Origin of the sequence: Lactiplantibacillus nangangensis (assembly GCF_005405065.1) — a bacterium.
Taxonomy (GTDB): domain Bacteria; phylum Bacillota; class Bacilli; order Lactobacillales; family Lactobacillaceae; genus Lactiplantibacillus; species Lactiplantibacillus nangangensis.
Genome location: NZ_BJDI01000004.1, coordinates 173,015 through 214,104 on the forward strand (window position 1 = coordinate 173,015; position 41,090 = coordinate 214,104).

General features: G+C 44.3%; 41 protein-coding genes, 5 tRNA genes and 1 rRNA gene (1 of these 47 cut by a window edge). 3 read left to right on the top strand and 44 right to left on the bottom strand.

From position 1 onward, the window contains the following. The 22 genes from FFM70_RS05665 to FFM70_RS05770 all read right to left on the bottom strand — a co-directional run. On the bottom strand, positions 1-673 hold the 5' portion of the coding sequence (locus tag FFM70_RS05665) for an acetyl-CoA carboxylase biotin carboxylase subunit (protein WP_137615878.1). 650 nt of this gene lie to the left of the window's left edge; only the first 673 of its 1,323 coding nucleotides appear in the window; its start codon is at positions 671-673; its stop codon lies off the left edge, out of view. Positions 674-675: 2 nt separating this feature from the next. After that, a complete protein-coding gene (locus FFM70_RS05670) occupies positions 676-1,065 on the bottom strand; it encodes an acetyl-CoA carboxylase biotin carboxyl carrier protein (RefSeq protein WP_137615879.1) in 390 nt (129 codons plus the stop codon). An 11-nt stretch (positions 1,066-1,076) separates the two neighbouring features. Next, positions 1,077-2,048, bottom strand: a complete 972-nt coding sequence (locus FFM70_RS05675) for a beta-ketoacyl-ACP synthase III (protein ID WP_137615880.1) — start codon at positions 2,046-2,048, stop codon at positions 1,077-1,079. Between the two features lie 625 nt (positions 2,049-2,673). Beyond that, entirely contained in the window at positions 2,674-3,189 is a 516-nt protein-coding gene (locus FFM70_RS05680) for a PTS sugar transporter subunit IIB (RefSeq protein WP_137615881.1), read from the bottom strand. Further along, positions 3,186-3,605 carry a PTS sugar transporter subunit IIA gene (locus tag FFM70_RS05685; protein ID WP_137615882.1) on the bottom strand — a complete coding sequence of 140 codons (420 nt, stop codon included), beginning with the start codon at positions 3,603-3,605 and terminating at the stop codon, positions 3,186-3,188. Before FFM70_RS05685 ends, FFM70_RS05680 begins: the two co-directional genes overlap by 4 nt. An 80-nt stretch (positions 3,606-3,685) precedes the next feature. Beyond that, positions 3,686-6,550, bottom strand: coding sequence for a sigma-54-dependent transcriptional regulator (locus FFM70_RS05690; protein WP_137615883.1), 2,865 nt, complete (start codon positions 6,548-6,550; stop codon positions 3,686-3,688). 161 nt (positions 6,551-6,711) lie between these two features. Further along, complete coding sequence (locus FFM70_RS05695) at positions 6,712-7,095, bottom strand: DUF956 family protein (RefSeq protein WP_137615884.1); 384 nt, start codon at positions 7,093-7,095, stop codon at positions 6,712-6,714. A 150-nt stretch (positions 7,096-7,245) separates the two neighbouring features. Beyond that, positions 7,246-8,160 carry a PTS system mannose/fructose/sorbose family transporter subunit IID gene (locus FFM70_RS05700; RefSeq protein ID WP_137615885.1) on the bottom strand — a complete coding sequence of 305 codons (915 nt, stop codon included), beginning with the start codon at positions 8,158-8,160 and terminating at the stop codon, positions 7,246-7,248. A gap of 18 nt (positions 8,161-8,178) precedes the next feature. Next, positions 8,179-8,985 (bottom strand): PTS mannose/fructose/sorbose transporter subunit IIC, encoded by an 807-nt coding sequence (locus tag FFM70_RS05705; RefSeq protein WP_137615886.1) that lies wholly within the window; start codon positions 8,983-8,985, stop codon positions 8,179-8,181. 32 nt (positions 8,986-9,017) lie between these two features. Beyond that, on the bottom strand, positions 9,018-9,995 hold the full coding sequence (locus FFM70_RS05710; RefSeq protein WP_137615887.1) for a mannose/fructose/sorbose PTS transporter subunit IIA: 978 nt from the start codon (positions 9,993-9,995) through the stop codon (positions 9,018-9,020). A 292-nt stretch (positions 9,996-10,287) separates the two neighbouring features. Further along, a complete protein-coding gene (locus tag FFM70_RS05715) occupies positions 10,288-11,133 on the bottom strand; it encodes a C39 family peptidase (protein ID WP_137615888.1) in 846 nt (281 codons plus the stop codon). A 243-nt stretch (positions 11,134-11,376) separates the two neighbouring features. Further along, a complete protein-coding gene (locus FFM70_RS05720) occupies positions 11,377-11,577 on the bottom strand; it encodes a hypothetical protein (protein WP_137615889.1) in 201 nt (66 codons plus the stop codon). Continuing rightward, positions 11,574-11,765: a hypothetical protein gene (locus tag FFM70_RS05725; RefSeq protein ID WP_137615890.1), complete on the bottom strand. Its 192-nt coding sequence runs from the start codon at positions 11,763-11,765 to the stop codon at positions 11,574-11,576. Before FFM70_RS05725 ends, FFM70_RS05720 begins: the two co-directional genes overlap by 4 nt. A 138-nt stretch (positions 11,766-11,903) precedes the next feature. Continuing rightward, positions 11,904-11,988 (bottom strand) — tRNA-Leu (locus FFM70_RS05730). Positions 11,989-12,044: 56 nt separating this feature from the next. Beyond that, entirely contained in the window at positions 12,045-12,920 is an 876-nt protein-coding gene (gene thrB, locus FFM70_RS05735; protein ID WP_137615891.1) for a homoserine kinase, read from the bottom strand. Positions 12,921-12,928: 8 nt separating this feature from the next. After that, the gene (locus tag FFM70_RS05740; protein WP_137615892.1) at positions 12,929-14,215 is read right to left on the bottom strand and encodes a homoserine dehydrogenase; all 1,287 of its coding nucleotides are present in this window, start codon (positions 14,213-14,215) and stop codon (positions 12,929-12,931) included. A gap of 71 nt (positions 14,216-14,286) precedes the next feature. Beyond that, positions 14,287-14,733: a SprT family protein gene (locus FFM70_RS05745; RefSeq protein ID WP_137615893.1), complete on the bottom strand. Its 447-nt coding sequence runs from the start codon at positions 14,731-14,733 to the stop codon at positions 14,287-14,289. Further along, positions 14,726-16,906, bottom strand: coding sequence for a Tex family protein (locus FFM70_RS05750; RefSeq protein WP_137615894.1), 2,181 nt, complete (start codon positions 16,904-16,906; stop codon positions 14,726-14,728). The genes FFM70_RS05745 and FFM70_RS05750 overlap by 8 nt, the downstream gene beginning before the upstream one ends. Positions 16,907-17,028: 122 nt before the next feature. Further along, positions 17,029-17,463, bottom strand: coding sequence for a hypothetical protein (locus FFM70_RS05755; protein WP_137615895.1), 435 nt, complete (start codon positions 17,461-17,463; stop codon positions 17,029-17,031). A gap of 55 nt (positions 17,464-17,518) precedes the next feature. Next, positions 17,519-20,173: a cation-translocating P-type ATPase gene (locus FFM70_RS05760; RefSeq protein ID WP_137615896.1), complete on the bottom strand. Its 2,655-nt coding sequence runs from the start codon at positions 20,171-20,173 to the stop codon at positions 17,519-17,521. A gap of 930 nt (positions 20,174-21,103) precedes the next feature. Further along, positions 21,104-21,931, bottom strand: a complete 828-nt coding sequence (gene nadE, locus FFM70_RS05765; protein ID WP_137615897.1) for an ammonia-dependent NAD(+) synthetase — start codon at positions 21,929-21,931, stop codon at positions 21,104-21,106. Between the two features lie 14 nt (positions 21,932-21,945). Next, positions 21,946-23,415, bottom strand: coding sequence for a nicotinate phosphoribosyltransferase (locus FFM70_RS05770; RefSeq protein ID WP_137615898.1), 1,470 nt, complete (start codon positions 23,413-23,415; stop codon positions 21,946-21,948). 158 nt (positions 23,416-23,573) lie between these two features. On the opposite strand from FFM70_RS05770, the gene FFM70_RS05775 reads away from it, so the two are divergent. Next, complete coding sequence (locus FFM70_RS05775; protein ID WP_137615899.1) at positions 23,574-24,314, top strand: WecB/TagA/CpsF family glycosyltransferase; 741 nt, start codon at positions 23,574-23,576, stop codon at positions 24,312-24,314. A 57-nt stretch (positions 24,315-24,371) separates the two neighbouring features. Here the strand turns inward: FFM70_RS05775 and FFM70_RS05780 are convergent, their stop codons facing one another. From FFM70_RS05780 to FFM70_RS05845, 15 genes are all read right to left on the bottom strand, one after another. Then, on the bottom strand, positions 24,372-25,073 hold the full coding sequence (locus FFM70_RS05780; RefSeq protein ID WP_137615900.1) for a GntR family transcriptional regulator: 702 nt from the start codon (positions 25,071-25,073) through the stop codon (positions 24,372-24,374). Positions 25,074-25,098: 25 nt separating this feature from the next. Next, positions 25,099-26,235, bottom strand: coding sequence for an N-acetylglucosamine-6-phosphate deacetylase (nagA, locus tag FFM70_RS05785; protein WP_137606360.1), 1,137 nt, complete (start codon positions 26,233-26,235; stop codon positions 25,099-25,101). Positions 26,236-26,350: 115 nt separating this feature from the next. Next, complete coding sequence (proC, locus tag FFM70_RS05790; protein ID WP_137615901.1) at positions 26,351-27,142, bottom strand: pyrroline-5-carboxylate reductase; 792 nt, start codon at positions 27,140-27,142, stop codon at positions 26,351-26,353. Positions 27,143-27,766: 624 nt separating this feature from the next. Next, positions 27,767-27,862: a type I toxin-antitoxin system Fst family toxin gene (locus FFM70_RS14085; protein WP_137615902.1), complete on the bottom strand. Its 96-nt coding sequence runs from the start codon at positions 27,860-27,862 to the stop codon at positions 27,767-27,769. 534 nt (positions 27,863-28,396) lie between these two features. After that, entirely contained in the window at positions 28,397-28,519 is a 123-nt protein-coding gene (locus tag FFM70_RS14040; RefSeq protein WP_263390601.1) for a hypothetical protein, read from the bottom strand. Between the two features lie 5 nt (positions 28,520-28,524). Next, positions 28,525-28,839, bottom strand: a complete 315-nt coding sequence (locus FFM70_RS05800; protein WP_137615903.1) for a hypothetical protein — start codon at positions 28,837-28,839, stop codon at positions 28,525-28,527. A gap of 779 nt (positions 28,840-29,618) precedes the next feature. Beyond that, positions 29,619-29,990: a DNA replication protein gene (locus tag FFM70_RS05805; RefSeq protein WP_137615904.1), complete on the bottom strand. Its 372-nt coding sequence runs from the start codon at positions 29,988-29,990 to the stop codon at positions 29,619-29,621. A 258-nt stretch (positions 29,991-30,248) separates the two neighbouring features. Next, entirely contained in the window at positions 30,249-31,637 is a 1,389-nt protein-coding gene (locus tag FFM70_RS05810) for a virulence-associated E family protein (RefSeq protein ID WP_137615920.1), read from the bottom strand. Positions 31,638-31,678: 41 nt separating this feature from the next. Next, positions 31,679-32,458, bottom strand: a complete 780-nt coding sequence (locus tag FFM70_RS05815) for a bifunctional DNA primase/polymerase (RefSeq protein WP_137615905.1) — start codon at positions 32,456-32,458, stop codon at positions 31,679-31,681. Positions 32,459-32,471: 13 nt separating this feature from the next. Further along, a complete protein-coding gene (locus tag FFM70_RS05820; RefSeq protein WP_137615906.1) occupies positions 32,472-32,693 on the bottom strand; it encodes a hypothetical protein in 222 nt (73 codons plus the stop codon). A 14-nt stretch (positions 32,694-32,707) separates the two neighbouring features. Next, positions 32,708-33,106, bottom strand: coding sequence for a hypothetical protein (locus tag FFM70_RS05825; RefSeq protein WP_137615907.1), 399 nt, complete (start codon positions 33,104-33,106; stop codon positions 32,708-32,710). A 148-nt stretch (positions 33,107-33,254) separates the two neighbouring features. Continuing rightward, on the bottom strand, positions 33,255-33,572 hold the full coding sequence (locus tag FFM70_RS05830; protein WP_137615908.1) for a hypothetical protein: 318 nt from the start codon (positions 33,570-33,572) through the stop codon (positions 33,255-33,257). Positions 33,573-33,719: 147 nt separating this feature from the next. After that, a complete protein-coding gene (locus FFM70_RS05835; RefSeq protein WP_414672092.1) occupies positions 33,720-34,007 on the bottom strand; it encodes a helix-turn-helix domain-containing protein in 288 nt (95 codons plus the stop codon). 32 nt (positions 34,008-34,039) lie between these two features. Further along, positions 34,040-34,714, bottom strand: a complete 675-nt coding sequence (locus FFM70_RS05840; RefSeq protein WP_137615910.1) for a Rha family transcriptional regulator — start codon at positions 34,712-34,714, stop codon at positions 34,040-34,042. Positions 34,715-34,726: 12 nt separating this feature from the next. Beyond that, positions 34,727-34,930, bottom strand: coding sequence for a helix-turn-helix domain-containing protein (locus tag FFM70_RS05845; RefSeq protein WP_137615911.1), 204 nt, complete (start codon positions 34,928-34,930; stop codon positions 34,727-34,729). A gap of 152 nt (positions 34,931-35,082) precedes the next feature. Between FFM70_RS05845 and FFM70_RS05850 the strand changes: the two genes are divergently transcribed. Continuing rightward, positions 35,083-35,715, top strand: a complete 633-nt coding sequence (locus tag FFM70_RS05850; protein ID WP_137615912.1) for a helix-turn-helix domain-containing protein — start codon at positions 35,083-35,085, stop codon at positions 35,713-35,715. A gap of 56 nt (positions 35,716-35,771) precedes the next feature. Continuing rightward, the gene (locus FFM70_RS05855) at positions 35,772-36,917 is read left to right on the top strand and encodes a site-specific integrase (protein WP_171002305.1); all 1,146 of its coding nucleotides are present in this window, start codon (positions 35,772-35,774) and stop codon (positions 36,915-36,917) included. Between the two features lie 146 nt (positions 36,918-37,063). Here FFM70_RS05855 and FFM70_RS05860 read toward each other — a convergent pair. The 7 genes from FFM70_RS05860 to rrf all read right to left on the bottom strand — a co-directional run bounded on the left by FFM70_RS05860 (position 37,064) and on the right by rrf (position 40,942). Beyond that, positions 37,064-37,135, bottom strand: a tRNA-Gln gene (locus FFM70_RS05860). A gap of 9 nt (positions 37,136-37,144) precedes the next feature. Continuing rightward, positions 37,145-37,227 (bottom strand) — tRNA-Tyr (locus FFM70_RS05865). Positions 37,228-37,295: 68 nt separating this feature from the next. Further along, positions 37,296-38,129, bottom strand: a complete 834-nt coding sequence (locus FFM70_RS05870) for a metallophosphoesterase (RefSeq protein ID WP_137615913.1) — start codon at positions 38,127-38,129, stop codon at positions 37,296-37,298. 67 nt (positions 38,130-38,196) lie between these two features. Continuing rightward, positions 38,197-39,669, bottom strand: coding sequence for a peptide MFS transporter (locus FFM70_RS05875; protein WP_137615914.1), 1,473 nt, complete (start codon positions 39,667-39,669; stop codon positions 38,197-38,199). Between the two features lie 959 nt (positions 39,670-40,628). Continuing rightward, positions 40,629-40,701, bottom strand: a tRNA-Thr gene (locus tag FFM70_RS05880). A gap of 45 nt (positions 40,702-40,746) precedes the next feature. Then, a tRNA-Asn gene (locus FFM70_RS05885) sits at positions 40,747-40,819 on the bottom strand. A gap of 6 nt (positions 40,820-40,825) precedes the next feature. Next, positions 40,826-40,942 (bottom strand): 5S ribosomal RNA (gene rrf / locus FFM70_RS05890). Between the last annotated feature and the right edge of the window lie 148 nt (positions 40,943-41,090).

The window sequence follows — 41,090 nt, forward strand, 5'->3', positions numbered from 1 at the left end:
CGCCTAAAATATACAACTGGTTGCCGGCACCCAGCACTTGCACCTCAATGTGTCGCGCATTCGGCAAAAAATGTTCCAAATACATAGCATCGTTCAAAAAAGAGGCGGCCGCTTCTTGACGAGCGCTGCGTAATTGTTGATGGAGCGCTTGGGCATCTGCCAAGACCCGAATGCCCTTGCCACCACCACCATGGCTAGCTTTTAAGACTAACGGAAAGCCCATTTTGAGTGCCATCTGCTTAATCTCTGGCCAAGCCAAACCTTGAATCGACGCCCCAGCGAGTACTGGTACGGCTTGTTCACGCGCATAGTCCTTGGCTAACGATTTATCACCCATAAGCCTGATTTGAGACGCTTTTGGCCCAATCCAGGTAATGCCACATTCGGCACACATGGCCGCAAAATCCGCGTTTTCCGCTAAAAAGCCATAGCCGGGATGAATCGCATCGGCGTGGGTGTTAATGGCCGCCATTAAAATCGCCTCCGCATTTAAGTAGGACTGTGCTGCCGGCGCCGGGCCAATACAAACGACTTCATCCGCTAATTGGGTATACCAAGCATGACGGTCTGCTGTTGAGCACACCGCCACCGTTTTAATATTCAATTGTCGACAGGCTTTGATAATCCGTACGGCGATCTCGCCCCGATTAGCAATGAGCAGCTTGTGAAACATTCCTACCGATCCTCTCGCATTTTAAATAATGATTGTCCAAATTCAACTGCCGCACCATCTTCAACTAAAATTGCCGTAAGTATGCCTGCTTGTGGACAAACTAATGGATTAAATAATTTCATGCTTTCAATTTGGCCGAGTTCCTGCCCTTTAGTAACCGTTTGGCCGACACTTAAATCGGGCGACAAATGCATGACACCCACCATTGGACTCGTGATCGATTGCGCCTCATCTGCGGGAGCAGTCTGAGAAACAGCCAACTTTGCCGGCACTTCAGCAACGGACGCTTGCCGGGAAACTTCAATTTCCAAGTCGCCGGCTTTAACCCGAATTTGCTGATAGCCTTGGCGGTCATATTTTTCAACTAAACGATCCAAATCTTTTAAATCCATCGTCGTTCCCTCTATTTCTGAATTAAAATCGAGCCGTAAGCGAGCCCACCACCAAATGCCGTCAATAAAACGGGGCCAGTTAACTGGTCAAACACTGAGGCCAACGCCATTGCCACGCCCGCTGATGACGTATTGCCAAATTTTTGGACATTATGTGGAAATTTAGCCATCGGTAAGTCTAACTTGGCTGCAATCTGTTCAATGATGCGTAAGTTGGCTTGGTGACAGATCACATATTGAAGGTCTTTCGGCGTCACCTGGGCCGTTTGCAGCAAAGTCGTCATTTGCGTTGGCACAACAGTTGTCGCAAATTTGAAAACTTCACGACCAGCTTGGTAAAATGCATCCGTTTGTGGATAATTCGAAGCGCTGATTGCCGTAATTGGCTGAACCCGACCAGAATGAATCACGGTCGCATTCCCTTGTGTCTGTAATTTTTCGGCTAAAATACTATTTTCAGCTGGTTCAGTGGTCGGTTGTAACAAAACACCACCAGCCCCGTCACCAAAGAAAACCGCCGCTGTACGGTCTTTGAAATCCATCATCTTAGAGTTCACTTCTGCACTAATGACCATCACATTTTGATACTGTCCACTGCGAATAAATTTGTCAGCAGTCGACAGGCCAAAGGTGAATCCCGCACAAGCGGCACTCATATCAAAGGCAAACGCATTATCAGCGCCAATGTTGGCCTGAACTAAACAAGCCGTGGCTGGTGTCAGTGCATCCGGCGTGATCGTCGTCACAATGATCAAGTCAATGGCACTAGCCGCTAAACCACTCTTAGTCAATAGTTGTTGGGCAACCTGAGTCGCTAAGGCTGAGGTGTTTTCATCGTCCATGGCAAAATGCCGCGTCACGATACCCGTGTGCGCTTGAATCCATTCATCAGATGTTTCCATAATTGTTGCTAATTCATCATTGGTGACCACACGCTGTGGGACATATTGCCCAGCGGCGGTGATTTTACTATAGATTGCCATGTGCTGACCCCCGTACTTTCCGACGCAATATAATTATGTTCATTGGTTTAATTTTATCAATAAAACGCGTCAGGTCAAAGTTTGCGTTTGAAATTTAGTCAAATCCTTAGAGAAGCGCCATAAAATGCCCATTCGTTACCGTGCTTGGTTCGATAAATAACTTTATCAGGCAAAGCAACGCGCTGTCAGATCCATCCGACAAACAGTTCTCATCAAATCTTAGGTACGGGTACGCCCTTATCCAGAATTATCATAAGAATTTTACACTATCGTGGCTTGAAATGATTTGCCGTCGCAGTACGCTCTTGCCCCCCAAGCCAACTAATCTTGCCAACACAGCACATCAATTTTGACTGACTAATCACTCAAAACAGTTGACTAGCTGGAGGTTGTTATTGATAACATCGGCCGTGTGGGTGGCGTTTGACCGGCGATTTTCCGGGCTTACACCACGGACCGGCCGGGAGACTTGCGGTTTAGGCAAGGCTTCCGGGCGAGGGTCAAGACGTTCCTCAGGCTTGACCCGGTCCCTCGGCCGCATGTTATCAACAACGACCGGAAGCGACAACCTCACACTATCTAAAAAAGTACTGCCATAAAATCGACAGTACTTACACGATAAGCTTTATTTAGCCTCGGCTTTAAACCCATTTTTCGCTAGTAACGGCATGACATCCACCCGTTTATCCGTCGGTACCTTTTGCGCAAAAATCGCTAATCCAGCTGCCTGCAACTGATACAGAGCGGCCGCTTCGCTCGGCCCGACCGCGATGGCATTAGTCACCATCACCATGCCAGCCGAATAAGCTAAGCTGCCAATATCAATACCCGTCTGGGTAAAGTCGAGCCCACCAGCGACTAACCGCGCCATATTTTGTGGTGTATCGGTGAGAATCAGTGGTTTGACCTCATCAAATAATGGCTCATGATAAATCTGAATCATTTTTTCCACGGTGATCACATTCGCCCGAACACCAGGTGGCGCCGCCTGAACGATCAACATTTTACGCAGTTCATCCTGCGCAACTGTATCAGAAACCACCAAAATTCGATTAGGTGCGACCGTTTTGGTCCAAACCGTCGCCACCTGACCATGCAACAGGCGACTATCAATCCGTGCTAACCGGACCGTCATCGTCATAGTAAGTCATCTTCCTCGCCATCTTGCAGTAATTCCAAATGCTTGATGCCAATTTTGCCAGTTTCTTCCAAATGCGCAATGACTTCATCGATTGGCTTATCCCGTACCGTATAAGCCTCAATCAACATTGGCAAATTAAGCCCCGTGATCAAACCCATCCGATCCGTATGTTCTGCAACGATTCGGCTGGCCGCATTGAATGGTGACCCACCCCATAAATCAACTAAAAATAGCACTTGATCATCAGCATCGAAAGTCGCAATGGCGGCGTCGAGCTTCTTGGTTAAATCTTCCGGTCCCTCGTCCAGTTTGAACGTCACCGTTTGGACTTTTTCCTGTGGTCCAAAAATCATGTAGGATGAATTGACAACCCCGTTGGCAAATTCACCGTGACTTACAACGACAAACGCTAGCATCTAAAATAGCCTCCCCTTTTTCACTTAAATAATCTATCCATCTAGATACATGCAAAAAGCATGCCAACTAGTGTATCAAGTTAAGCCAATTTGGCTTGATGTGTCTCTAATAATTGCACAATATAATAATTTTCCGCTTCTGAAAATGATAATTGTAATTGATCCGTTAATTGTTGGTTCGCTTGCTGCACGATTGGATACCATTTGGAACTCGTCATCGTCGGTAATTCTTCCGTTGGGGCCGTGATTTGATCCTTAATTGCCGTACGTTCCAACGCGCCGGCTAAATGCATGATCAGATCGATTCGAAACGCATTCGGCATCGATTCTGGCATGCTTTGATTAATGGTCTCGCTATACTGCCACAAAATCGAGGTCAGTTTTCGCGGATTTAAGAAGGTAAAATAATCACCAAGATACTTTTCACATAACTCTGGCGTCAATGCTTGTACATCCGTCAACTTACTTTGCGGCGCATTTAGCCCCATCGCGAGTTGATCGATGAACTTTTCACCACCGCCTTGTAGTAATTCTTCCAACGAAATAAACGGAACGTCCAGCTTAGGCTTCGCAATCCCAGTCGCGGCAATAATCTGATAGTGACGCCCAATTTGTGCCAACCGCGCCGACATATTCACGACCGAAATTGGAAAGACCGTAATACCCTCAATAAAGTTTTGGGCTAACAGACTATCGAGAATCGTTTTAATGCGTTCCGCCGTCCCAACACCCGTCGCGCAGATGGCAATAATCGCACGATGATTGGCATCTGGTGTCGTTGTGTCACTTGGCGTAACGGTTTCCGGTTGCTTTTCAGTCGGCAAGTTGCGCGAAATTCGTGAGTAACCCTTGAACCCGACCAGTTCACGATAAATCGTTTCAAGGTCGCTATCGATCAATCCCGACTTCCGAACCGCTTCCAAAACGACCGGTGTTGTGACCATATCAATCGTGCGAATCGCAATCCCAGTTTCCTTTTCAATCCGTTTACCAAAGGTCGTCAACGACCCCATGTCCACGAGCATCAAGACGCCATTACCGGCATCCAAGTTTTGAATCTGTTCCTTAATGTGACCGTAAGCCACTTCTGGGTCCATGTCGAGTGGCATGTCAAACGCCGCAGCATCATAATCATCCAGCAACTGCCCAACCACCTGGGTCATAGACGACGCAGTACTCATCCCATGGGCCGCCACAAAGACACCAACTTTACCGTCTAATTGCATCGACTTCAATGAAATCAATAAAATAGCTAAATAATACACTTCTGATTCTGGAATCGGTAAATGATAGCGTTCATCAAGCTCCTGCTTCAATACCCGTGCCGCTTTAATTTCGGCCGGATATTCTTTAACCATTGCCAACATATCGGCGCTCATTTGCCGCATCGGTTTACCCGCTTGAATGCGCTTGATGAACGAACTGATATGCAAGCTCACCGCATAAATAAAATTATCCTTGAAATTATAGCCAAGTAACTGTTGAATCGTCGTTTGCGCCATTTTGGTGAAGTCGATCACATCTTGATCCACAATTTCAGCCAATTTATTTTCGGGCGACGTATTCATTTGAGTCTGCTTGTAAAATGACTTCAAATGGAGATTAATATCCGTCGTAATAAACCGATTGATATGTTCTTTATCCAGGCCTTCGCGCCGCAACAATGACGCCTTATCCCCAATAATCTCATATAAATTATAAGGTAATTCATAATTATCATTCTTATTGCGTAAAGGCACCGGCCCATCATTGGGTTTGACTACTAAAATTGGGTCTAACAACTCAGAAATTGCGCCCAGTTCATGCCGATTAGAAGCGACTGTCATGAGCCCACTGCGAATATTTTGAGGGAGATCATCCATGGTAATGTTGATTTCGGTATCATTTTCAATACTATTCACAAAGCCTTGAGCACAAACTAACTGAATATTTGACTTCAATTGACCAACGTTCCCATAAGTCACCGATCCGAGCAACGCTTGCACGACATCTTCAGTCAGCCGAATTTGTTTATTGATCCGCGCCGCTTCCAAAGATAACAATGCCTTTAATAAGGCCAACCGTTCTTTGGCTGAGCGTTGATTGAAGGCTGGCAACTGAATCGTAATTGGAATCCGCCGCACAAAAGTCTGTAACAGCGAACTCTTGGGATCTTCGGTCGTCGCACAAACTAACCGCACATTAGCGTGATGATTCTTGGCCGTTTCGCCTAAACGAGAATACGTCCCATGATCCATGAAATAGAAAATCATTTCCTGACCTTCTGGTGGCAACCGGTGAACTTCATCTAAGAAGAGCATCCCGCCATCCGCTTCTTGAATCAAACCATCCTTGTCTTCATTAGCGCCCGTAAACGACCCTTTAATATAACCAAATAAGTGGGACATCAATAATTCAGGGTTATGCGCATAATCCGCACAGTTAAAAGTAATCAAGCCTTGCGGGTTCGTCAAAACACCTTGGGTCTCCGCAAATTGATACATCGTATTGGCAAAATAAGTCTTCCCAGAACCAGTCGGTCCAATCACCAAGGTGTTTAGCCCCCGTGGTGGATACAAAATTGCCGCTTTGGCTTGTTCGACTTGATTTTGGAGACTTTCATGAGCTCCAATCATACTTTCAAAAATATCCGTCGTTGCCGCGATACTGGCCGCAGTTGCCGTCCCAGCAGCCGCTTGATGAGTCGTTGGACGGGTCACTGTCGATTTTGCCCGCGTCGGCTTGACAGTCTTAGCCGTAGTTGACTCTGAAACCAAGTCTGGCTTGGTATAGCGCACCGGCCTGCCAGTGAGCTTCGCCAATTGTCCCTCGCGGACTAAAGCATTCAATTCTTTACTAACATTCGAGCGCGCCAAAGCCAAAGCCTGAGCCACCATTTCCGTCGTCAAGCCTGTAGCATCACAGTGCTGGCGAACAAACTCAAATATTCGTGCTTTTCTAGTCAACCGAGCCACTCCTTTGAAATGCAGTCGTTACGTCATGTAAAACGCTTAATTATGTCTCATCTTACCACATAAGTGTATCAATACACTACGAATATTCTCAAGCTAATCCAGTCATTAAAAAAAGGCTACCAATTAAGGTCGCCTTTTCCGTGAAACTGAGCTTATTTCAAATAACTATTCTGATTTTTACCCTTGAAGGCGCGCTTCAACACGTCAAAGAACGTCAAAGAGCGGACAATATGATCCGGTTTGATGTATTTACGAACTTCTCGCAACACTTTTCGAGGTTGCTTAGAGGAGAACGTGTAAGTCCCATTCTTCTTTGTCCGAAAACCATACCGTGGAATCCAACGGCCCTTAAACATGACCGACACGATGACCACGTCAACTTCCTTCCAAGGAATCTGGATGTAGTTTTTAGCATTCCGGTTATCGTAAAATTCAAACCCATGATCACCAATCATGATTTTGCCATAATCAGTTAAGCCTAAATGCGAATTACCGTCAACAACCATATCAACCTTGGTATTAAGCGATTGAACCATTTAAATGTCTCCATTTCTTTCTCTTGATAACACCGATTATACGGCGCCGACGCTTTTTTCGCAAAGCCCCGTTTTGACAAAAAGAGATGAACTCAGATGAGTCCATCTCTTAAGACCTAAGTCAACGACTCAGATTGAATCAAATCATCTCTACATAACACCAAGAACGTGCATGATAACACCAAAGGCGAATAAACCGAAGATGATGATAATTGGTGAAACTTTCTTCTTTAATAACCACATGCAAAGGAAAGTAATGATCAAGGCTGCTAAACCTGGAATTAATTGATTCAAGTTATCTTGCAAGGTCGTAACCTTGTACTTGTCCAATGATAAACCAGCTTTTTGTTGTACTAAAGCTTCCTTGACACCCTTAGCACCGGCTGGAAGACTGTTCCAGTCAATGTAAGCACCTTTAGCTTGCTTGATTGATGAAACTTTAACCGGACTGAAGTCAACATTGACCCACCGTTCGATCAAGGCTGGTAAGATGAACATCCCTAGGATAGAAGCACCCTTGGTAATGTCTTGTAAAATACCACCTGATAAGTCATCAGTAATTGCAGAACCAGCTTTGTAGCCAAGTTCTTGTGTGTACCACATAAATGCCATCCGGATAACGTTCCAGACAACGAAGTACAAGATAGGACCCATGATACTACCACCCATTGCAAGGGAAGCAGCCAAGGCACCAATAATAGGCTTAGCCGTGAACCAGAAGACTGGGTCACCAACACCGGCCAATGGACCCATCATCCCAACTTTAACCCCTTGAATCGTAACGTCGTCAATGGGAGCCCCATTAGAACGTTCTTCTTCAAGCGCCATAGTAACACCAATAATTGGTGAAGCCACGTAAGGATGAGTGTTAAAGAATTCCATGTGACGCTTTAAAGCAGCGGCACGATCTTCTTTAGTCGTATATAACTTTTTCAAAGCTGGGATTAATGAATAAGCCCAACCACCGTTTTGCATCCGTTCATAGTTCCAAGAACCTTGGAGGAACGTTGAACGCCACCAAACATGTACACGATCTGATTTGCTTAATTTAATTTGATCAGCCATTTTAGTTTTCCTCCTTCGCTAATACTTGTCGATGATATCGCCGACAGGGTCACCGGTACCAGAACCGCCACCATTACCAGAACCACCCATTTTAGAAAGGTTCAAGTAGATGAGGGCCATAGCAACACCGATACCACCTAAGGCGATAAGTGTCAATTCAGAAATCGCAGCTAAGACGAAACCTAAAACGAAGAATGGCCATACTTCACGAGTAGCCATCATGTTAATAACCATGGCATACCCAACGGCAACGACCATCCCACCACCGATTGACAAACCATCTGTCAACCAAGTAGGCATTGCGTTCAACATTGCTTTAACGGGACCAGCACCAACAGCTAAGATCAATGCGGCTGGAATAGCGATACGTAAGCCTTGCATTGCAATGGCAATCATTTGCCACATGTCAATTTTAGCAAAGCTACCTTCTTCAGCAGCACGGTCCATGATGTGCACGATCAAAGTAGCAATCGTACGTGCAAGGATAGTAAGTAACAAACCAGCAACGGCCAAAGGAACGGCAATCGCAATGGCTGATGAAACTCCGGCACGGCCTTGACCACCAAGAACTAAAATAATTGCAGATGCAATAGCTGCTAATGCGGCATCAGGGGCAACAGCGGCACCAACGTTTGACCAGCCTAAGGCGATCATTTGAAGACTACCACCTAAAATAATACATGGGACTAATTGTCCGGTAACTAAGCCGATTAAGGCGCACGCTACAACTGGCTGATGGAAATGGAATTCATCCAAAATACCTTCCATACCAGCTAAAAATGCGACTAATACGACTAAAATCATTTGAATCGCGTTCAAATTCATGATTTAATCCTCCATTTTTCTCCGATAGTTAATTAACTATTTGCTTGTTCTTTCAACAGCTTTTCAGCTTTATCCATGATGTGATCGAGGTTATCTTGACCATCAGTAGGAACTTTACGAACATCCATCTTGATGCCCATCTTTTCCAATTCATGGTAAGTATCGATATCATTTTGATCAAAAGCCAAAACTTTGTTAGGTTGAACTTTACCAACGGAATGCGCCATAGAACCGATGTTCAAGGTATCCAACGGCACGCCACCCTTGATGGCTTTCAAAGCATCTTGTGGTGTTTCGAATAATAACAAGGCTTTTTGGCCGCCGAAGTGTTTGTCATCCTTAGCTAATTTGATCATTTGATCAATTGGCACCACGTGGGCTTTAACACCGTTTGGTGCAGCTTGGATAATCATTTGGGTCCGTAAATTGTCTTTGGCAACGTTATCTGAAACAACGATAATCCGAGTTGGGTTAACCGTCTTGCTCCAGGCCGTTGCAACTTGACCATGTAACAAACGTGAGTCGATCCGTGCAAGAACGTATTCGAACTTGCCGGGACGACCAGCACTGGCGCCACTAGCAGCCGCCGCTTTAGGGGCTTCCTTAGGTGCTAATGCTTCGGGACGAACTTTAACCCCATCCTTCGCCGTTTCAATAATATGAGTAGCGATTTCATGAGCTGAGTCCATTGAGAGCCGTGATGCATAGGCTTCAATTAACATTGGTAGGTTCAAACCAGCAACAATTGCCCATTTGTCCTTATGTGCTTCAAACAAGCCATTGACTTGGTTGAAAGGTGTGCCACCCCAAAGATCGACTAAGAACAAGACTTGGTCTTGATCGTCGAAAGAAGCAATGGCTTTTTCCAGCTTAGCCTTAATGTCATCAGGGCCTTCGCTAGGCATCAACGTAACGGGTTGAACGTTTTCTTGTTCGCCGAAAATCATTGAACCAGATTGATAAATGCCTTTGGCAAATTCGCCATGACTAGCAATGATAATGCTTACCATCTTTGTACCTCCTATTTTTTTGTTACAGTCATAGGAAAATGAATAAATAAGTTCTAAATAGCCTGTAACCTAAGTTATTGTGATACTGTAAGCGCAATCTTTTAGCACTCACTAATATATATGCAAGTTCCGTGCCAAAATACACTAAATGGTGATTGCCGGTATCATTGACTTTAAATTGATACACTAGCCGTGACACACTCACTAATTAAGATTTTGTGTGTTAGTTTAGTGTATTTTTAATACTAATTTATGAAACAGTTGATATTCTTAATACTTATTATTTTGTTTCTTAATAACTGAGGGCCCGAAAGTCATTCCCCTGCCATGCGAGGTTAAAGGCAGCGTTGGTTAGCTGCGTGGCTTGCCCAGTCCAAGGATCATTAAAGTAAATATGATCAGTATCATAGCCGGTGACGGTCAATGCATGACTGGCAAAACCATCAATGTTCGTGACCCAGACAACGACGGGATGATTCCGCCTTAGCTGAGCCTTCAGTTGCGTCAAACTGATACCGGTTAAGTCAACCGCACTCCCCACATGCCGTTGGACCGTTGTTAATAAGCCGCGAGGAAATACGTATAAGCCAATCCCGTATTCAGAGTATGGATCACCAACAAAGCCCTGATTGGGGTCGTCACTGCGAGGCATTTCATCCGCGAGCTGGCGCTTAGTGACTTGCGCCCCGGCGTACTGCAACATCATATCGACTGCCGTAATTTCGCAACCCGTTGGTAACTCGGGCCGTTGTGACACCACCGGCACATCTAAGTGGACACTAGTCGCTGTCAAATACCCTTGCCAGATCCAACCACTTTGACCGGCAGCGTTTTTAACGTAATAATATAGTTGCTTTTTACCATTATGCGTAATATAAGCTTGTTCCGAACGCGTCCAGACGGTATTTTGATGATGACTGAGATGTAAATTAGTCCGTAGTCGCACCCGATGCTGCGGTAATACTGTAATATGGTAGCCTTTACCGGTTTGACTGTTTGTCCGGTAAGTCTGACTAGTCATGGTTTGAATCCCCATAATCTGATCAGTTGTTGCAGCTGCTGCAAGCGTCGCCTGACTGAGACCCAATCCCAGTAACAAGCTCAGTCCGCCAACTAACCCCCATCGTTTGTTAACCATACGAATCGCCTCACTGATTGTTAGTTTAGTGACAATTTATTCAGGTTAATTATAATGCTCGTGTTCGTTGGGTTGTAAGTATCGTGGCTTATAAATGTTGTAATAAAAATCACGGACAAAAGACACTAGTTTTAGCATCTTTCGTCCGTGATTTAATTGTAGCTTAGACTTAAATAATTAATTTCGGTTTAACTTAGCCTAGTTAATCAGCCGGTAGCCTAATTTCTTTCTCATCTTAGTTAACTAACTCATCTTCACAAGTTCTTTTTTCATAATGCGTCTTTGCTTAACCTGTTGATACAATGCCATAGTTAATGGTTTTTGCCCTAATTTTTTACGCATCTCGTTAATTGCAGCAAGATCGGACTCATCAACTGTCGCATATTTTTTTGTATCCTCATCATACAACCGCAAAAACTCGGTCTCCGAAAACTTATGACTCATTCCAATCCCCTCAATTCCAATTCAGCATACAATTTTCTAATTCCTAATAATTTAGAATCTATCACTAAACTTGGAACAATAACCTTCATCGCATCACCTTCCAAATAAGTGAGGACTTCACTAGTGATGACAGATAAAATCATTTTTTTATTAGCCGAGTAGCCTAAATATAGTCCTAATTCATCCAAATAGTGCACTGCTTCTGGGACACATCTGCTAATTGTGCAATAACTCCCAATTTTGCTGCCCATATCTATAGTTGTCCTCTAACAAAAAAGCACCACAATCGCTGAGATAACAACGTTTGTAGTGCTTCAATAATTTAGTGCGGCCAAGAAGATTCGAACTTCCATGAGGTTAACCCTCACAAGATCCTTAATCTTGCGCGTCTGCCAATTCCGCCATGGCCGCATCAATAACTCACAAAAACCATTTTAACAAAATGTCGTGAGTCTGACAAGGACTAATTACGATTTATGCACGGTTAGGCCTTCAGTATTGACTGGTAAGAGGAACGTTTTCCCCGTTAAGGCAGGGTTTGCTTGTAGTTTAACTTGTAACTGTGACATGTCAGTTTGGGTGCCAAGTGTGACGATGGTTGGACCGGCACCACTCAGATACGTCCCGACTAAGCCCATCGCATGTGCTGTCGTCCGAATGGTTGCCAGTGCTGGCACTAAGCTCGCCCGATACTGTTCATGGAACCGGTCTTGTTCTAACAATTCTAACGCTAGTGACCAATTTTTCATGGCTAACGCCGCCACCAAAGTATTCCCAATACTGCTACCGGCAATCGCTTGCTTGTATGGCAGTTCAGCAGGCAATGCATGCCGACTGGCGGACGTTAACAGTTCTTCATTTGGCACATAGACACTTGCCGTTAAGTCTGGCGTAGGCAATTGGACTGCTTGAACCCTCTGATCGGCATAGGTCGCCACCGCTAGTCCACCTAAAATCGCCGGCGCCACATTATCCGGGTGACCTTCTAGCTCGGTCGCTTTGAGTAGCAACGCCTGTTTCGTGATTGGCGTTGCTGACAATTCATTGGCCAACGCTAACCCGGCAACAATTGCCGTTGAGCTACTCCCTAACCCCCGTGCCAACGGAATCTCTGAAGTCACTTCAAGCCGTTGTGGGGTTAAATTTGGCACTAATGACAGCGCCGTTTTAACAATCAAGTTGCGCGCATCACTGGGAACGTTGGCACCAAACGGATGGCTGACTTGCCACGTTTGGCGCGGTCCAAGGACTGTTAACGTCAATTGCATGTTTAACGCTAACCCAATCGAGTCAAAACCTGGCCCTAAATTCGCAGAAGTTGCCGGAACTGAAATTTTTAACATGTTGCCACCTACTCGTTCTTTAAAACTTTATAGCTTGCTAATAAATGCATATCCGTCTGACCTACAATTGCCGTTGTGATTTCGGCCAGTTGTTGATCATTCATCGCATGGGTAATAATGACCACGCGGGCATTGCCATCACCCAATTGATTTTGAATGATCCGGCTAAACGACACTTTGGCACCCGTCATGATTTCGGTCAACCGCATCATCATCCCAGGGACATCACGCATCTTCAAGGCGATGAAATGCGGATAAACGACATCCGCTGGGGCCGCCAATACCGTCTCTTGGCGATAAGAGTTGAACGTATTACCAGTCGTATTTAAGGCAATATTCTTAGCAACGGTCGTAATATCACTCAAAACACTATTCGCCGTTGGTAATTCACCCGCACCTGGGCCGTAAAACATCGTGTCTCCTACTGCGGTCCCCGTCACCATGACCGCATTATTTTCATTTTGGACGGTCGCTAAGGGGTGTTGGTCAGAAACGAGGACTGGTCCAACCGATACCGCAATTCGATCATCAATTTCTTCGGCAATCCCCAACAGCTTAATGGTGTAACCAAGTTGGTGCGCTTCCGCAATATCTTCTGGACTGATATTCGTAATGCCCTGTACCTTAACATGGTCCATCGACAAACTCATCCCAAAAGCAAATTGCGTTAAGATAATCATCTTGTAAGCCGCATCCAAGCCTTCAACATCATTAGTGGGATCACTTTCAGCGAAGCCTAAATCTTGCGCTGAACTGAGGGCTTGATCGTAAGACCAATTTTTTGTCAGCATCTGCGTCATGATATAGTTGGTCGTCCCATTGACGATCCCCATGACGCGCTGAATCTTATCCGCGGCAAAACTGTTGTCGATTGTCCGTAAAATTGGAATCCCACCGGCAACACTCGCTTCATAGAACAAGTCGCGATGATTTTCACGGGCGATTTGAACTAATTCACGACCATATTGCGCAATTAAGTCCTTATTCGCCGTCACCACATGCTTGCCTGCTTGCAAGGCACGGGTGATGTATTCTTTCGCTGGATGGATTGAGCCCATCACTTCGACCATAATCTGAATTTTGGGGTCATCGATCAACGTCTCAATTTGGTCGGTCAAACGGACATCCCCCAGATCAGTCTGTTGATGCTTCTTCAAGTTATGGACGACCACACAAGCCAATTCCAGATTACGCCCGGTAATCTCGGAAATTTTGGCTTGATGGGCTTGTAACATTTTGACCACGCCGGTGCCGACTGTGCCGAGACCAACGATTCCAATTTTGATAGTTTCCATCGATTAAAGCCTCCAAATTTCTTAATAGTTAGCCTAATTCTATCGAATCCCTAAGAGATAAGCAAACCTTTTCAAACCAGCTTGATGGGGCCACGGCAACGGCCACAAGTGTATCGTTGCGTATTCATCCGCCGCTGCCGATGATAAACTAGGCCGCAACGTTGACACTGATACGTATAGCGTGCAACCCGCTGGGGTCGTTTCTTCGGCGCTGGCGCATACCGCGAACCACCGACCTGTGCCAATAACCGCTTAAAATCCGCGTCCCGATGACGATAACCGCCACCCGCCAAATGTAGGTGATAGTGACAGAGTTCATGCTTGATCACGCCAACAAGGGTGGCCTCGTCGAAATCGGTCAACATCTTCGGATTGATATCAATATTGTGACTCTCTAACTGATAGCGCCCACCAGTCGTGCGCAAGCGCGCATTAAAATACGCCCGATGTCGAAATGGCTGGTGAAAGTCTCGGGTCGAAATCTGTACCACTAATTGTTGCAACTGACCATCAGTCATTGGCCGTCACTTTCGGTTCAATCATCGTCAAGGCAATCCGTTGCCGTTGTTCATCAACTTCTTCAACCCAGACCGTGACAATATCGCCAACAGCGACCGCTTGCCGAGGGTCTTTCAAGAATTTATCGGTTAATTTGGAAACGTGGACCAAGCCATCTTGCTTCACACCAATATCTACAAAAGCGCCAAAGTCCACAACATTACGCACCGTTCCTTGCAACTGCATCCCCGGCTTCAAATCACTCATTTTGAGCACATCTTGACGCAGCAATGGTGCTGGCATCGTGTCACGGACATCGCGGCCCGGCTTTTGTAAACTCGTCACGATATCTTGCAAGGTCAACTTGCCAACTTCAGTTTCCGCCGCCAATCGCGTTAAATCTAATTGCGATAATTTTTGAGCTTTCGGCGTCCCGACATCCGTCAACGCTAAGCCCGCTGCTTTCAACAGTGCCTTGGCGGCTGGATAACTTTCAGGATGAATATCGGTATTATCGAGAATCGTTTTACCGGCGATAATCCGCAAAAAGCCAACCGATTGTTCGTAGGCTTTCGGTCCTAAGCGTGGCACTTTCTTCAATTGTGGGCGACTACTGAATTCACCGTTTTCATCGCGGTAGGCAACCACGTTTTGCGCGATGGTCTTAGATAGGCCTGAAATATGCGTCAACAATTCGGGACTCGCCGTATTCAAATTAACGCCAACTTGGTTGACGGCCGTTTCAATCACGACATCCAGTTGGGCTGTTAAATCTTTCTGGGGTACATCGTGTTGGTATTGGCCAACACCGACCGACTGTGGATCAATTTTAATCAATTCAGCTAACGGGTCTTGTAACCGGCGACCGATACTAATGGCACTACGTTGTTCAACGTGTAATTCAGGGAACTCGGCCCGCGCGTTGGCACTCGCTGAGTAGACCGAGGCGCCGGCTTCATTGACGATCACGTAATAAACAGGGCGTTGCATCGTCTTCAAGACATTGGAAACGAATTCTTCAGATTCACGTGAAGCCGTCCCATTCCCAATCGCAATCATTTCAACGTGATACTTTTCCAAAAAGGCTTTAAATTCGCCCGCGGCGGCCGCCCGTTTTTCAGCATTGGCTGGTTTATGCGGATAAATGACTAACTTATCCAAAAACTTCCCATTCGCATCCATCACGGCTAATTTACAGCCAGTTCGATACGCGGGGTCAAAGCCGAGCACGACGCGCCCTTTTAGGGGGGCCTGCATCAATAAATGATACAAATTATCGCCGAAAACTTTGATGGCTTGTGCTGCGGCAGCATCCGACAATTCATTCCGGAGTTCCCGTTCGATTGCCGGACCAATAAACCGTTTATAAGCATCTTGATAGGCGGCTTCAATTACCGCGACAGCTGGACCTTGATGTTGACCAATAAATCGGAAATGACAGTAGTGCTCGATTCCCGTCTGGTCGATCTGAACGTTGACCCGCAACACTTTTTCTTTTTCGCCACGATTAATCGCCAACACCCGGTAAGGCACGAGCTGTTTAATAGGACTCGTGAAGTCGTAATATTGTTGATAGACGCCCTGCTCATCAAGTTCGGTCGCCTTGGGCTTGGCTTTAACCACTAACTCACCACGATTACGCGTTTCATTACGAATCCAGTTACGCAACTGCGCATTGTCTCCAAACGCTTCGGCCAAGATTTCATGGGCACCAGCCAACGCTGCGGCCGCATCCGGAACATCCTTAACCGCGTTGACGTATTGTTGGGCTTGTTGTTCAGGCGCCGTTTGTGGGAACCGCAACAGCCAAGCAGCCAACGGTTCCAAGCCAGCTTCTTTGGCAATCGTAGCTTTCGTGCGCCGTTTTTGCTTATACGGTAAATACAGATCCTCAACGTCTTGCAACTTATCAGCCTTTTCGATGGCAGTCTTCAACGCTGGCGTCAGCTGTTGCTGTTCCGCAATCAGCTTAATAACATCCGCTTTACGGCCTTCCAAGCTGGCTAAACGGTCATAGTTATCCTTAATGTCACGAATCTCAACTTCATCTAAGTTGCCAGTTCGTTCCTTACGATATCGCGCGATGAAAGGCACCGTGTTGCCTTCGTCCATCATACTGAGGACCGCTTTAATTTGTTGTGGCTTAAAATTTGCTAGCGCCTGTTGCACCAGTTTTAAAATTTGATTATCCATTTTTTCACCCAATCTTTGACTTCTTAATACTATTATTATACGCGTTCGACCTTAGTTTTCCGTGAAATAAAAAAGACTAATCACTGAAAAAAGCTCAGTCATTAGTCTTTCATTAAACTGTGTTACATCACCATGCTCATGATTCGTTGAACATCGTTTGAGACATGTGCCATTTCGGTTTCTTGATCTTTTTCAGCTTGGTTAAAAGCATCAACATCAACGCTTTGATCGTCAATATTCAAGCTAGCCGTCATTGCAGCGCAAGCAGCGGCATAAGCTTCATAAGCAGCCAACAAGTTACGATGGCGGCCAATCAACCGTGCTGGGACACTCGCCTTTTTGAGCAATTCCACATTTTTTTGATATTGTTCCGTCCCATCCGCAAATGACATCTGAATATCATTAAATTCAGCTGGAACCATTTTGGCAACTGCCTCGTCATCAACTGCTTTGCGCAATTTTTCAAATGACGGATTAAGTTCTTCACCCATTTTTTCGGTACTTTCGATCACTTTAGATAAAACTGGCATATATGTTGCCATCGTTGCTTTTTTCATGTACGAGACTCTTTTCTTAGATTAGTTATGCCTTATTTTACCCCATTCAGCTGGTTTATGCTTGCCGTAAATGACGGCGTTGGAAGAACTTAACAATTTCAACGACGACTACCATCGCAATGGAAGCCGCGAAGACGATGCCCCATTGGTAAGCGTCCAAATGAGACACATGGAACAGACTGTTGAAGCCTGGCACCATAATCGTCATGGCTAAGAGCGCAAACGCGATTAAAATGGCCCAGTTAAAGAACTTGTTGCGGAATAACCCGACCGTAAATAGGGATTCGTGAATCGATTTCGAGTTAAACGCGTGGAATAACTGAATCAAACCTAGCGTAGCAAACGCCATCGTTAAGGCGTCAGCATGCGCCAAACTCGCACTAGCATGAACTGGATACGTGATTGCCAACCAGTAAACCAGTAACGTAATGCCACCTTCTAACAAGCCTTGATAGATAATACTTGAGAACACACCACCTGAGAAAAAGTTCGAATTCCGACCACGTGGTTTGTGAGCCATGATATTCTTTTCGGTCGGTTCGACCCCTAACGCAATCGCTGGTAAGGTATCAGTGACCAAGTTGATCCACAAAATATGCACAGGCGCTAAGATTTGCCAGCCAAGCATGGTCATCATGAACAAGGTCAAGACTTCCCCTAAGTTGGCCGAGAGCAAGTACTGAATGGCTTTTTGAATATTGGCGAAAACTTTACGCCCTTCTTCAACTGCCACCACGATCGTCGCAAAGTTATCATCGGCGAGGACCATATCACTGGCACCTTTTGACACTTCAGTCCCAGTAATCCCCATCCCAATACCAATATCGGCCGCTTTTAAAGCTGGGGCGTCATTGACACCGTCACCAGTCATGGCGACGACTTTGCCCCGTTTTTGCCAAGCATTGACGATGCGAACCTTATGCTCAGGTGCGACCCGCGCATAAACCGAGTAATCCCCAACTTTTTTGCCAAATTCAGCGTCACTCATCTCATCAAGCTCGGCCCCAGTAATCACGGCGGCATCATCCCCGGCATCGATAATCCCAAGGCGAACCGCAATGGCTTCGGCCGTATCACGGTGGTCACCAGTAATCATCAGTGGGCGAATTCCGGCTGATTTAGCTTCCACGACAGCTTGGGCAACTTCTGGCCGTTCAGGGTCGATCATCCCGACCATCCCAGCAAAAATCAAGTTATTTTCCAGCGTGTCAGAATTGACAGTAGCTGGCACAACATCAATGATTTTGTAGGCGAAGGCTAAAACCCGTAAGGCTTGCGTCGCTAAATCATGGTTCGTCGTTAAAATTTGATCACGCAGCGGTTTTGTAAATGGCACGACTTCACCATTAATTTCAACATCCGTCAATCGTTTGAGCAGTTCATCCGGAGCCCCTTTGACGGCAACTAAAAACTTACCGTTGGCGAGTGGGTGAACCGTCGACATCAATTTCCGTTCCGAATCAAAAGGCACTTCACTGACCCGTGGGCGATCCTTTAATAATTGATCGACAGGATAATCTTGATCCAAGTTATATTGCACCAAGGCCGTTTCAGTGGGGTCACCAGCTAAACCGTCCGCCATAATTTTCGTATCATTACTTAAGATCATCACTTGAGCCAGGTGACTATCTGTTGGTAAATGAGTTGGACGCGCATCGACCAATTCTTGATTGACATAAAGTTTTTCAACGGTCATTTTATTTTGGGTTAAAGTCCCAGTTTTATCTGAAGCAATAATATCGGTACTCCCCAAAGTTTCAACTGCTGGTAATTTGCGGACCAAGGCGTGGCGTTTAGCCATCCGTTGCGTTCCTAATGCCAGCGTAATCGTGACAATGGCGGGCAACCCTTCTGGAATCGCCGCGACGGCTAAAGAAATCGCCGTTAATAGCATGTTGATCAAGCTCTCGCTACCACGAAGCATCCCAATGCCGAAAACTACGGCCGCAATGACTAAAATTAAAATCGTCAACGATTTGCCAAGTTGCGTTAAGTTGGCTTGCAGTGGCGTTGTGGTTTCATCGGCCGCTTCGATCATACCAGCAATCCGACCAACTTCCGTTTGCATCCCAGTAGCGACCACCATCCCAGTGGCCCGACCATACGTCACGTTACTATTCATGTACGCCATATTGAGCCGATCACCGATGGCTAAATCGCCAGCTGTCAATGTTTCAGCTTGTTTCTCAACTGGCACAGATTCACCGGTTAAAGCTGATTCTTCGACCTTCAGTGAGGCACTTTCGATTAAGCGTAAATCAGCCGGAACAATGTCACCCGCTTCTAAGGTAACAATATCACCCGGCACCAATTCATCACTTTTGACAGTCTTAAAGTCACCGTCTCGTAAAACCGTTGCATCTGGTGCGGCCATTTCTTTTAAGGCATTAATAGCTTCTTCAGCTTTAGATTCTTGGAAGACCCCGAAGATCGCGTTCAGCACGACCACCAGTAGGATAATGACCGCATCCACGACTTCACCAGTAAAGGCCGCAATCAGCGCGGCTGCCAGTAAGACGATAATCATAAAATCCTTAAACTGGGCGATAAATTTTTGGAGCATTGAAGTCGTCTTTTGTTGGTTCAAGGCGTTATGCCCATATTGTGCCAAACGTTGACTGGCTTCACTTTGTTGTAATCCGCGGTCATCAGCTTTCAAGTCCTGATAAATCGCCTCTAACGGTTGTTGGTACCTAGGTTGTTTCGACATGGTATCTCCTCCTCGCATCCGAGTCTCATCTTCTAAATCAACTAGATATAGAAAATGAGACCCATGTATGCACGTGTAATTGTGACATACATAAGTCTCACTATTTAAGACAATACCGGATTGGTTTCTTGCTGACGATATTGCCGCAGTTACACTGCTAGTTACTCCCTTATGATTGTACCGTTAATATAACAGATTCCCTGCGGACTGTCTACTGATACGATTATTTTTTGATTGGAGCTCACGATACTTACAATAACATGCGAAACTTGCCACTCTGGTTGGGCTAAAATTGGCTGGAACGCGGTGGCCACGTTTGGAAGCCAAAGAACGGTCTTCCAAGCCGGGCTTTATCTAAGACGGCAACCCACCGTCTAAGATAAAAATCACCACTGAGCCAATTTTAGCCCGCCCGACGTTAAATCCACATTCTTTTGATGTCTAGTTCAAAGACAGAAACTAACTTTTAACCACAACAAACTTCGCTACAATTCAGAAATCTAGCCTTAACAAAGACCGACTTTTAGAACCACTTTGATGTTTAATTCTAAACTACCTTCCAAACCAGAGCAAAACTACTCCAGAGTCTCAACCGATTACCGTACTAATAATTACGACCACTCTGAAGGCGTACTGGTAACAATTATCACTGACAACTTTCTCAAATATTTCAGTCAAAAATACTTTTAATCGATATCACAAAAAACCGTTACTTAGCGCAGGTTGGGCTGGCTGAGGCTCAGTGGTGAAACTTCACTTAGTTGGCGTTTCTTGCCGACTTAGTGAAAGCCCGGCTTGTGAGACCGCCCTGTGGCTCACAACCGTGGCCACCACGTTCCAGCCTCAGCCAGACCAACCGGAACGGCAAGTTTCACCAGCGTAAAAAAATCGCCAACCACTTTTCAGCAGTCAGCGATCCACTCACACTAATTATTTCCAAAAATCATCAAAAACATTAATAGCCGCATGGCGTTTGTGTGCCGTCTTCAAATACCAAGCTTCGATTTTTTCAGCAGCAACAGGATCAATGTCCTTGCCTTCCAAGTAGTCATCGATGTCATCATAATGCACACCCAAGGCAACTTCATCAGGCAACGCTGGCCGGTCGTCTTCCAAGTCAGCTGTTGGCACCTTTTTGTAAAGGTGTTCTGGTGCTTGTAAGACTTCCAGCATGGCGCGACCTTGACGCTTATTCAAGCGATACAATGGCACGATATCAGCACCACCATCACCGTACTTCGTGTAAAAGCCAGTGACAGCTTCCGCGGCGTGATCAGTCCCAACGACGGCACCGTGGCGTTCGCCAGCAATCCCGTATTGCACGATCATCCGTTGACGGGCTTTGATATTACCCTTGTTAAAATCGTGAATTGTTAAATTATTAGCTTCCAAAGCCGCAACCATCGCGTCCGTAGCCGGTTGAATATCAACTCGGTCAACGACATCGGCTTGCATAAATTTGATTGCATCCATCGCATCAGATTCGTCAGCTTGATCACCATAAGGCAACCGTACGGCGATAAATTGATAATCGTCATCGCCAGTTTCGGCACGCATTTCAGTGATAGCCATCTGAGTCATTTTACCGGCTAACGTGGAGTCTTGGCCACCCGAAATGCCTAGGACATACGTTTTCAAGAAAGAATTCTTCTTTAAGTATGCCTTTAAGAAATCCACACTACGTCGGATTTCAGTTTCTGGATCAATTTTGGGGCTAACATGTAAGGCATCGATAATTTCAGTTTGTAATGGCCGCATCGGTAAAGGTCCTCCTAGTAATCTTTTTTGCTTACCCAGTCACGGACTGAGTGGATAATGTTCATTTTGTGATCATATAATTTTTGTGATAAGTCCACTGGATAATCTTGTGGATTCAAGTCCCGCTTATATTCATCCCATAAGGAATCCAGACTATCATAAGCATACTGCTTGATTTCTTTCAAAGCTGGCAATTGATAAACTTGCTTACCTTGATCGTAAATCGGAATCAAAACTGGTCGCGCATCAAAATCACTGACCGTCTTATTGATATACGTATAACTTGGGTGGAACATGTAGATCGATTCTTCATTCCGTGGGTCTTCATCATAAAGGGTCACATAGTCTCCTTCAGACTTACCATCAGCCCGCTTCGTAATCCGCCAAACTTGTTTGCGACCAGGCGTTGAGACCTTTTCCGCATTATTTGACAACTTGATCGTATCGACCATCTTACCATTGTCATCTTCAATGGAAACCATCTTGTAAACAGCGCCCAGTGCCGGTTGGTCAAAAGCCGTGATTAGCTTAGTCCCAACACCCCAAACACTGATCTTGGCCCCTTGCATTTTCAAGTTTTGAATCGTTTTTTCATCTAAATCGTTGGAAGCATAGACTTTCGCATCTGGGAAGCCAGCTTCATCTAACTGTTCACGCACACGCTTTGAGAGGTAGGCCATGTCACCGCTATCGATCCGGACGCCTTGGAAATTGATTCTGTCACCCATTTCCTTAGCAACTTTAATCGCGGATGGTACTCCACTGCGCAACGTATCATAAGTATCTACCAAAAAGACGCAGTCATGATGTGTTTCAGCGTAAGCTTTGAATGCCGCATAGTCATTTCGGTACGTTTGTACCAAGGCATGCGCATGCGTTCCACTAATCGGAATGCCAAAAATTTTTCCGGCACGCACATTACTCGTCGCATCAAAACCACCAATATAAGCGGCCCGCGTGCCCCAGATAGCAGCATCCATTTCTTGTGCCCGGCGTGTTCCGAATTCAAGCAAGCCATCTTCTTCACCAACGACCGACTTGATGCGAGCGGCTTTAGTGGCAATCAACGTTTGATAGTTGATAATATTCAATAAAGCCGTTTCAATCAGTTGGCATGTCGCTAATGAGCCTTCAACCTGCATCAAAGGTTCGTTATTGAAAACAAGATCCCCTTCACGGGCTGACCGAATTGTGGCATCAAACTTGAAATTCTTTAAATAGTCCAAAAAACCTTCTGGATAATCTTCGGCTTCACGTAAATACGCAATATCCGTATCCGTAAAGTGGAGATTATTGATATAATTAACTACTCGCTCAAGACCAGCAAAAATCGCATAGCCATTTTGGAACGGCATCTTCCGAAAGAAGACTTCGAACACCGCGTGTCGATTATGAATTCCCTGTTCCCAATAAGTTTGCATCATGTTGATCTGATAAGCATCCGTATGCAAGGTTAAACTATCATCCGGATAGATTTGAGTCATGAGTTTAATTCTCCATTTCGTAGGTTGTAAACGACATTATTTTTAGTTAAGCCTATTCTATCATTTTTTTGAAAACTAATGAATGTAAGCACCTGAAAAAGTTGCATAAATTGCTGAAATATCTATACTTTAGTTAATATTTGAAAGTGAGGCCGCCTATGACTGCACCATTTGATACTGTTTCCATTTTAACTGTGCCGTTTATTAACACGACTAACCAGGCCTTTTTGAGTCAGTTGGAACAAGATGTGCTAGCGCATCAGAATCGCTTTGTCGTCACCGCTAATCCTGAAATTTTAATGTATGCTCGTGAGCATCCCGATTATCAACGGGTCTTACACCAAGCCGACTACATCACGCCGGATGGTATTGGGGTCATTCAAGGTGCTCAAATTCTTGGAACGCCACTACCGGAACGCATCACCGGCTATGATACCTTACTAGACTTGCTCCAATGGGGCTCTGAGCAACATCAACGCGTTTTCTTATTAGGTGCTAAACCAGCTGTTTTAAAGCAGGTCGTGGCTAAATTAAAGCAAACAGCGCCAAACCTTGTCATTGCCGGCGCGCAAGACGGTTATTATACTGACGAAGCCGCCGTTGCTGACCAAATCGTCGCTGCCAAGCCAGACATGATTTTCATTGCGACCGGTTTTCCCAAGCAAGAATTCTTTATTGCTAAATATCGTCATCGCATCGATGGACTTTGGATGGGGGTCGGTGGTAGTTTTGACGTCATTGCCGGAGCAGTTAAACGGGCGCCAAAGTTTTGGCAAAAGCACCATATCGAATGGCTATATCGTTTGATCCAAGAACCCAGCCGATTTAAACGGATGTTGGTCTTGCCACGCTATTTACGACTCGTTAAAAAGATTGCTAAACAACAAAATAACTCATAAAAAAGCGATCCATCAGTTTTTTCTGAAACTGGTGAATCGCTTTTCAATTTAAATGTCTTATTTTTCGAGATAAAATTCAAACCGATTACCAACATACTGGGTCCGCACGTATTCGAACGGTTCACCAGTCTGCAAGTAGGAAATCTGTCTTAACCGTAACAACGCGTCACCACGCCGAACGGACAAATATTCCGCAATTCGTTCTGATGCTGACATCGCAGAAACGGTTTGTTGGGCCTTACCAGGCACAAAACCGGCCTTAGCTTCCAAAGTCCGATACAACGAACTGGTAATTTCATCTTTAGTAAATTGTTTAACCAAACGTTCCGGTACCGTAGCAACCTCAAAACAAATCGGCACATCATCGCCATAGCGAATCCGCTCCATCCGTAGCACTTGTTCATTTGGTTGCAAGGCGAGCTTTTCACTTTCAGAAAGTGACGGGCTCGTCACATGATAGGAAATCGTTTTGCTAGAAGGTACCTTGCCCTGAGCCAGCATTAAATCAGTAAAACTGGTCACACCAGACATCTTTTCCTGCACTTTTTGATTCGCAACAAAGGTGCCAGCGCCGACTCGCCGCTCTAGTATCCCTTCATCAACCAAGGTTTGAATCGCCTGGCGTAACGTCATCCGACTCACATCAAATTGACCAGCCAATTCTCGCTCGGATGGAATGCGATCACCGACCGCCCAGCGTCCTGCTTCAATGGCTTGTTTGATTTGGTTATGAATTTGAATATAAATTGGCGAACTCATGGGTCTCATCCCTTACTTCTATTATTTATTTAACTGCTTTTTTACCATAACTGTAAGTTGCGACTAAATCTTGGTTGGCATCCAAAACGTTAATATCCGCATCCTTACCTGCTTCCAAAGTCCCTTTGGAAGTTAATTTAAATTCTTTAGCTTGGTTAACTGACGACATCTTAACCGCTTCAAAAATGCCACAGCCAGTGAACTTTTGCACGTTCTTGAAGGCGTTGATATAAGTTAACACAGAACCAGCTAAGTTACCAGCTTCAAGCCGGGCTTGGCCGTCTTTAACGATAACCTTTTGACCACCTAATTCACTGATACCATCGGGTTCACCTTTGGCACGCATTGAGTCGGTAACCAATTCGATCCGATCAGCACCCTTTTGTTCGTATGCCAACTTGATCATATCAGGCACGATATGGAAGCCGTCACAAATCAATTCACAATACATGTTATTTTCAAGCATGGCATGACCGGTAACGCCAGGTTCGCGGTGCTTGAATTCACGTTGCGCATTGTATAAATGGGTCACGTGGGTTGCTTTACTTGCTAATAATTGTTCACGAGTGGCATTACTGTGCCCAACTGAAGGCACGATGCCATTTTCCAAGCAATACTTTTCGAATTCACGCGAACCAGGATCTTCTGGTGCATACGTGATCAACTTAACGCGACCACCAGATAATTTATTCCAGTTATCGAGTAAGTCAACATTTGGATTCTTGATATACTTTTCAGGTTGAGCACCTTTAAAAGTTGCTGAAATGAATGGGCCTTCCAAGTGAACCCCTTGGATCACAGGATTTTCTTGGGCGGCTTTGTTAATGCCGGCCATGGAATGATCCAAGTTTTCGTTAGATTGGGTCATTGTGGTACAGAAGTATGACGTAATTCCTTCACGTGCCACCATATCGTTGACCATTTCATTAATTTCAGCTGGATTACCATCCATTGAATCAAAACTATAACCACCGTGACTATGCACATCGATGAAACCAGGTACGATTGTCTTACCACTGACAAATTCAATATCATCGTCAGGTTGGGCAACATACTCGTCCATTGGCCCGACCGCTTCAATTTCCTTACCGAAACGAATGTAGCCGTCATCGATCTTTTCTAGACCGGTATAAATGATGGCATGTTTTAAAACTTTGCTCATGAACAATTCCTCCTTGGATTTACTGGTTTCATTATAATCGGTATAGACCAAATATGCAACCACAAAGAGACTGAACTATCGCGTAATGGGCTAATTCAACCCATAATTGGCTCCTTTACTCACCGAGTTCCTTGGCGATCGTCGCATCAATTCCTTTGACTACAGCAGTCATAAACCCGGCTTCTTCCATCGCCAATAGACCAGCAACCGTCGTCCCACCTGGTGAAGAAACTTGATCAACCAACTCAAACGGAATTTTGTCTGAATCTAAAACCATTTTAGCACTGCCTAATGTCGCTTGTGCTGCAATCTTAGTCGCTGTTGTTTTGTCTAGACCGTGTTTGACCCCAGCTCGAGCCATGGCATCAATGAAAAAGTACACGTAGGCTGGCGAACTCCCAGCAAGGGCTGAAAAGGTACTAAAATCTTGTTCAGCAATTTCACTCGTTTCACCAATGGCATTGAATAACGCTTGCCCGGCAGCGTATTGTTCAGCTGTCAAACTGTCATTACCAATTAAAGCCGTCATACCCGCACCGATGGCAACATTGACGTTCGGCATGATTCGTAAAATCGGTAATTTACCCACTGCCGCCTCATAATCTGACAAATTAAGTCCTGAAACCATTGTGATGACCCATTTTCCAGCAGTAATTGCTGGTTTAATGGTCTTTAAGACATCCAAAGTGATATCCGGCTTAATTGCCAAGACAATCACGTCAGCCGCCTCAGCGACCGCCTGATTGGAAGCTAGTGCATGTAAGCCGTTCGCTTGCGCATAAGGTTCATAACTAGCAGTATGTGCACTGTGAATCAATAAATCGTCTGGGGCGACGGCCTTAGTCTTCAACCAGCCATCAATAATAGCCCGACCCATATTGCCGGCACCAATAAATCCAATTTTCATTTCTTAAACTCCTTCAATTAACCAATTCAATCTTTTAAATTTTATCGTACAAATAATCGCTTGTTTTGTAAAGCTTGAGCGCTTGTAATTCTTGCTTAGTTTCACTATACCAATAGCCTCGACGATTCCAAAGGTAAAACTTAATTCAGTTTGGAAAAAGCTGCCTCCTTCATTTTTTTCGAATCAGTATATTAATATAAATTCATAAATCCCGTATGAAGACACAAAAAAACAGCCACCGGAGTGACTGTTTGGTAGTTGGGCTAGCTGGGTTCGAACCAGTACAAGAATGAAAAACCGCTATATCAAGGCTGGCGGCCTGTTAAAACGGTAAAAAGATACCCGTGGTGCACTTTTTGGTGCATTTTACTTCTAAAAACGATAAAAACACATAAGATAACACACAATTAAACCATGCTGGCAGTATTACATAGAACCGCTGACAATCACAACTTGTATGAAATATATTTCTTTTACTTTGATATAGCATACCTGTTATAATGATGTTGCGAAGAAATATTGTTTCAATGTGGACACCAAGTCCCCCAACTATGTGGAGTAGTTGAGGGGCTTTTTTTACGCTTATGTAATAAACGGGTGGGTTAGATTGTTGCCTAATCTGTTTTACTTGTGGCGTCTACGGTCTAACCAGTCCGTAAACAAGGCAATCAATATGCCAACCGCAAGCGGGGCGAAAAAATACTGCAACAATGTGATCACCTCCCAACCGTTACACGGTATAGGTAGGCAACTCCCCTATTATCCAGTACGATTAGTGATAATGCAATACAATCCACCTTAGCCCCTCTATTGGTGTCCGATATGTCCGAATTGTCCTTTTTTAGGGTGTCACAAATGTCAGCGTGGTTCATGTAACATGTTCGTAGCGGCATCCGTCCTACTGTTTAATGAAGGCTTTCAACCAATACAGTTCACAACAAATCACGGCCACCATTTATATATCAACGTTTATAAGTATTTCAACAGTACAATTAAACTAGCTTAAAGCTCTGACTTTCTCCCACTTATTTCAAACAGCCATCCACCGAACAAGAATATCGCGTTACGTTTCAACGCTCCAATAAAAATAGCACTGCTATCATTTACGAATAGCGGTGCTATGGCATTGCCATGACTTATTATGATCTGTGTTGTTTTGAAATTGTATAGCTTAACACACCATTGCGGAGTAACTCACCAATTACAACCGTACTTGAAACTACTCTTGTTAATTACTGTGATTGTCTGACGCGCTTAATGAGTAGCGTTGTATTTATCCATGGCCACAGCTACTTCACCATCACTATAACCTAAGTCGTTCATCAGTGCCGCAGTAACGCCGTCTTGGTCTTGAATCATTGCTTGTAATTCATCCAATCTAATCACCTCCCCCGATTAACTAGTTCCCACCAGTTGGCAATAGCTTGCTTGCGGATGCTGCAATACTGGCTATTCGCTACCTGCAATTGCCGTTGTGCCACCAGTCGGCCGCCGTTAAGTTCTAGGAACTCATAACGTAACAACGCTGCTTGCCTATCTGGTAATCGGTTAACAGCCGTTGCCACAGCTTCACACCAGTATTGCATCCGTCTGGCTCGTTCATTCCCACGCTTTGGAAACGTAGCACTGTTAACGATCCGATAATAAAACTGGTATTTATTTAATTGGTCGCGTGCATCCTTATACCATTGCTCCATTAAAATTCACTCCGATACACAAAAAGGAACGCTAGCCACCCCGCAAACGTTCCCCTTATAAGTAACGCCACCAATGGCCGCGCTACGGTTAATCCCGATATAGTTATTATATCATCACACCTAGTTATTTACATCAGAGTAGCTCAACTAGCACCCCAAAAGTAACCCAACTAGTAACCCAACAACTTCTAAGCTAGTTACCCTACTATCAAAAATGTTCATACCCCCTATTGCCTATTTATCCAATACCCTTTTTTATAACGCGACAAATCTGACATTGACCAACATTCAAATAGTCTAACTAGCCCCTATAAATCAAGGTTCTTACAAGTAATCACACTACTTAAAAAGCCCCAAAATGTCGCATTTTGTAAACCTTTATTGCAGGTTTTTGCAGGTTCTAAAAGGTTGCATTACAAATGACACCTTTAAATATGGTTGCCCGAATAGTCTAGAATCCGCATAGAAAATAATTCCAACAATTTCCCACATTTTGCATCATTGTTTCATGCTAACAACTACTAACGTTAAGCAGTGTAGTAACCAAACAAAAAAATGTCATGTTTTGTCAAGTAGTTCACAGGGTGTAATGATAATTAATCCCCTCTTAAAACATAAGGTTTTATTAGGTCGGTACGTCATAGACATTTCTGACCGTTACGCCAGTGGCGGGCTTTTAGCCCCACAATGTTAAGTACGGTATTTCGTATTGTGATACCGAATTTCGCAAGTAAAAAGCCACCTCCTGCATGATTGCAAGTGATGGCTAAATTATTCATTTATGCCCCTTGAATATGACGGCTTCCGCTGCTTATACGTTCAATGTCAGGTCTTAACTGACTTTCCCACCCGTCTAAGTCTGCTTGCTCTATGGCACTAATACGAGCATTCATAGTGGTTACTTGGCTCTTAAAACTGGCAATACCGATATTGAGTTCATCCTCATCCGTAGCGATAAACAAGCCACTGCTATGGCCGTTACGGTTCGCTACAATTGGGACGCCGTGCAATCCAATCAGATTACTAACCGCTGCCCTAACGTCTCGCACACTCAATTGAGTAGCCTTGCAGATATTGCGGGTCGTGATCGGATAACCAGCCCCACGCGGTAAGATACTCAACACTTTAAATTCAATCATTGATAACGGCATTTTATTACCTCCTAGTTTTTACTACTTTTTACTACTTGTTGCGATCTATACCCGTGTACCTGTGTAGGCGTGTAAAACATTGATATAACGGTATTTCCATCAACGTACACCCGTGTTTATCGTGTTATAACGTGTGTAACTGCCTTTTTACACGGGTTAACACACGTTATACACACGTACCCTTATTTAAGAATCCTTATATATCAACCTTTACACAGGTTACACACTATACACAGGTAAATTAATAAAGAGTTAGTATTAATTGGTAACACGTTGATAGCCGCGGCCACGCTTCCCATTAATTACAATGTTTTCTTTATACTTCCATCCCGCCATATTATCCATGATTAACTTAATCTTTTTAGCGTCACTGTTAGTCCGGCCACCCAGATACTTTTCGGTTTGCTTATCAAAAACAACCGCCAATATTTCGCGGGTAGCCGTCTGTTTCATTAACTCACGGCTCTTGTCTAATTGATTGTTTAGCCAGTCGCTAGGAATGCTCTCACCGTTTTGAATTGCCGTGAAATACGAATGCTTAATGCTAATTGTTAGTTCATCCCAGTTAGTCGGTACTAACATTTCAAGGTAATCACCAATCGCATCTTTCATGGGGTCTATTACTTGGGCTTCTTGCTGGTAGTGCTTGGCTTCACTTAGAGTCTGTTTATCAAAATAAAGCTGCTCGCCGGTATCCACCCACGTTTTAACCTCGGCCAACGTCTGCAAAATGTCGGCATCATCCGGCGCTAACGGGTTCTTAGTGGCTGGGGTAATGCCGCATCTTATTGGATAGAAACGGCGTTCACCGGTTACGTCTTTTAAGAAGTCATGCTGATTAGTTGACCCAATAAATACGCTCCGCCGCGGATGCTGGGTAGCATAACGCCCGTAGCTATTGCGGTAGTAGTCGGATGTTGCACTGGTAAAATTCTTCATGGTTTCAATGTCAGTCTTTTGCATGGCGGATAATTCAGCCAGTTCAATGATCCAGCTACCCATTAACTTCTGGTAATCATCTTTCTGTTTACCCATTGTTTTCAGATTGTCATTAAAATAGGCGGGGTACAGGTTTTTAACCGTGGTACTTTTGCCTAAGCCTTGGCCGCCATCTAACATGGGAATGATTTCAAACTTAACGCCCGGTCGGTAAACTCGCGCCACAGCACCGGTTAACCATTTACGCGTAACCATCCGTGTATAGTGGTTGTCCTCTGCTCCCAGATAATCAATAAAGAATGTTTCAGCTCGCGGAGTGCCGTCCCACTTTACCGCTTCAATGCGATCTTTAACGGGGTCAAATGGATGTAACCTAGCCACTCGTATCATGGCGTCAAAAACATTATCTTTTGAAAACAGTATATTGTACCGTTCGTCAAAATACGCCCTCAATAGCGAGTCGTCAGTGTCTTGCCAATCACCCTTTTCTAAGCCAGTCACTTTATTAGATCGTAGCTTAACGACTTTACCCGAAAACTCATCATAAGCCAGCACGCCCTTTAAATTGGGGTCGTTCTCAATGTATAGCCTGATATTGAATAACGAACCGCGTTTAATGCCGCCGCTATCAGTCTTCCTCAATTGGTCTTGCCATTCGGCTCCCTTTATTGAGGTTACGTTATTAATACGCTTGTCTCGCTGCTGCATAGCCGCTTTTGTTTCGTTGTCTTGTGCCACGCTCTCGCCTCCTAAATGCGTTTAATAATCGATTTAAATATCGTGTTAACCTCCTTGTCTGGTAACGGGGGCTGTAATTGGTCGTTGGCGTATTGTAATAGCCCGTAGGCCGTTTCACTCTGGCAACCAGTATTGAGAATCTTTCCCAATACCGAAGCCAGATAACTGTTTCGGTTGCCCTCACTCGTACCAGTTACTAATTCATCTAACAATCGCCCCGCCCAAGTCTTACGAATATTAGAAGCGTGTTCTGGCGTCTCATTCATCCGTTGACTGGGTAGCAGATCACGAAGTAACCACTGTGGCACTGGTTTAATTGAGTTAACCGGCTCAATGGCTTCATAGTGGCGGCCGTCTATTACACTTGGCGCGATCAACACGAAATCATGTAACACGTCAATGGATGGATATAGATTAACCTTGCGGCGGATGCTCAACTTCTCGGCCACCGTAAAGAAGTAATGTAACCCGTTATTAGGCGTCTTTTCGATATAGGTATCGGCTGGCAATTGCTTGCCGTCTTGATTGAGTTGTTTCAGCGTAGCCACCCCATCAGTTACCCCGTGGCGGTCAACATCAACCACTAACAGACTGGCGGCGTCCAATCGCATCCCAAGGTTTGCCCTTGGAACGTGTTCAAACCAACCGGCAAGCGTCGCAATGTCAGTTGTGGCGTCTAGGTAGCCTTTTGTACCCTTTAACGGCACTTTACTGTTACTTGATAAGGGAAACACCGGCAAGCCGTCACGGGCTAACTTTAGCGCTCTGGCTTGGGTATCTGATTGCGTCATAATCTCACCACCCCTATACTACTTGACCAACAACCGGCATCACGTTAGCAGCATCAATCATGGCCGCAGCACCGGCATTGTTCACTTTGATATTGTGAATCTGTTGGCGGATGGCTAACCGCTGCTTAGGTGTCATATTTAACCGGTCGGCAAGCTCTTGTAAGTAATCTAACTGAACCAACGTGGCGTTAATTGTTGTCTTAGCTCGTTGCAATTGAATCCTTGAATTATTCATTATCAGCAGCCCCCTTAGTTTTCACCGGTTAAAACGTCATTAACACCGTTATTAACTGGGTTCCCGTCAACATTAACTCGGTTAATTGCGTTGCTAATGTCCTCAATTGCTTCACCGATATGGGCGGTCTTTTCGTCAATATCCATTGCCAAATCATCCATGTTCTGAAATACCATCATAGAACTGTAAATCGTATTTTCTCGATCCTCTACAATACTTCTAAGGCGTTTAACATCCGCTTTAAAATAGTTCTCGTTACCGGTAGCAATAGCCCTTAACCCCGGGTGAATCAGATCACAAATAGCAATGATTGAATCGTATGCCCTGCCCGCCTGTTCCAATTGTTGGCTGGCATACTCGCAAGCTTCTTTGATAACTGTTAGATCGTTCTGTTTAATTTCAATTTTCATCATTCAATCACCTTTCATCTAGCTGCAATTGTTTGCTATAATGAAGGCACAAAAAGGTTTAAAACATTCTCTTTCAAACCGAAGTCCGTGCAGCTCGCCAAAGTTATGCGCGGATTTTTTTGTACTCTCAATCATGGTCAATACTCCCAATTTACTGTAATAGATCGTTCATAAACTCTTTTGCGGTCTCTATTGCTACGGATGTCTTATTAAGCCGCTTCATTCGGTCGGCTAAATCATCCGCCACCGTTTCAACCAATGCACGGTAATCAGCAGTTAGCAATGGGTTATACTCTAACTTTGAAAATGACTGCCTACGTTCCTCGTTTCGTTCTTGCATATAAACAACTCCGGCTTTCTCGCCCTCAATATCATTCAACGCTCGCATTAAACCAAATTGCACACTGCTGTAACGCTTCAATGCCGTGTGATCTAATTCAATCGGATATTTAAAATCCTTGTTTACCATCCGTTAGCACCCCTCTTAAAACTGGCCACCGAACTAATCCAGACCAACATTTTCCAACAATTTCTAACAATTTCTAACAATTTCTAACAATTCCAGTATTTTCCAGTAAATCGAATCACAACAGTACCCGCTGCCAGCATGGATTTTTTACTTTAAATTGCCGTTGTGATTAATAAACCGGTCAATGTCGTTCTTATTGAATAACGTTGCTCCGTTAATGATGTGGCACGGTAGGTTGTACTCTTTAACCCAACTACCGAATGTCCCAGTGCTGACGCCTGCATAACTTGCGGCTTGTGTCTTTCTAAGCCATTTTTGACTAACACCCGCATCACGCTTAGCCGCGGCCACCGAATCACTGACCGTCTTATATACGAAGTCACGCAAGGCCGCGGCCTGTTCATCTCCCAAAATAACCGCAATTGGTTCACTCAATCTAATCACCTCCCCTCATTGCCTGCCGCTAGCTACCTCGTTGCGGCCTTGGCCGGTAAGCTCAATTGAATGTGATAGATAACACCTTTAATACTCAATGCCTGCTTAATTTCTTGGTAGTTCATACCAACATCAAGCAAGGTATTTACTCGCTGCCGAATCAATGCCGTGGCTTGGGCTTCATCCGCTGAAAGGTAATGAGTAATCAACTCCCCGCGCTTAATATCGCGAGCTTTCTTCAAATCACTAATGCTAACGCCCAACGCCATTTTATAAATCAGTCGTTGAAAGGTGCTGTACTCATAGCCGTGCATATCAATCCGGCTTTCTTTGATTGCGGTAGCTAAACTCTTATTAAGAACCTTGCCTAACTCATACTTGGCTTGCTGTTCAATTAAAGCTCGCTTCATTGATGAAAACTGATTAACTAGCCGTTCCTGAAACTCTTCTACCTGTGGCGTGTTACTCAAATAGAAGAACAATAGCATAGCTTGCCGCTCGTTTAACTGATATGAAACGGATGTTTGCCCACTTGATAAAGGTGTGAATGTGGTTCGCATCTTTCCAAAATGTTCAAGCCTGTTTTTATGATTAGTGATTGTTCGTTTTAGTGATCGGTGGCTTAACCCCACATTTTCAGCAATCACATCCGAAGTCGTAAACGGTTCGGCGTCCAGTCGCTTACTGGTCAACTCAACTAGGTTCATTGTTCGCCCTCCTTACTTGGCTTGTGGTGTGTATTCGATTAGTTCACTTAATGGAATCTGTAAGTAATCGCAGAGCGTTTTTAAAGTAACCAAGCTTACATTTTGATGTGTGTAATACAATGCTGTGAGAGTTGAGCGTGCAATACCGGTATCTTGATGCACAGTTGATATTTTCAATCGCTTTTTGCCTAAAATTTCAGAAAAGTTATTATTCATCACCTATCACTCCTTTTTTTAGCATTAACGCTTCATTTTGCGTTCAACATGCTAAATATAATTCATTTTGAATAATTAATCAAGCCTAATTATTGATTATGTTTTCAATTTGAAGCATTTGTGCTACAATTTCAATTAAACGAGGTGTAAAAATGATTAGTAATAAATTAGCAACATTAATGGCTGAAAGGAAGATTAAAGCAACCAGACTTTCAAGCGATACAGGTATCGCGAGGTCTACTATTTCAAGCTTGACAAACAATGACAGTAAAATGATTCAATTCGATACGATTAACACACTTTGTCAGTATTTAAACGTAACTCCAGCTGATTTTTTTATTTATTCACCTTATGATGTTTCAATTGATATTGAAACCACAAAAGTGGACGCATATTCATACACGAATGAAGTATTGGAATGGGAACAAAAAGTACAAGTATATGAAGCGGATGTTTTTGCAAAATTTACTAAGCGTGGACAAACTATTTCTGTAGTTGAAATGAGTGCCAAATTGGATAGCCCAGTAACCCATAAAGGTGCAGAAGATTTTCCACTTGATGAAAACGACGAAATCGACATAAACATTGACGACAGTTCAAGCCCAACTTTTCAGGAAGCATGGGACAAATATTTTTCAGAAATTGAATTGCTATCGTCACTTGAAACAAAATTCAGACAAATACTGCAAGAAAAAGTAACTGCAGCACTAAACACTGCTTCCGATTCAACTGATTTTTCATCATGGACGGTTTCGACACTTGGCCTACCTGTTTTACCATTTTAATACCCATATTCCATACATACCCCGCTGCCAGCATGGTATGAAAGGAATAATCAATCATGGCAACCTATCGTAAATATAAGAACTCAACAGGCGAATACTGGGAAGCTTTCGCATCCATTGGGAAAGACCCCACCGGCAAGCCTAAACGCGTGCATAAACGTGGCTTTAAGACAAAAAAAGAAGCCCAATTATGGACTTCTAACTCACAAATCAGCTTTCAAAAACGGGGGTTCGTTGCAACCAACGATCTAACGTTCGAGGAATTGTATTCTAAATGGTTCGAGGAAGATTATAAGCAACGGGTAAAAGAATCGACTTGGGCGAAGACAGCAGACATATTCAGGCTGCATATTTTGCCCGTACTAGGCTCGCAACGGGTTAAGAATATCAGTGTAGCTCAATGCCAGTCAATTGTTCATACGTGGCTTACAGACGGTTTAAAGCAGTACCGCCGTTTTAGAACGTATGTCATAAGCGTCTTTGATTTTGGGGTACGGATGGAACTTACCACCCGCAACCCTATGTCTAAAACCAGCATCCCTAAACAGAAAAGCCATGTTGAAACAACGGCCGTTCAATTCTACGAAAAGTCCGAACTGGCTCACTTCTTAGAATGTGCCTACGATTATGACAATCCACAAGCGTTCATGCTGTTTCGGCTGCTTGCCTTTACTGGGTTACGGCGTGGCGAAGCACTGGCCTTACAGTGGCGTGATATTAGTTTCAGCAGCAACGAATTAACCATCAATAAAACTCAATCACTAGGGGAAGGCTGGCGGCTCGTTGTGCAAACGCCTAAGACCAATAGTAGCTTTCGCACTATCACGGTTGACCCTAAAACACTGCAATGGTTGCGTAAATGGAAGATGACCCAAGCACGGCAATACTTTGAATTGGGTTACAATGCCAACGACCCTAAACAATTGGTATTCGCTAGCGGCAACAATCAGCCTTTAGCGCCCTCAATGCCCGATCATTGGAATAGAAGTATCTGCACTGCTTACGACCTAAGACGTATAAAAATTCATGCTTTTAGGCATACTTTTTGTACGCTGGCTTTTGAAGCCGGTGCATCCGTCAATGAAGTATCGAAGACCCTCGGCCACGCTGATCTAAAAATCACACAGGCTATTTATTTACACGTTACGAAGAAACAGCAAAATGAAGCGGCTACTAAGTTGGCTCGCTACATGGATATATAATCCGTGGTGCACTTATTGGTGCACTTTGGTGCAGTCGTGGTGCATTTTATTTGTGCCCTATTGCACCATATTGTGCAACATAAAAATAAAAAAAGCCGTTAACTCAAGCTTTTTAGCTCTCGTTAACGACTATTATCAAACCTCTATTGGGCTAGCTGGATTCGAACCAGCGCATGACAGGATCAAAACCTGTTGCCTTACCGCTTGGCTATAGCCCAATGATAAAATGGAGGGGAGTGGATTCGAACCACCGAACCCGAAGGAGCGGATTTACAGTCCGCCGCGTTTAGCCAGACTTCGCTACCCCTCCGTGAATCATTCAACTATATTAGAATACAAAACTTTGAATAAAAAATCAAGCCATTTTACAAACTTTTTTTATTTTTCTTCTAAATCTAATATTTTAAGGTCTCGTTGCCATTCAGCCATGAAAGTCGTTTCTTGCCATTCATTCAATCGGCGACGGCCATAACCAACTGCTTGATCGTAATAAATAGTCTGTGCAAACTTCCGGGGTTGGGGGTGGACGTGTAAATGTCCAAACAGCACATGGGCAACTTGATAACGTTCAACCAAGGCCCCCAGTCTCGGTGTTCCCATCAAAGCGTTGGCCATATTCCAAAACCGATTATCCGTTGTGAACCGCAGATAGTCAATCTTAGGCACAAAATGGGTCATTAAAATAACATGCTTGTGTGCCACTTTGGCCAACGCTAATTGGGCCTCTAGCTGGGTTAACATCAAGTTGGCCCGTTCTGGATCACTCATCGGCTGTTCAATCGCCCGGTCAATCCAGAACGCTCGCTTCCACTGTTGAAAATCTGCCGCAGTGGCCTCGGGAACTTGATCGGCGAAATGATAATCGTACCACCCGTTATGACCGATAATTCGCCAATGACTGTTTGGCAGATCCACATACCGATTATGCAAATACCCGGCAAATTGCCCTGTTTCCAATTCATCAAACGAAATTCCATGAACCATGTCATGATTGCCAGCGACCCAGTAAACCCGCGTCTGTGAGCCTAATAAGGCCTGCAAATCAACCACGTACTGCTGACTTTGCTGGAAGTCATTAAATAGGTCGCCAGCAATCAGATACACTTGGACCCCCGCTGTCAATAACACTTCAGCCTGGGCACGCATCATGGCTTTGGCATCTACTCTATTCACATCAAAATGATTATCACTTGTAAATGCCACTCGAATCAACTCAGTCACTCCAAATAAAAAAAGATATGCTATCACTAAGATAACATACCTTTTCAAAAATAGGTTTTTATCGAATCCCTTGCATCGACTTTTTGATCATTGGTACCATCATAAAGAGAATAATCCCCAAGATGACACTGACGATCCCAATCGTGGCAAAGTATGGCACTTCTGTTTTGGTTGAGTAGAAACGCACGATTTGCGCGTTCAAAGCACTCCCAGCCGCATCGGTCAGGAACCACATACTCATCATCTGAGAAGCGAACGTCTTTGGTGCCAATTTAGTCGTCACTGACAACCCAATTGGCGAAATCAACATTTCAGCGATTTCGACAACGGCCCAGCTACCGACTAACCACAATGGGCTAACTTTACCGCTAGTCCCGAAGAAGAAGCCTGGCATGGCCATGATCAAATACGAGACCCCGGCAAAGACCAACCCAACTGCAAACTTAGCAGGTGAACTTGGTTGTTTCTTGCCCCACTTCGTCCATAACAAGACAAATGGTGTGGTATATAACATAATGAACAGTGGATTCAAGATTTGGAAATCAGAGGCAGCCAAATGCCAGCCTAAAAGATTCAAACTAGTCCGGTCGGCAGCAAACAGTGCCAAGACCGCGGAACCTTGTTCTTCAATTGCCCAGAATAAAGCTGCAGCAATGAATAATGGAATGTAAGCCCGAACGCGTGACCGTTCTTTGGCATTAGTCTTGTCAGAAGTTAACATCAACGTAAAGTAAACAATTGGCGTTAAGATGACCAAGACACTAATTAACGTAATAATGTTGTTGAGGTTTAAAGCATTCATTAATTGCATTAAGAGTAGAACTAAGCCTAAACCAACGATACCAATTAGAGTCCGCCGAACGACTTTACTCAAATCGCCAGGTTCTAATGGATCAGTTGGATATAAGCTAGCTGTACTTAAATTCTTCTTACCGTCAAAGTAATATTGAAGTAAACCGAAGAACATCCCAATGGCAGCCAATGAGAAGCCGACGTGGAAGTTCACGCCTAAACCAATCCGACCAACCAAAACAGGGGCAACTAATGAACCCAAGTTAATTCCGAAAACGAAAATACTGAAACCGGCATCCCGCCGGCTATCTTCAGCCGTATATAATTGACCAACCATATCAGAAACATTAGGCTTTAATAACCCAGTCCCAATCACAATCAAAGCAATTGAAACAAATAAGGTACTAACACCGGCTGGAATCGATAAGACGATGTGGCCCAACATAATCAGGACCCCACCAATGAAGACGGTCTTGCGACTACCCCAAACCCGGTCTGATAAGAATCCACCCAGAACACTGGAAACATAAACTAACGCTGAGTAGATCGACATAATCGATGCGGCAGTCCCTTGGTCAAAGCCAAGACCACCTTTAGCAACACTGTAGTACATATAGAAAATTAACAGTGCGCGCATCCCATAGTAACTGAATCGTTCCCACATTTCAGTGAAGAACAACGTCCGCAAGCCGCGGGGTTGGCCAAAGAACGACCGATCCAGTTTTTGCTCTTTATCCAATTAAATTTCCTCCAAACTTCATCAAGCAGATCAAACTTCGTTTAAAAGTAACAAATTTCGTTTCTTAATTAAACATAATAACTATTATACTAGCCTTAATCTTATTCAACAACGGATTTAATTAACTTCTAATTTTATCCACATTAATGAAAGCTTTTCTCATAGAACTGCTGTTAGTCAAAAGCCCGTCAAATTACTAAAATCGAGTATTTTAGGCAATCTTAAGCGCTTGCATAAATTTATTCATAACATTGATTTCTAATTTTATAAATCGGTTATCTGGCGTTCATACCGCTAAAATCAATTTATTTTTGTGTTGAAATCTAATTAAACAAATTTATTTCGGGCTAAAATTGACTGCCATCAGAATCCTATAACGGTCGAGAATTGCTGACTTCGATATCATTCAATTGGCTTCTGAACAATTGTGATCATCATCGTTTAGCCATAAAGATAACAACTAAATCGCCACAGCTCTCGTTCAACCTTTCATGAGTTTCCTACTATAATATTAAGTTGTTGACCGCCTCAAAGGCACTGTTGGCTAATTTTACAGTGTATGGACGTATAGTCTTCGCACGCGTGCAGGCCCGTGAGCACACAATAATTGACGGTATTGAAGCGTTAAAAAAACGACGGCTCGTTTTTCGAGAATTCATTTTTTGCACCATGCACTCAAACGCCTTCGCTCTATTTGCTGACACGGCTAAATCCGTTTTTCCACAAACAATGTGACCACTGGCTTTGCCGTACCGGCCTATTTTGTCCTACACGAAGCTGGACTGCTTTGGTCGGTATCGCCCTGTGACACAGCCAACCTAATTTTGTGGGGTATTTTAACTTTGAAAATATCCTATTTATCTGGAAGTACTAAAAAAGAATTCGGAATTTCTCCCGAACTCACGTTTCATCATTCCATTTAATAAAAAAAGACGAGAAGCATGTCTCGTCTCAACAAGTGCCGGCTACCAGAGTCGAACTGATGACCCTCGGTTTACGATACCGATGCTCTACCAACTGAGCTAAGCCGGCATGATATAAAAAAGATGTCAACACCGTAGGGGCTAACATCTGTCACTCCGACAGGCGGGCTCGAACCGTCGACATCTTGATTAACAGTCAAGCGCTCTACCAACTGAGCTATGTCGGAATATTCGCATGGCAACGTCCTACCCTCGCAGGGAGCGATCCCCCAACTACTCTCGGCGCTAAGAAGCTTAACTTCTGTGTTCGACATGGGAACAGGTGTATCCTTCTTGCCATCGTCGCCACACTACTGAGAACTTGTGCTCTCAAAACTAGCTAATATCAAATTATTCTTCCTATGAACCTGAACACCAATTACTTGGTTAAGTCCTCGACCGATTAGTATTAGTCCGCTTCACACGTCACCGTGCTGCCACTTCTAACCTATCTACCTG

Bases quoted from the DNA above. Each gene is read 5' to 3' on its own strand.
- FFM70_RS05680 (WP_137615881.1), bottom strand. From the start codon at position 3,189: ATGACGATGACGGTCCGGTTAGCACGGATTGATAGTCGCCTGTTGCAT.
- FFM70_RS05685 (WP_137615882.1), bottom strand. From the start codon at position 3,605: ATGCTAGCGTTTGTCGTTGTAAGTCACGGTGAATTTGCCAACGGGGTT.
- FFM70_RS05825 (WP_137615907.1), bottom strand. From the start codon at position 33,106: ATGATGAAAATTGAAATTAAACAGAACGATCTAACAGTTATCAAAGAA.
- FFM70_RS05675 (WP_137615880.1), bottom strand. From the start codon at position 2,048: ATGGCAATCTATAGTAAAATCACCGCCGCTGGGCAATATGTCCCACAG.
- FFM70_RS05855 (WP_171002305.1), top strand. From the start codon at position 35,772: ATGGCAACCTATCGTAAATATAAGAACTCAACAGGCGAATACTGGGAA.
- FFM70_RS05780 (WP_137615900.1), bottom strand. From the start codon at position 25,073: ATGAGTTCGCCAATTTATATTCAAATTCATAACCAAATCAAACAAGCC.
- FFM70_RS05715 (WP_137615888.1), bottom strand. From the start codon at position 11,133: ATGGTTAACAAACGATGGGGGTTAGTTGGCGGACTGAGCTTGTTACTG.
- FFM70_RS05770 (WP_137615898.1), bottom strand. From the start codon at position 23,415: ATGACTCAAATCTATCCGGATGATAGTTTAACCTTGCATACGGATGCT.
- FFM70_RS05720 (WP_137615889.1), bottom strand. From the start codon at position 11,577: ATGAGTCATAAGTTTTCGGAGACCGAGTTTTTGCGGTTGTATGATGAG.
- FFM70_RS05775 (WP_137615899.1), top strand. From the start codon at position 23,574: ATGACTGCACCATTTGATACTGTTTCCATTTTAACTGTGCCGTTTATT.
- FFM70_RS05710 (WP_137615887.1), bottom strand. From the start codon at position 9,995: ATGGTAAGCATTATCATTGCTAGTCATGGCGAATTTGCCAAAGGCATT.
- FFM70_RS05755 (WP_137615895.1), bottom strand. From the start codon at position 17,463: ATGAAAAAAGCAACGATGGCAACATATATGCCAGTTTTATCTAAAGTG.
- FFM70_RS05815 (WP_137615905.1), bottom strand. From the start codon at position 32,458: ATGACGCAATCAGATACCCAAGCCAGAGCGCTAAAGTTAGCCCGTGAC.
- FFM70_RS05760 (WP_137615896.1), bottom strand. From the start codon at position 20,173: ATGTCGAAACAACCTAGGTACCAACAACCGTTAGAGGCGATTTATCAG.
- FFM70_RS05745 (WP_137615893.1), bottom strand. From the start codon at position 14,733: ATGACTGATGGTCAGTTGCAACAATTAGTGGTACAGATTTCGACCCGA.
- FFM70_RS05705 (WP_137615886.1), bottom strand. From the start codon at position 8,985: ATGAATTTGAACGCGATTCAAATGATTTTAGTCGTATTAGTCGCATTT.
- FFM70_RS05810 (WP_137615920.1), bottom strand. From the start codon at position 31,637: ATGCAGCAGCGAGACAAGCGTATTAATAACGTAACCTCAATAAAGGGA.
- FFM70_RS05845 (WP_137615911.1), bottom strand. From the start codon at position 34,930: ATGAATAATAACTTTTCTGAAATTTTAGGCAAAAAGCGATTGAAAATA.
- FFM70_RS05750 (WP_137615894.1), bottom strand. From the start codon at position 16,906: ATGGATAATCAAATTTTAAAACTGGTGCAACAGGCGCTAGCAAATTTT.
- FFM70_RS05695 (WP_137615884.1), bottom strand. From the start codon at position 7,095: ATGGTTCAATCGCTTAATACCAAGGTTGATATGGTTGTTGACGGTAAT.
- FFM70_RS05805 (WP_137615904.1), bottom strand. From the start codon at position 29,990: ATGCCGTTATCAATGATTGAATTTAAAGTGTTGAGTATCTTACCGCGT.
- FFM70_RS05800 (WP_137615903.1), bottom strand. From the start codon at position 28,839: ATGGAGCAATGGTATAAGGATGCACGCGACCAATTAAATAAATACCAG.
- FFM70_RS05700 (WP_137615885.1), bottom strand. From the start codon at position 8,160: ATGGCTGATCAAATTAAATTAAGCAAATCAGATCGTGTACATGTTTGG.
- FFM70_RS05840 (WP_137615910.1), bottom strand. From the start codon at position 34,714: ATGAACCTAGTTGAGTTGACCAGTAAGCGACTGGACGCCGAACCGTTT.
- FFM70_RS05830 (WP_137615908.1), bottom strand. From the start codon at position 33,572: ATGGTAAACAAGGATTTTAAATATCCGATTGAATTAGATCACACGGCA.
- proC (WP_137615901.1), bottom strand. From the start codon at position 27,142: ATGAAAATTGGATTTATTGGTGCCGGCAATATGGGTCGGGCTATTATT.
- FFM70_RS05820 (WP_137615906.1), bottom strand. From the start codon at position 32,693: ATGAATAATTCAAGGATTCAATTGCAACGAGCTAAGACAACAATTAAC.
- FFM70_RS05740 (WP_137615892.1), bottom strand. From the start codon at position 14,215: ATGGAAACTATCAAAATTGGAATCGTTGGTCTCGGCACAGTCGGCACC.
- nadE (WP_137615897.1), bottom strand. From the start codon at position 21,931: ATGCGGCCATTACAAACTGAAATTATCGATGCCTTACATGTTAGCCCC.
- FFM70_RS05850 (WP_137615912.1), top strand. From the start codon at position 35,083: ATGATTAGTAATAAATTAGCAACATTAATGGCTGAAAGGAAGATTAAA.
- nagA (WP_137606360.1), bottom strand. From the start codon at position 26,235: ATGAGCAAAGTTTTAAAACATGCCATCATTTATACCGGTCTAGAAAAG.
- thrB (WP_137615891.1), bottom strand. From the start codon at position 12,920: ATGTTAAAAATTTCAGTTCCGGCAACTTCTGCGAATTTAGGGCCAGGT.
- FFM70_RS05670 (WP_137615879.1), bottom strand. From the start codon at position 1,065: ATGGATTTAAAAGATTTGGATCGTTTAGTTGAAAAATATGACCGCCAA.